The 45,605-nt window shown below is 49.1% G+C and carries 42 protein-coding genes; 7 read left to right on the top strand and 35 right to left on the bottom strand.

Going from position 1 to position 45,605, the window contains the following annotated elements:
- Positions 1-392: 392 nt before the first annotated feature.
- The 8 genes from HP401_RS34445 to HP401_RS34410 form a co-directional block, all read right to left on the bottom strand.
- On the bottom strand, positions 393-671 hold the full coding sequence (locus HP401_RS34445; RefSeq protein ID WP_015892771.1) for a hypothetical protein: 279 nt from the start codon (positions 669-671) through the stop codon (positions 393-395).
- A 417-nt stretch (positions 672-1,088) separates the two neighbouring features.
- The gene (locus HP401_RS34440) at positions 1,089-1,970 is read right to left on the bottom strand and encodes a LysR family transcriptional regulator (RefSeq protein WP_173607054.1); all 882 of its coding nucleotides are present in this window, start codon (positions 1,968-1,970) and stop codon (positions 1,089-1,091) included.
- 187 nt (positions 1,971-2,157) lie between these two features.
- Positions 2,158-3,279 (bottom strand): aminotransferase, encoded by a 1,122-nt coding sequence (locus HP401_RS34435; RefSeq protein WP_173607053.1) that lies wholly within the window; start codon positions 3,277-3,279, stop codon positions 2,158-2,160.
- A 31-nt stretch (positions 3,280-3,310) separates the two neighbouring features.
- Positions 3,311-4,360 (bottom strand): ornithine cyclodeaminase family protein, encoded by a 1,050-nt coding sequence (locus HP401_RS34430; RefSeq protein WP_173607052.1) that lies wholly within the window; start codon positions 4,358-4,360, stop codon positions 3,311-3,313.
- A 130-nt stretch (positions 4,361-4,490) separates the two neighbouring features.
- Positions 4,491-5,222, bottom strand: a complete 732-nt coding sequence (locus HP401_RS34425) for an IclR family transcriptional regulator (RefSeq protein WP_173607051.1) — start codon at positions 5,220-5,222, stop codon at positions 4,491-4,493.
- 27 nt (positions 5,223-5,249) lie between these two features.
- Positions 5,250-5,939: an amino acid ABC transporter permease gene (locus HP401_RS34420; protein ID WP_173607050.1), complete on the bottom strand. Its 690-nt coding sequence runs from the start codon at positions 5,937-5,939 to the stop codon at positions 5,250-5,252.
- A gap of 64 nt (positions 5,940-6,003) precedes the next feature.
- On the bottom strand, positions 6,004-6,816 hold the full coding sequence (locus HP401_RS34415; RefSeq protein WP_173607049.1) for an ABC transporter substrate-binding protein: 813 nt from the start codon (positions 6,814-6,816) through the stop codon (positions 6,004-6,006).
- Between the two features lie 40 nt (positions 6,817-6,856).
- Positions 6,857-7,579: an amino acid ABC transporter ATP-binding protein gene (locus HP401_RS34410; RefSeq protein ID WP_142498640.1), complete on the bottom strand. Its 723-nt coding sequence runs from the start codon at positions 7,577-7,579 to the stop codon at positions 6,857-6,859.
- 213 nt (positions 7,580-7,792) lie between these two features.
- Here HP401_RS34410 and HP401_RS34405 point away from each other — a divergent pair, with 213 nt between their 5' ends.
- A complete protein-coding gene (locus tag HP401_RS34405; protein WP_254457187.1) occupies positions 7,793-8,011 on the top strand; it encodes a hypothetical protein in 219 nt (72 codons plus the stop codon).
- 114 nt (positions 8,012-8,125) lie between these two features.
- Here HP401_RS34405 and HP401_RS34400 read toward each other — a convergent pair whose 3' ends face one another.
- The 6 genes from HP401_RS34400 to HP401_RS34375 form a co-directional block, all read right to left on the bottom strand.
- Positions 8,126-8,938, bottom strand: coding sequence for a metallophosphoesterase family protein (locus tag HP401_RS34400; protein ID WP_173607048.1), 813 nt, complete (start codon positions 8,936-8,938; stop codon positions 8,126-8,128).
- Complete coding sequence (locus HP401_RS34395; RefSeq protein WP_173607047.1) at positions 8,935-9,486, bottom strand: riboflavin biosynthesis intermediates N-glycosidase; 552 nt, start codon at positions 9,484-9,486, stop codon at positions 8,935-8,937. The genes HP401_RS34400 and HP401_RS34395 overlap by 4 nt, the downstream gene beginning before the upstream one ends.
- 21 nt (positions 9,487-9,507) lie before the next feature.
- On the bottom strand, positions 9,508-10,251 hold the full coding sequence (locus HP401_RS34390) for a YwqG family protein (RefSeq protein WP_173607046.1): 744 nt from the start codon (positions 10,249-10,251) through the stop codon (positions 9,508-9,510).
- Positions 10,252-10,336: 85 nt separating this feature from the next.
- Positions 10,337-10,693 (bottom strand): DUF6463 family protein, encoded by a 357-nt coding sequence (locus HP401_RS34385; protein WP_254457186.1) that lies wholly within the window; start codon positions 10,691-10,693, stop codon positions 10,337-10,339.
- Positions 10,694-10,754: 61 nt separating this feature from the next.
- Positions 10,755-11,939: an ArsA family ATPase gene (locus tag HP401_RS34380; RefSeq protein ID WP_173607045.1), complete on the bottom strand. Its 1,185-nt coding sequence runs from the start codon at positions 11,937-11,939 to the stop codon at positions 10,755-10,757.
- 76 nt (positions 11,940-12,015) lie between these two features.
- Complete coding sequence (locus tag HP401_RS34375) at positions 12,016-12,492, bottom strand: MarR family winged helix-turn-helix transcriptional regulator (protein WP_173607044.1); 477 nt, start codon at positions 12,490-12,492, stop codon at positions 12,016-12,018.
- Positions 12,493-12,637: 145 nt separating this feature from the next.
- On the opposite strand from HP401_RS34375, the gene HP401_RS34370 reads away from it, so the two are divergent.
- Positions 12,638-12,826, top strand: coding sequence for an H-type small acid-soluble spore protein (locus HP401_RS34370; RefSeq protein ID WP_016741380.1), 189 nt, complete (start codon positions 12,638-12,640; stop codon positions 12,824-12,826).
- 69 nt (positions 12,827-12,895) lie between these two features.
- Here the strand turns inward: HP401_RS34370 and HP401_RS34365 are convergent, their stop codons facing one another.
- The 17 genes from HP401_RS34365 to HP401_RS34285 form a co-directional block, all read right to left on the bottom strand.
- Positions 12,896-15,079: a polysaccharide pyruvyl transferase family protein gene (locus HP401_RS34365; RefSeq protein WP_173607043.1), complete on the bottom strand. Its 2,184-nt coding sequence runs from the start codon at positions 15,077-15,079 to the stop codon at positions 12,896-12,898.
- A gap of 4 nt (positions 15,080-15,083) precedes the next feature.
- On the bottom strand, positions 15,084-15,791 hold the full coding sequence (locus tag HP401_RS34360; protein ID WP_173607042.1) for a glycosyltransferase family 2 protein: 708 nt from the start codon (positions 15,789-15,791) through the stop codon (positions 15,084-15,086).
- A 30-nt stretch (positions 15,792-15,821) separates the two neighbouring features.
- Positions 15,822-17,315, bottom strand: coding sequence for a glycosyltransferase (locus HP401_RS34355; protein ID WP_309145163.1), 1,494 nt, complete (start codon positions 17,313-17,315; stop codon positions 15,822-15,824).
- A 29-nt stretch (positions 17,316-17,344) separates the two neighbouring features.
- Positions 17,345-17,542, bottom strand: coding sequence for a hypothetical protein (locus HP401_RS34350; RefSeq protein WP_015892790.1), 198 nt, complete (start codon positions 17,540-17,542; stop codon positions 17,345-17,347).
- 14 nt (positions 17,543-17,556) lie between these two features.
- On the bottom strand, positions 17,557-17,934 hold the full coding sequence (locus HP401_RS34345; RefSeq protein WP_173607041.1) for a DUF2642 domain-containing protein: 378 nt from the start codon (positions 17,932-17,934) through the stop codon (positions 17,557-17,559).
- A gap of 223 nt (positions 17,935-18,157) precedes the next feature.
- Positions 18,158-19,126 (bottom strand): aromatic acid exporter family protein, encoded by a 969-nt coding sequence (locus tag HP401_RS34340; RefSeq protein ID WP_309145164.1) that lies wholly within the window; start codon positions 19,124-19,126, stop codon positions 18,158-18,160.
- Positions 19,127-19,288: 162 nt separating this feature from the next.
- Positions 19,289-20,938 carry a YcdB/YcdC domain-containing protein gene (locus HP401_RS34335; RefSeq protein WP_309145162.1) on the bottom strand — a complete coding sequence of 550 codons (1,650 nt, stop codon included), beginning with the start codon at positions 20,936-20,938 and terminating at the stop codon, positions 19,289-19,291.
- Between the two features lie 121 nt (positions 20,939-21,059).
- Positions 21,060-21,812, bottom strand: coding sequence for a hydrogen peroxide-dependent heme synthase (gene hemQ / locus HP401_RS34330; RefSeq protein ID WP_015892794.1), 753 nt, complete (start codon positions 21,810-21,812; stop codon positions 21,060-21,062).
- Between the two features lie 120 nt (positions 21,813-21,932).
- Positions 21,933-22,697 carry a glucosamine-6-phosphate deaminase gene (nagB, locus tag HP401_RS34325; protein ID WP_173607040.1) on the bottom strand — a complete coding sequence of 255 codons (765 nt, stop codon included), beginning with the start codon at positions 22,695-22,697 and terminating at the stop codon, positions 21,933-21,935.
- A 203-nt stretch (positions 22,698-22,900) separates the two neighbouring features.
- Positions 22,901-23,794: a MurR/RpiR family transcriptional regulator gene (locus HP401_RS34320; RefSeq protein WP_173607039.1), complete on the bottom strand. Its 894-nt coding sequence runs from the start codon at positions 23,792-23,794 to the stop codon at positions 22,901-22,903.
- Positions 23,795-23,913: 119 nt separating this feature from the next.
- Positions 23,914-30,468, bottom strand: coding sequence for a carboxypeptidase regulatory-like domain-containing protein (locus HP401_RS34315; RefSeq protein WP_173607038.1), 6,555 nt, complete (start codon positions 30,466-30,468; stop codon positions 23,914-23,916).
- 160 nt (positions 30,469-30,628) lie between these two features.
- Entirely contained in the window at positions 30,629-30,994 is a 366-nt protein-coding gene (locus tag HP401_RS34310) for a YisL family protein (RefSeq protein WP_173607037.1), read from the bottom strand.
- 153 nt (positions 30,995-31,147) lie between these two features.
- Positions 31,148-32,152 carry a proline racemase family protein gene (locus HP401_RS34305; protein WP_173607036.1) on the bottom strand — a complete coding sequence of 335 codons (1,005 nt, stop codon included), beginning with the start codon at positions 32,150-32,152 and terminating at the stop codon, positions 31,148-31,150.
- A 43-nt stretch (positions 32,153-32,195) separates the two neighbouring features.
- Positions 32,196-33,635 carry an aldehyde dehydrogenase family protein gene (locus tag HP401_RS34300; RefSeq protein WP_173607035.1) on the bottom strand — a complete coding sequence of 480 codons (1,440 nt, stop codon included), beginning with the start codon at positions 33,633-33,635 and terminating at the stop codon, positions 32,196-32,198.
- A 14-nt stretch (positions 33,636-33,649) separates the two neighbouring features.
- Positions 33,650-34,534 (bottom strand): dihydrodipicolinate synthase family protein, encoded by an 885-nt coding sequence (locus tag HP401_RS34295; RefSeq protein ID WP_142498653.1) that lies wholly within the window; start codon positions 34,532-34,534, stop codon positions 33,650-33,652.
- Positions 34,535-34,567: 33 nt separating this feature from the next.
- Positions 34,568-35,593 (bottom strand): 4-hydroxyproline epimerase, encoded by a 1,026-nt coding sequence (locus HP401_RS34290; RefSeq protein WP_173607034.1) that lies wholly within the window; start codon positions 35,591-35,593, stop codon positions 34,568-34,570.
- Positions 35,590-36,783: an NAD(P)/FAD-dependent oxidoreductase gene (locus HP401_RS34285; RefSeq protein ID WP_173607033.1), complete on the bottom strand. Its 1,194-nt coding sequence runs from the start codon at positions 36,781-36,783 to the stop codon at positions 35,590-35,592. The genes HP401_RS34290 and HP401_RS34285 overlap by 4 nt, the downstream gene beginning before the upstream one ends.
- 195 nt (positions 36,784-36,978) lie before the next feature.
- On the opposite strand from HP401_RS34285, the gene HP401_RS34280 reads away from it, so the two are divergent.
- Both HP401_RS34280 and HP401_RS34275 read left to right on the top strand, forming a co-directional pair.
- Complete coding sequence (locus HP401_RS34280) at positions 36,979-38,679, top strand: sigma-54 interaction domain-containing protein (protein ID WP_173607032.1); 1,701 nt, start codon at positions 36,979-36,981, stop codon at positions 38,677-38,679.
- A 44-nt stretch (positions 38,680-38,723) separates the two neighbouring features.
- Positions 38,724-38,927: a hypothetical protein gene (locus tag HP401_RS34275; RefSeq protein ID WP_173607031.1), complete on the top strand. Its 204-nt coding sequence runs from the start codon at positions 38,724-38,726 to the stop codon at positions 38,925-38,927.
- Between the two features lie 351 nt (positions 38,928-39,278).
- Here the strand turns inward: HP401_RS34275 and HP401_RS34270 are convergent, their stop codons facing one another.
- From HP401_RS34270 to HP401_RS34260, 3 genes are all read right to left on the bottom strand, one after another.
- A complete protein-coding gene (locus HP401_RS34270) occupies positions 39,279-39,728 on the bottom strand; it encodes a type 1 periplasmic-binding domain-containing protein (protein WP_173607030.1) in 450 nt (149 codons plus the stop codon).
- 21 nt (positions 39,729-39,749) lie between these two features.
- Positions 39,750-41,405 carry a peptide ABC transporter substrate-binding protein gene (locus HP401_RS34265; protein ID WP_173607029.1) on the bottom strand — a complete coding sequence of 552 codons (1,656 nt, stop codon included), beginning with the start codon at positions 41,403-41,405 and terminating at the stop codon, positions 39,750-39,752.
- A 220-nt stretch (positions 41,406-41,625) separates the two neighbouring features.
- Positions 41,626-42,693, bottom strand: coding sequence for a M24 family metallopeptidase (locus HP401_RS34260; RefSeq protein ID WP_173607028.1), 1,068 nt, complete (start codon positions 42,691-42,693; stop codon positions 41,626-41,628).
- 149 nt (positions 42,694-42,842) lie between these two features.
- Between HP401_RS34260 and HP401_RS34255 the strand changes: the two genes are divergently transcribed.
- The 3 genes from HP401_RS34255 to HP401_RS34245 are packed head-to-tail and all read left to right on the top strand — an operon-like array spanning position 42,843 to position 44,649.
- Complete coding sequence (locus HP401_RS34255; RefSeq protein ID WP_041749592.1) at positions 42,843-43,115, top strand: (2Fe-2S)-binding protein; 273 nt, start codon at positions 42,843-42,845, stop codon at positions 43,113-43,115.
- Positions 43,112-43,447, top strand: coding sequence for a (2Fe-2S)-binding protein (locus HP401_RS34250; protein WP_015892810.1), 336 nt, complete (start codon positions 43,112-43,114; stop codon positions 43,445-43,447). The genes HP401_RS34255 and HP401_RS34250 overlap by 4 nt, the downstream gene beginning before the upstream one ends.
- A complete protein-coding gene (locus HP401_RS34245) occupies positions 43,444-44,649 on the top strand; it encodes an NAD(P)/FAD-dependent oxidoreductase (RefSeq protein WP_173607027.1) in 1,206 nt (401 codons plus the stop codon). The genes HP401_RS34250 and HP401_RS34245 overlap by 4 nt, the downstream gene beginning before the upstream one ends.
- 30 nt (positions 44,650-44,679) lie before the next feature.
- On the opposite strand, the gene HP401_RS34240 is transcribed toward HP401_RS34245, so the two are convergent.
- Positions 44,680-45,507, bottom strand: coding sequence for a DUF2161 domain-containing phosphodiesterase (locus tag HP401_RS34240; protein WP_173607026.1), 828 nt, complete (start codon positions 45,505-45,507; stop codon positions 44,680-44,682).
- Positions 45,508-45,605: the final 98 nt, after the last annotated feature.

Raw genomic sequence — 45,605 nt, 5'->3', positions numbered from 1 at the left:
ATCCATGCTTAAACGGGGTTTAAAAGTCTTAAAAGAACGAAGAACATATTCAGTTACGCCAGAGAAGAATATTTCCAGACGTAGCGACTTGTGAAGTCCTACCGAGCGGAGAAGGGATTGGCGGGCAAAGAAATGCAACCGTGCCCATGCGACGTAGCGGCTACCACTTTTGCATTTCCCCGCTAATTCCTTCGGAGCGGGCAGTCCCAACCCTCAGCGGGACGGAGCACTGAGCCTAGTCTGGAAATATTCTTCTCCCCACCGCAACCACCGTCTTTCAGACTTACCATGATTACCCTTTTGCGTTGTGAGAATAAAAAAGCACATCACCCTCTACAGGGGAATGTGCTTGGAACACTACTCTTCTTTTCCTGATAATCAGACGTCCTCTATTAGTCTATGTATCCAGCGACTCCTTTTTTAATCAAGTATTCCATCTCTACATCCAGGATCTTCTCGACGGTGATCTCATCCAGCTTCACATCTGACTTACCCATGACGTAATCTACGAGATCATCAAAATCAACGTCGACATCACCTTTTGCATCTGCCTTCGCACTGTTCATGTACGCTTGCTCATGCTTGAGTACGATCATGATTTTTTGCGGGTCTACTTTTGTTTTCGCAGCTACATGCGCCACGAGTTCGGTTTCGTTTACTTGCTTACTCATTTATAGTCATCTCCTATTTCTCTTACCTTCTGCCATTTTACACTATCATTGCCCTTCCACACAGAAATGAAAGAAATCAAAATTATATCAGTCAAACAATCCTCGCTCTAGAGCTGCAAGAAGAGAAAATATTGTTTCCAAGAGACAATTTGCCCCACATTCAATTTTTATAAACGTCAGACTCAGGTCAACTTCGATATCGAAGAGCTAATTTTTAAATAAAAAGCATCAGTTCCTATATTTCCCGACTTGCTATTGGAAATATCATGCTTATGCTATGTAAATAATTATCCTGACTTTATGCTACGCGTATAAAACAGTTATTTCATAAAGACGAAAAAGAAGCTGGGAAAAACGAAATCTTCTTTCCCAGCTTCTTTACTTTTAAGGGACTTCTTAGACAATCCCTTGTCATGACTACTCTTCTCTTACGGATAACCAGATGTCTTTGACTAGTTCCATGAAGGTCTGGATTGCGGGTTCTTCTCGTCGGCGACCCAGACAGACCAGCGATGTTTCTGCTTTCTTGGAAAAGCGGTACAGCTCGATTAGTTCTCCTGTTCGAAGCTCTTTTTCCACGAGAACCTTACTGAGCAGGGCTATGCCTGTTTGGTTCAGGACTGACCGTTTGATCGTTTCTTCGCTGCTACATTTTATCACAGAGGGTGGGCTGTAGTTTAACTCCAACAGGCATTGGGTAATAAATTCGTCGAGATTGCACCCCTCCTGATAGGACAAAAAAGGAAAGGTCACGAGTGCGTCTGCCAGTGTTTTGTCCTCCATCAAATCAGGAGAGGCAATCAAGGTAAATTGTTCCAAGTCCACGACGCTGGAATGAATACCTGGTTGCGAGGTGGTGCCCGCAATAATCCCAATATCCGCCTCGTGGGCCTGAATTTTTCTCAAAGTCTCCTGACTGGTGCATGAAATCACCTGCAGATTGACCTGTGGATGTGTCTCGACATAAGCTTTCAGAATTTGGGGCATGTATTGTATGCAATAAAACTCCGGGGCCGCCACGACTAGCGGTCCTACAGGCATGTCTAAGTGATTAAGTCCCTCCGCCATGTGCTGGAGAACGTAGAAAAGCTGATCCGTATGCTGCTTCACTATTTTTCCGGCCGGTGTCAAAAACGTGCGCTTGCCTACCCGATTGAGCAAAGGATGTCCCAGCTCCCGCTCCAATGCTTGAATCTGGAGTGTAATCGTAGGCTGGCTGTATCCGAGTTGCTCTGCGGCCTTCGTCAGGTTCAAATGCTCGGCAACGACCTGAAATGTCTTCAGATTGCGTAACTCCATGATTGATTATCCACTCCCTCACCGAACGACACCCATTCTTCGTGTAAGTGCATGTTCAAAAAGTCGGCTTTTTGAACAACCTCAGTTAGAAAAAGTGTAGCCGAGAGTGGCTCTATGTTCAACCGATACCCTATGCGTGCTTCCCTATAATCTCCGCCAGCTTGTGAGCCGTCTCCTACTCTATCCCTTATTTGCGTGACTCCAAAAACTCCGATACCTTTGATAGACCCACTTGAAGTACTTCCGTCGAGCAGGCGTACCCGATTCGTAACCACCCTTCCATGTCAAAGCAACTGCCTGGTGTCAAAAACGCCCCTGTCGTTTTAAACAGGTCAATGCAAAACGTTTCCGAAGGGATATCCAGCTCGTACTTGAGCATTGCAGTTGTCCCTGCCTGCGGCTTGACGTAAGAAACCAACGGCTCCTTTGCTACCCATTCGTCGAGTATTTGCAGGTTGTCACGCACGATCTTCAGGTTGCGCTCCATGATCTTGTCGCGGTTTTTCAGCGCATGGACAGCCAGCATGTCATCCAGCATCCCGCAGCTTATGGTTGTGTAGTCGCGGTGCGTCAAGCAGCTCTTGATCACGTCCTGAGGTGCTGCAATCCATCCCAGACGCAAACCCGCCAATGAAAACACTTTGGACATGCTACTTGTCGCAATCCCTTTTTCGTACAAGTCGACGATCGATGGCACCACAACCTCTGGGTCTTGGTGCAAATTACGATACACCTCGTCACACAGCACATAAGCGTCAACGGAGCGGGCAATCTCTACGATTTCTCGCAGCAACCCTTCACCCATCAAAGCTCCAGATGGATTGTTCGGATTGTTGATACAAATCAGCTTGGTCTTGTCTGTAACGAGCGAGCGCAGCTCATTCAGATCAGGCAGAAAATCATTTTCCGGCAAAAGTCTGAGCAGCTTGACCTGCGCTCCGAACGACTCCGGTACCGAATAAATTTGCTGATAGGTCGGATGAACGGTAATGACTTCGTCACCAGGCGCAACGAGCGAGAACAAGGTGAGAAAATTCGCTCCAATCGCCCCGTTCATCGCCAAAATGTTCTCCGGCTTCATCGTTTGGTACATACTTGCAACGAGGCTGCGAAATTCCGGCGAACCCTCGATATGACCGTACGTCAGCTTCTTCTGGGCCATCTCGCGGAAAAAATCTTCCGGCTCATCGGAAAGGCGAATCAACTCTTCTACCGTCAGCGAATCAACACATGTTTCGGCAATATTGTAAACAGCTTCCATCTCGTAAGCGTTCATCCATTCTTCTACTTTAAAAGGTGCAATTCTCATCGTCGTTCCTCCTTATCCTATCCTTTCACTTTTACAGATCCACTATCGTACCTACACCGCGCTTATCCGCCACTTTCAAAATGTGTGCAGCTGTCAGTAAATCTTGAAACGCGATCCCGGTGCTATCAAAAATCGTGATTTCTTCTGCGTGTTGTCGTCCTTGGACATGACCTGGGATGACATTGCCGATCTCTGCTGCGATATTGCCTTCTGTTATCAGGCCCTTTTTTACAGCTACCTTTGTCTCTCCCACGCGTACAGCCTGTCCTACATCATCAACGAAGACGCGCGCTTTTGCAAAAAGCCGTTCATCGATTTCCTGTTTTCCTTCCATGTCTGCCCCGATGCAGCTAATATGCGTCCCCGGCTTTACCCACTCCGCCTGGATCATCGGTTCACGTGAAGGGGTTGCGGTGATGATAATATCTGCTTTTCTAGTCGCTTCTTCGAGGTTGTCCACTGCAATAAACTGCACGTCACAACGGCTGGCATAACACTCGTACTCTTCTCCTGCATATTTGGAGACGAATCTGGTCAAAAGGTTTTCTTTGATATTGGCGGCAAAGCTTTGCGCCTTCTCTGGTGATCGCGGATTGCAGATGTACACCCGCTTGATCTCTGTCATCGTCATCAGTGTCGCCATGATTTGAAAAGGAGCCTGGTGTCCCGTCCCGACAATTAGCAGGTTCTCCGATTCGCGACGAGCCAAATACTTTGCCCCGATTCCACCGGCTGCTCCTGTACGCATACAAGTAATGTGCTCTCCACTCAAAATCCCCTGCGGTACACCCGTTTGGCTGTCCAATACCATCACCGTACCAACTAATTGTGGCAGACCTTTCTTGTCATTGTCACCGAACCACGAGACGAGCTTGAGTCCAAATATATCCGCTTGGGGCAAATGACCGGATTTGATATCCATGTCCGCTCTACCCTCGACGAACTCATGAAAAATGAGCGGAAACAACGTAGCCTGCTGACTCGATTTCATTTGATAGGCTTGCTCGACCACTTCAATCACGCTGGCCATATCCAGCACATCTTCGGTAGTTTCCTGATTTATGACGCGAAATGGAAACATGTCTATCTTCCCTCCCCACTGTTTCTTTCACACTAACACAGTTTTTTAGGGCGAAAAAATTGAAAGATCCAATGGTTCCTATTAAAAAAAGCAAACCCTCCACCAACAGATGCTGGAATGGAGGATTTGCTTATGCTCCACCGATTCTTGCCGAAATCGTTGTAGCTTGACGTTTCACTTTTTCGATGAGTAGGGGCAATCGATCTTCTGTCACCCGAAAGCATGGGGCATTGATCGAGAGCGCTCCGACGAGTTGATTTCCGTAGCCGATGATCGGAGCGGCAACTGCCATGGTGCCTTCCGTCTTCTCCTCGTAACTGATCGCATAGCCACTTTTCTTGGCTTCACTCAGCTGCTCCAAAAATGACGGCTGCTTGTCTCGTGCAAGCTGGGCGGAAACGACCCTTGTAATCGCATCCTGCTTCAAATACGCGAGAATGATTTTACTGGGGGCGCCAATTGTGAGAGGTATTCGCTCCCCCAGGTTTTCGTCTATGCGTATTTTCAGTGGACTTTCTACTTTTTCGATCGGCATCGAATCCGTTCCGGCCAATACGTTTAGGAAGATACTCTCCTCGACTTCATTCGCCAGCTCCTCCATGAAAGGTCTCGCTACAGCTCGCAGGTTTAGCTTTTCATGCAGGATAAAACCGATTTCCATCCACGTATATCCCGGCTTGTAATGCTTGGTGACTGGGTCCTGCTCAACCAATCCGAACTGGATCATGGATTCGAGAAAACGGTGGAGCGTACTGATTGGTAGACCTGTTGCGCTCGCTAGCTCCGAAATCGGCCAAGCATGTTTTTCGTCTGAAATCAGTACCCGAATAATTTTCATCGCCCGTTCGACTGATTGAACCATCCTTCTTTCGTCCTCCATGACAAAAAGTTACGCTGCAACACTCGTGTTATCTTTCGTTTGTTTAGTGGGGGCTTTCCCTTTGGCAAGCCTTGCTTCCAGCTTATTCACAAAATACGAGAAGATCATGATCAGTACGAGATAGTACAACCCGACGACCATATACGTCTCCAGCTGCTTGTAGTTGGATGCTGCCTCACCGAGACCCGTTCCCCATAAATCCTGCATCCCTACGTAGGCGACCAGCGAAGAATCCTTCAACCCGATAATAAACTGATTGCCAAGCGATGGGATCGCCCGACGGAACGCCTGCGGCAAAATGATTCTTCGCATCGCCAACGGGTACGACATTCCGAGTGATCTGGACGCTTCCATTTGCCCGCGGTCGATAGACTGGATGGAGCCTCGGAAGATTTCCGCAATATACGCACCGTTATGAACGGCCAGCGCGATGGCCCCAGCCCAAAACTGCGACAGCGTGACCATATTCGCCAAGCCGAAGTACAGAATACAAATTTGTACGATCAATGGCGTTCCGCGAATGACGGTAATGTAGGTGTGCGCGATGTAGTTCAATGCTTTGGAATCGGATATCCGGAAAAAGGCAATGACAAGACCTACCACACAACCGAGGAGCAGGGCAACCGCCGTCAACTGAACCGTGAGCCATGTCGCTTTTAGAAAAAGGGGATAACTGGATAGAAAAATATCAATAATCACGTTTAATCCTCCTCACATGAAGCGTTAAAAGGAGGGCGTCCACCACGGACACCCCGTTGCCCACTTACTGTTTTTGCAAGATGTTTCGGCCAAACCATTTTTGGCTGATCTTCTCATAGGTGCCGTCTTTGACGATCTCATCCAACGCCTTGTTGATCCGCTCCACTGCCTCTGAATCACCCAAGCGCACAGCGATTGCTTGCTCGTCAAAGCTGAGTGGTTCGCCTACATCAATCACTTTTCCGCCGCCTTCTTTAATGAATCGCAAGCCTACTACCTGGTCGGTAATCACTGCATCGAGACGCCCTGTCGGCAGGTCGAGCAAAGCCGTGATATCGCTATCATATTGAGTGATTTTGTCTTCATCCGTCAGCTTTTTCGCCCAATCCAAGTAGTTGGATGCTTTCACGACACCGATCTTTTTGCCTTTCAAATCCTCTTTGGTCTTGATTGTTGTATTGCCCTCTTGTACGAAAATTTGCGAACCGGATCGGTAGTATGGATTGGTGAACAAAACAGCTTTTTGGCGTTCAGGTGTGACGGTCAAGCTTCCGATGACAGCGTCGTATTTTTTCGCGTCCAGGCCAGGGATGATCGTTTCGAATGGATTGGTGATCGGCACTGCGTTCATGCCCATTTTTTCTGCCAGCGCTTGTCCAATCTCTACGTCAAAGCCAGTCAGTTGCCCGTTTTCCTTGAAGCTAAACGGCTTGTACACGCCACTCATGGCGTACGTAAAATCCTTCTTTCCACCGTCTCCAGCAGTTTGTCCACCTGCTGCCGGTGCACTTCCCTGTGATCCACAAGCCGAGAGCAACAACGAGCCTACTAGGACAGTGGACAACAAAATTCCGGACCATTTTGCACGCTTTTTCATTGGTGATTCCCCCTGTATTCATCTCTATATTTAATGGATTTTAACGGATACTTCCTAAAAACTGCTTGGTACGATCATGCTGCGGGTTTTCAAAGAATTCTCTCGGCGGTCCTTGCTCCAGGATTTGCCCATCGTGCATGAACACCGCCCGATCTGCTACTTCACGAGCGAACCCCATTTCGTGTGTCACGACGATCATCGTCATTCCTTCTTTGGCGAGCTGCTTCATGACCTGTAGCACTTCACCGACGAGCTCGGGATCGAGTGCAGAGGTTGGCTCATCAAACAGCATGATCTTCGGCTTCATCGCAAGAGCCCGGGCGATGGCAACCCGCTGCTTTTGTCCACCAGAGAGCATGTCCGGGTAGACATCGGCTTTGTCCTGCATATTTACTTTTTTCAGGAGCTCGTACGCTAATTGTTTGGCTTCTGCTGCACTCATCCCTTTGACGTGAACTGGTGCCTCGATCACGTTTTCCAAAACGGTCTTGTGCGGAAACAGATTGAAGTGCTGAAAAACCATGCCGACCTCGGCGCGGAACTGATTCAGATTCGTCTTGTGTGGATCAATTTGCTGGCCGCCGATTCGAATCTCTCCGCTGTCATAAAATTCCAGAAAATTCAAACATCGGAGTAAAGTACTTTTGCCTGATCCACTGGCTCCAAGCAAGACGACAACTTCCTTTTCTTCCACCGTGAGCGTAACGCCCTTCAACACGGTTAACGGGCCAAAAGATTTGACAAGCTGCTTAACCTCAATCATCCTGCTATCCCCCATTTATCTCCCGGATGAATTGCGTATTCCTTTTTCCGAATACCGGAAACGTTTTCTGATTTAAATTATAATTATATATTTTCTGATATTCAAGAAAAATATGTTTTATTGAATAAATATTCATGATAAGAATATGGAATAGTTTTCCTCCCCGCTTGGAATGAATAAATGAGAGTGTTTTATACATCAAGGAGGATCGGGATGAAAGTAGCAACGTGCTTCTATGTAGGACTCATCATCATTTTTCAGCTCTCCGCCTGTTCGCTGCCAGGTCCACAAGCAGCACCACTCCCACAGCAAGCGGCTCCATCTGACCCTGATCCGGAAGTCAAAAGACCGGCAACCGATGAGATCAAAGGTCGAATCATAAACAATCAGTTCACGGTGCCGATCCCGATCACCGAGACATCTACGTTATGACCCCGCGACTCCAGACGGAAAGCTTTATGGGCAAATGGTCATGTCCCTTGAACAGGTAAAAAATGCGTTTTCCGTTCAGTAATAGAAAAAAGTGGTTAGCAGCGCAGAGTCTGCTCAACCACTTTTTCGCGTAAAGACAAATAGTTTCCCATCCGCGTTCAACACTTGTGTCCCTTGGCCAAGCTCGATCCAAGATCGCGCCCAGTGTACATGCCCACAGCAGACGAGTACTGGAGAGTGTTGCTGCAAGCACTCACGAATTTCAGGTAAGCCTTGCAGATCAAATGAAGGCTCATCCGGACCTTGATGAAGTAACAATATGTCAGGCTGCTTCCGAAGCAGCTCCCGCATTCCTTTCAGGAACTCCTTCCTTTCCCTCCGATTCGGTTTATCCGCACGACCTACGATTCCGCCCAGGCCCGCAATACGGAGCTGGCTGACTTGCACTATTTCAGGATCATTGATTACGGTGATATCTGCCATGTGTTGAAGCTGTGCGAATGAACCCGAGTCAAACAAATCGTGATTGCCAACAACCCCGACCACCTCTCCAAACTCGCGTTGAAAAGCTTTCCACACGGAAGAGGGATCGCCGCTACTTCCCCGTTCCCATGGATCGGCATACAAGTCACCGCATAGCAAGACCAGAACGCGTTCCCTTGAAATGAATGGCTTTTCGATTTGGAGTAACAGTGAAACCATCTCTGGCAACGCTTCGCCAAGCAGTACCTGCTGCTCGTGCCGAGACTCTATCACCCCTTGCAGATCGGAAGTAATGATGATCGCATCATAAGCATCAGGAATATTCACCATTTCCCCAAAAAAGATGGGCAACCTGCTCGGAACAACACCTTTGCCATTCGCGCCTGCTGCTAGATAGGGAACCTGCTCGACGGGTTCTTCTCCGATCTTGGTAATCTGGATCACGAACGCAGCTGCTCCCTGACTGCCATCAATGCAAAACCGAGCAAATTTTCTCCCCGCCACTTCTCGGGCTGTTCCGCATGCGGATGATCTTGGGCCATCCCGATTCCCCATATCCGATCATAAGGACTCGCTTCGACAATAATGCGATCACCTGTGTCCAAGAGGTATGCTTTCAAATCGGCATGCTGGCTGAATTTTAACAGGTTTGCTTGGCGAACAATCGCCGTCTTGTTCGCATTCCACACAGCCTCGTCAAAGGAATGAACCTTTCGTCCCAAATCCTTCGCTTGTTTCGGATGATTTTTCCTCAGTATTTCATCACGGATGGCAAGATCGCCGAATAGTTCAGCCTTTTTCGCCATCATGTAATGCTCAGCGGTTAGGTACGTGATACCGTTCTCTACAAAAGCGGCCGGATACCATTGGCTGAAACAAGATTTATCGGTCGTGCCTGAATCCTTCTGTGTATGTCCCCAAAAGAACAAGTATTTCACTCTGGTCTTCTGCGATTCTTTGAGTAAGCTTTGGACGTCATGTATGTGCGCCATCGTTGTATCCCCATCTTTCTTTTATAGACAATCCCATGTATACGAAACCTTTGAAAAATCCAGACGAAGCAGGTCCTCCCTGCGAATGAAGAAGTTGCCCACTCCGCTATCTCCCCACGAGACATAGTAATCGTAATTGTCGCCTTCCATATCCAGTTGAAGGAGCATCTCCCATCCATCCTGATTCCCATACTCCTGGGTAAAGTAGGGATATCCTCCGATCCGTGACCCGCTTGCATCGGCGAGGTCCCAATATTTGGAGTAGGCCACTTGATTCTCATCGGTAGGTAGCTGATAATTCACCGCCTGTGGATCTCGATGAGGGACGTACTGCGACTCTAGTTTTCCTGTCACTTTATATGGCCCACCTAGTACCGGACTGTACACGTCAGGGTCCTCTGGTTGAAAGGGGTCAATTTCCTGTGTGTCCATGACCTCTTCAAAATGGAGCACGTGAAAGGATTGATCCATCAATCCGAAGGTATCATCCTCCTTGACAAAAAAACTGGTCAATCCACTAGCAGGGTAGCCATCGAGTCGCGGCATTTGCGTCCAGTTGATTTGTGCGAGAAACAAGCAGTCGTTTCCGTCTTCATCCTGTGGGTATGGCATTTGTGGCGGCAGCCAAGGCTTTCCGCCCACCTTGCTATCTGTTAAGGTAGCCGGTTCTTTCGTCAGCGTGAGCTTAATGGATGACTTCGCGGATTTTTGGATGTGTTCCAAAAACTCTGGGGTCCATTGGTTATTTGCATCTAAGAAGTTCAAGGAAGATCACCTCGGATATTGAAACATATGGAAAATGGTTACCTTATTTTATCTGAACCATCTACCTATCCGCAAATTTCTTACATCACTTGCGCAGCAGGATGCCAGCCTGTGGTATACCAAGCCAGAAGCCAGAGGTAGGCATGGCAATCACCCCGACCACACATATCCCGAGTATCGTCCACCCAAAGGCAGCCGGCGTCTCCATTCCCTTCTTTTTCATCAGCCAATCCGCCATATATCCGAGCAACATCAGCAAAAAGCCAAACATCAGAAACCAGAAAGCAGCAACTTCTTCTTTCCCTACCCCATTCCAAAAGCCATTAGCAACAATCTGCTGAAGCGGCTCCGCGTATAAAAACAGACCGACAACCGTATGCAGCAGTCCTGTCAGGATGAGAGTGAAGCCCATTTGGCGCTTGATCCCACTTACCATGTCCATTCGCTCCTCTCAAGTTGGCCTATTCCGAAAATCGTCAGCACCCGATTCAATCCAGTACGTCTCAATGCTGGGCAGCCCCTTCCCTTGCGCTAAAACGAATGATCAGCCGATCTTCCGCATATTTCGCTCCCGTCACCTGTCGCCCCATTAACACTCGTGGCAAGATGACTTTTCGCTTGTAGGCGCCAGCATTTACGGTCAATTCATCCCCTGTTTGCGTTAAATCCAGCGCTGCCTTATCCACAAAAGGAATCATCAGCTCCAAATGCAGCTCACCATCCACTTCTCGAATCAGTTCCGTTCTGCCCTGATAAAGCTTGGCGGATGGGTCTTCTGTTCCAAAAACGATATCAGCCAATTCTTCTAACACGGGAAGCCCAATCACTTCTTTTGGCATCATCGGTGCTTTCAAAATCGGCAGCGGCTGAAAGTTTTCCACGATTTCGTTCTCATACTTACGTTGCAGCTCTCGCCAGTGGGCAAAAAATCCTTCTCCCGCTTCATCCGGAAGCACCCGATTCACGATGATGGCATCCGTATTGAACCCGAACAGATTCAAGTACGTAAACGAGCGCTTTGCTTCCGCAAGTACCATTTTTTCTGGATTTACTACGATCCTAACTGATGTGATCTCCGGGTCCAAAACAATGCGTTGCATTTCCTCCAGCCCCCGGGCGAGCTGCTCGACGCTGTTTAGCACATCATCAGAAGGAAGCTCTACTTTGTTGACGATCTTGGCCACTGGGCGAACCAGTTTGATCAGCTTGCGTTCCGTCGGAAAAATTTTCTCTAACCACCAATTCAATACGTTGGGATAGCTGAGCAGACGCAGGGTTTCTCCGGTTGGGGCACAATCTACTATCAGGACGTCGAACTGCCCGCTTACGGCGTGTTCCTTGATCTGTAGCAAACTGAACATTTCCTCCATGCCAGGAAAAACAAGCATCTCTTCCGTCGTAATATCAGTCAGCTGTGCTTTGTCGAGCAGTGTTGTCAGCCATCCCTGAACGGCTCCCCAATTGCGCTCGGTTTCCCGCAGACTGTTTACTTCCTGGCCCCATAAATTTTCGCTAATGAGTACGGGGTCTGGTCCGATCACAGTCCCCAATGAATCTGCCAAACTGTGTGCCGCATCCGTACTGAGTACGAGCGTCCTCTTTCCCTGCTTTGCCAGCTTAACAGCCGTTGCTGCTGCAACACTTGTCTTGCCAACTCCACCTTTGCCAGTGTAGATGATGATTCTCATCTCGACTCTCTCCTTCACGGTCCATTTAGTACGATTTCGTAGTAATTAAACAAAAAAAGAAGCAGATTCGATCAAACTATTCCTCAATGTTGATCTTGATGGAACGAACCTTTGTTTCACGAGGCTTGACAGGTCCTCCGTCCTGAAATACCTTGGCGGCTTTGAGTAAAAGGGCAGTGAATTGCTCCATTTCCTCCGGTGTAAATGCCTCCTGAAGCCTCCCCAACATCGCTAGCATCATTTGCTCTGATTCTTTTGCGAGCTGTTTGCCTGGTTGTGTCAGTGTGACGAGCTTCACCCGTTGATCCTCTACAGAGGTAGCCCTCGCGATGTAGCCTTTGCGTTCCAGCCGTTTCGCGATGCTGGTCATCGAACTAAGCGGCGCCCCCATCTCTTGCGCCAACTCTGACATAGTCAAATCCCCGCGGAACAACAATAGGAGGAGGGTCGTCAAATCAGAGCGAGTCAGTTTTTCTTCAAGCTGCATCGTATCGGACATAAAGGCGAACGGACGCAAACCGGTTTTCAGAAAGAGGTCATATAGTTGCTGCATACCGGTGACTCCTTTTAGTACGATTTCGTAGTAATTTCCCCTCCAATTTATTACATATTTTAGGGAATGTCAACAGCGGTAAAAAGTATACTGCGCTCGGCTGACGTACATATTAAAGCTGTTACAACTGACAGGAGGAATCAAAATGAATAAACAGCGCGCGAAAGAAATCGCCGCTTCGCCTGTTATGGCGAATGTGACCTGCGATGGAATGCCCGTATACATCCAGCACATCGATGATGACAACGACATGGCGAGAATTTACCCGCTCAATCAGCCGGATCAGGAGATGAGCGTTCCTGTAGCCAGCTTGCGGGAGCACGGTGAGTACTGATTTTTGTCACGACAACGATGGAGGGGACCTGTAATCCGCAGGTCCCCTCATCTTTTTGTACAAATGGTCTTACAACAAGCCCTGAATGAACGGCAGCTCCAAATTCTCGATCATTTTTTTCTGACTCGCCGCCAATTTTGCTGTGATCTGATCCTTGCGTGCGATGGCCTCCCAGGTGCAGGAAAGAATTCGTTCACCTAATCGCGGCTCGTCTGTTGACACGATGAGCTCCGGGAGATCCAGTGAATAAGCGAAGTCAATGCCCTTAATGCGATACGCCAAACAAACGAACGGAACACCCGCAGCGGCACTCAGCACATTGGCATGCAACTTAAAGTTGATCGTCGCTTGAAAGCCTTTCATCAGCTGCAGCATTTGCGTATGATCGTGCAGCTCAAGGTCGAGAATCGTATGCGCTGGATCGTTGATTTTGTTATACAGTCTTTTAATGGCTTCCCGATCCGGTCCCCACATGGTGAGCAAGTGGATATCGTAGCCTGCCTGGATTAGCTTCTTGGCTGCATGCGCCAGCGCATCCTCTACTGCAGTCTCGTTTTTCCCATAAATCCGGTTATAGGAAGTGCCCCAATTGATGCCAATCGTGGGTCGCTTGCTTTTATCTCCTACTATTGGCAATGATGCAGGGAGAAGCAGCATTCCCGGGTCTCCGCTAATCGCTGCCCTTTCTCCCACTCCCGCTTGCTGGAGGTATTGGAGTGTAAGTGGTCCGCGTACACCAAAAAATGTGGCGTGCTCGGCGATTTTTTGCAGCATGTGGCTCATTTTATCTTGGCCATTTATCAGCTTGTTCGTCATTCTGCCGGAAGAATCCAGCTCGACTCGATCTTGTGAGTCAAATCCGCTTCCCCAGACCCAAAGATTTTTTTTCTGTTCAACAGCACGATAAGCTACATCCACATATCCAGGGATGAGAAGCGATCCTCCCCCCAAAACTACGGTGTCATACTCGCTTACATCCTTCAGATCAACCCCGGGCAAGGAAGGTATTACCTTGTATTGTGTAGGGTCGAGGTATTTGCACGACAAATTGTAAAAGGCATGCCACATCAGCTCGTCGCCCAAATTGTTGAATCCTAACCAACCGACGTACAATATTTTTTTCATGCTTGTCGCCCCCCCTCCATTCTTTATTTGTGCATAAATAGTAAGCAAGGAGGCACATTTTTGCGTGATAGGAAACTGTTTTTGAACCCACGCCCTTCCTTGACCTCCTATTTCCTTCAATTGACTCCGGTCACTACATGCTTGACGCAGAGCACTGTCGATCAACGGAGGAGACGGCTTCTGCACAGAGGAGTGGTCACCGAAGTAACAGTCCCAAGCCAACTCGTAAGACGAAGGTTCCACCAAACCGACGTAGCCGTGATTCCCGATCGCAAGCACAGGCTTTCCGCACGCCATCGCTTCGAGTGCGACCCTCCCTGTTCCAATCACCAAATCACTGATGGCGTAATACGGCCGGACATCCGTTTGCTCCCCCACAATGTGAATATAGGGCTGCGCTGCGGCTTTATTCAGAACTTTTGCCAGCTCATGAACATGAATGGCCTGGGCACCCGAACCCACCACCACGATATGCAGGTTGGGGATTTCATTCCGCAGTGTTTTGGTTGCCCGCAACACCATGTTGCACACCGTCGCTTTTTGCCAAGCCAACCGGCTCACGTACGTAACCACTGTGGCATCCGGCGGTAAAGACGGCACATCAGCCCTACTTGTTGAGCCTGACTGAAACTCTTCCATATCAATCCCGTTGGAAATGAGTGTGGTTTTTACCCCGCGCTTTTGCCAGAATAGTTGGACAGGTTTGCTCACACTGATAACGGCGGAGCAGAGCTGGGCTACTTTTATCGCCTCATCCTTTGGGTAGTACGTTCCATGCAAGGTGAACACGACAGGAATGCCGAGCTCATTGGCTGCCGTAGCGGCAAGAAAGCCTGATGGCGTTTGATGGACATGGACGATGGTAATACGATGCTTCTTCATACATGCACGGTAACATTCGATCAGATGCTGTCTGCGTGCCGAAAGCGGCTCACGAGCGGATTCTATCGGTTCAATCAAAAAGCCTGCATCAACAAATTCTTGGTAGAAGGGGCCATTACCACCTGCATAAAACAATTGGACTCCTTTTTTCCTCAATGCTTTCCCCATGCTAAGAACATGTGTCTCCGTTCCGCCTGTCCTCAAACTGTCCAGCACCATCAATATCCGATCATTACTGCTAGTCAACTTTTTACCCTCCCTTCTTCCGATAATAGTGGGCCGAACGCTGCTCAGCGTGGGTCCGGTAATAATATAATGCTTCTGCTATATTGTTCACGCCTGCTCTCGCATTCAAAGCTTTGGCGATAAATTCGTAGTCTTCTGCACCCTCAATCCGGCGTGTCGGGCCACCAATCTGGTCAAACAATCGCCCTCGAAACATGCAGGTTCCGTGACAGACGCAGTGTCCCCCGTTTCCGTATACTTTGCGAATGTCATCGCCGTACTTGATCCATCCAGCTAGCTGCTTTTTTTCCGGATTATCGGCCGAAAACGCATAGTAATTCGTACCAACCAAATCGATCTGGGGATGATTTTTCAAATATTCAACCTGCCGCGAAAGACGCAGGATATGGGAGAAATCATCCGAGTCCTGAATCGCGATAAATTCGCCTCTGCTCAGGTAATGCCCGACATTGATGGCACCCGAAAAGCCAATATTGCGAGGGAGCTCATGAATCAACACCTGATTTTCTCTTGGAAAAAACCTTTTACTCTCTTCCAGCCATTCTTTGGCCACTTTTACGGAATGATCTGTAGATGCATCATCGATCAGGATAATCTCCCAATTCTCATAGGTTTGCTGAAGGATGCTGTCCAAGCATTCACGTATATAAGCAGCCCTATTGAAATTGGTAATGACGACACTTACCAGACCTTCTATTCTCTCTTTTGCCAAATTCTTTTCCTCCTTCCAGTCTTCTTGTTTTCACATCTCATCTCGCTGCCGTCCTTTCGCCAGAAACTGTAAAGCTTCCACGTGGTCACCCGCAATCTGTTCGACGGCGGGGGGCATTCCAGAGCTGGCGAAGTGTTTTTCTGGCCGGAGTCGGTTGGAGGTGAAACTGTTCACCTGATGAACCAACTCCATCTTTACACCTGCCTGTGCGTATGCTGCTTGTGCTTTTGGCGGGCAAAGCAGTATGTGCCATCCGAGCAGAGCAACCGCTTCCCTGCGTAAGGCAAAGGGGACGGTCACCATAGACCCGATCCCCAAATCCTTACGATTCAAAGCCAAGTTGAGAGCTTGGCGACAAGCCACGAAGACATTGTCTGGGCAAGGTTGATTCAAAAATACAGAAACATCATTCAGGGCCACATCCACGCCGCACTCACACGCGAGAACAAATGGGTACAGATCATGGACGGTCATAATCATATCCGCATCGACAAACAACAGGATGTCGCCTTTCGACAAACTTGCACCAATTGCCCGTCCAGTATCGACGCCCAATGCAAATCGGAACTCTACGGTCGTCACGCCGCATTCACGGGCAAGCTGTGCTGTTTGATCAACGGAACCATTGACGACCACGATGATCTCAGCAGGGTCCAGTCGAAGAACTTCACGGATCACTTGCTGGATCGTCGCTGCCTCGTTACGGGCTGGAATGATCACGGATAGCGTTTTCCCACCGTAAAGAGTTGTTCGTCGCAAAGGCCATTTCCCTACCTGTGTAACAGGCATACCACTGTTTTTACTACTCACATTCTCTGCTATATCTCTTCGCCGGCCTCCATCGGACAGTCCGCCGCGAAAAGGAAGACGCGAGACGAGATCAAGCTGTTCGGCAATCACCAGCTTTTCATACAAGGAGAGCTCTTTGAGCAACGAACCGTGAAGCTGTGGCAAAAACATCCGTTCTTCCGTCCCCGTTCCAAAGGTTTGCGCGGTAATGGACAGCCCACTCATAACCGCCCGCTTGTGTGCTTGGACAGGCTGTGCCAACTGTTCCACTCCGATTTTCGAAAGTGCCTCTCTGGTCATCGCGTGAGGGGTGTCTAGTAAGGAAGCTTCACGCAGATCAGTGCGACCGAAAAGATTATTTAGTAGCACGGAAAAACTGTGGATAGGCCTTGGTTTTGTCAGCCTCCTGTGTCGCATATCCTGCTGGGGCAAAACAATCTGTGTCTTTCCATATAAAATCGGGAACAAGAAGCGCTGTAATCCAGACGGCGAATGGATTTGTTCTTCACCGAGAAAGAGCAGGACACTCCCTCTTGCATGCTTGGCAGCCTCTCTGCGCCATGAGAATAGATTCTCAGCAGCCTCTGCAAGAACGACGCGGACACCTGAGTCAAGTTCCAGGACCCTTGTCGAAATCACAATGATCTCCAGAGGTGCAAGCTGTTTGCATGCGGCGATCAGCTTTGGCAGATGAGCTGTCCCATGCATGGCAGAGATTAGAATGGATAGGGGCACTAGGCCCCTTATCCCTTGCCTCTCTTTCATTAGAGAACGCGCACGTACGTGATGCGATCGAGTTGAAATACTACTGTTTGGCCACCGCCATAGCCGGGATCACTTGCTGCAAGCACGGTTAATGTCGAATTGGTCACGCCAAGCAACTCACCGTTAATCACGTCTAATCCGATTACGACTTGTACACTATCGCCTATAAACGTTCTCAATTTCTGTACATAGTTCATCTGTCTTCTCCTCCTTACACCTCATGAACATAATTAATTTGTGTGAAACGAATCAGCACACGTGAACCGCCTGACTCTATGATTTCAGCATAGTCCCGACCAACCTCATTCAGGACGCCTGTGACACTTCCTGCATCTGTTCCCAGCTCGACGTTTTCATGCAAATAGCGCAGCAGCACTTTACGAAAAGAATCTTGTCGCAGCAAAGTACTGTGGTTTTCTTGCAGAAACGCGGCGAATTCTTCTGCATACAGCTCTTTGCGAAGCGAACAACGAATAGCTTCTTCCTTGTCATTTTCGACTTCTTCGTCCCTTTGGTCTTTTCCCCAAACGAGACGTCGCAGCCCTTGAAAATACTCTTTCAACTCTTTTTCATTCACAATTAATTTCATCTGGTCACTCTCATCTCCTTGATCCTACTCTTTTGATTTTTTTTCGCCGCTTGTACACGGTATACAAGTAAGTTCAAAAATGTACTAGGACAACTGTGTAATTTTTTGGTTTTAATGAAAAGTTCACAGGGTTTTTACCGAAAAACAAAAAAAGACTGCGAAAAGTATTCGCAGCCCTTCCTTCGGTGTTCTACAACTCTTTCATTGTTACGTACTGTTTTGGCTAACTCTTTGCCACCTGTGCCTTTTCGTCCCTGTTCTTGCCTAGCTCATGCTTGATGAACAAATAGCTCTCAATTTCCCCCAGAAGGTAGAAAAGCGAGGCACGCGTCTCAAATTCCTCTCGCGTTCGCGGCAAATCTGCTGCCTTGATCTCCTCTTGCATCACCCGTAGTTGGTCGATGAAGCGGTAGGCGGTATTGCCCGGATGTACCGAGTCACTGATTCGCTCAAGAAAATCTGCGATCCGATGGCTCTCTGCCACCTGATTGTCTAAGGAAGAGACAATTGGCATCATGCGTTCCAGTAACTCGAACTGCTTTTGCCTCATCACAAAATACTCGTAGTACGAATCGTTACGACGTCCCAATCGATTGCCAACATCTCGTGAGGCCAAACGAATTGCCGTTTCCAAGACACCAGTGGTTTCGATCAATTCTTTCCCGTCCCAATTACTTTCCCCGTGACGCAAGTAGTAGCAGAACTCTCGCAAAATTTTGCTGAACAGCTTCTCGACCTTTACTTGCATCCCTTTCAGCTCTTTATCGAGACTCGGCATGTACAGATTGACCAATAGGGCTACACCCACACCGATGACGAGCAAAGCGACCTCATTTAGCAATAGCATCCCATCGATTCTCTTTGAAGAATACAGATGCATAAGCACAACCATGCTGTTGACGAAGCCTTCCTGAATGCCAAAACGCACGGCGAGCGGCAAGAAAAGCAAAATGAAAAGGAGAATGGCAATCGGCGTATAGCCCATAAGGGAAAAAAGACAAACACCGATTCCCAGACCCAATAAACTGGCCAGAATCCGATTCCACGCTGTCTGAAACGATTGCTTGACTGTTACCTGAATACACAAGATCGTAATGATCCCCGCTGAAGAAGCAAACATCAAGCCTAGCTGCTGGGCGATCAGAATCGAGATAGCCGTTCCAATGGCTGTTTTTAACGTACGATAACCAATTTTAAACTTGAGAAAGCCCAGTCTTGTTCCCCTCCGCTGTCAAAAATGCTTTCCTGTTTACTTTAACAAAAAGTGTCCGGGAACCAAAGACAAGGTTTCATAAATTTTTGCAGGAATGTCGGCAAGGGTATTCATGCGGTCTGGCTTGAGCCACCCACTCGGCTACTGCTTTCGTTCCTTGGTAAAACGGTGCCACTTGCCATCTGCTGTGACGAGCCCTTTTTCTCCCACATAACGATAGACGAGGAGTGGTTGTTCGAGCATTTTCATTAGTCCATTACTCCCCCTTACTTTTGGATGAAAGTAAGTAAGCATGAGCTTCTTGTTCTCTTTCACGACTTTTTTCACCGTATTCAGGTCGATACCATCTTCATTTTTGGGAAGAGATGAATCACCCGAAGGTCCAAGGTTATACAGATGGTTATACAGATCCACTACTTCCCCTGTCTCAGCGTCAACATTGACTTGAAAGATGGTATCAACTACCGGTATGCCGTTTATCAGATAGCCAAATTCGATCTCATATGGTTCATCATTTTCCCAGATTTCTTTGATCTTTTCCTCACTTGGAGTGTAATCGACCGCATATATTATTCCTAACTGATCGGAGTAGAATGTTTGTACGAGCTTTCTTGCACTCTCTTGTGCTTGTACCCAGGTAATACCCTTTTCTATTTTCTTGCTCTCTTCGTTGAACCTGGTTTTTTGATTCACGTTGTATTGGACGAAATAGCCACTGGCGTCAATCCCTATTTTCACAGTATCTGACTTTTTGCCCTCCCCTGGTTGGGAGGTAAACTCGAAAAACCAGACCTTTCGATCAGATCCTGAGCCTGATTCAATAACCCTGCCATTCGAAACATATGTACCAGGGAGCTTTTTGAGTTGTTGCTCTGCTATTTTTTGCGCTTCGTCTTTCGTAATGAGCTTTCTTTCTGCAGTGGATGGAGGAACGGTTTTCCCTAACGGCTGTACCTTCCTTTCTTTGGCAACCTGTCCGTACGAATCGAGCATCTTTCCTGTGATGGCATTTACAAACTGGGGGTCGTTACTCTGGAATTCATACACGAGCTGGTATGGTTCAGATTCCTTCCGAGAGACGAACGCCATATCCTTTGTTGGAAACGCCCCTTCATCCCATTTCTTCTCCGCTTCCGCTATCTTGATGACTTTCGAAGCATCTGGAAGTTTCCCCTCGGACCAGCGCCGCTCAAAATAGATCACTTCCCCATCATTACCCACTATCAGTCGAAACCCATTCTCCAGAAAAGGAACCCCGTTTTCGATACGAGTAAAATTTACATCTATTCCCTGTTTATCACGCGTGTAGAAAATGTCCGAATCAGGATATTCATTGGGCTTGGATAAACGGCTCCGTTCTTCTTCTGTCGCTACTTGCTTAAGAAATTGAGTCGCCACTTGAAACGCCTGATCTTCCGTTAGTTTCTTTTGATTTGCATCCAAGTCCTGTTCTTCCCCAAGATACTCATATTTCCATATTTTTCCTGATGTTGCATCCTGTTGCACACCTAAACTTCCACCATTTTCTTTATCCCAACTGGTATACCATATGGATTTTCCCCACAACATTTCAATGCCATCTACGAATTCGGCATCTCTGTGCTTATACTCACCCAGAATCTTCAACTGCTTCTGGGCAAGTGCGATTGCCTCTTTCTCCGAAAGTGTCTTCTCGGCAGCATGTACGGCTGGCGTCAGTATTCCTCCCCCTGCTGATGCAAATACAGTTGTCATCAAAAGGGTAGATGACACTCCTAGTGAAAGTCCATACGCTTTAGTGCGTTTTAACACAAATCAACCTCTCCTCTCCAACTACAAACAACCTTATTTTACCATTTATGAATAACAAAGGCTCAAATAAAAAAATCCGCCAATGCGACGATCTCGCACAGCGGATTTTTGGGCATGTTGATTATACTTCCAGCTTTTTCACCAGTGTTTCTTCGTTCAATATGTTTCCTACGAGGAAGTTACCGAATTCACCGAAGCGCGCACTCACTTCGTCAAAGCGCATTTCGTAGACGATATGCTTGAATTCCAGCGGATCGTTGGCAAAGAGGGTAACGCCCCACTCCCAATCGTCGAAACCAACGGAGCCACCGATGATTTGCTTCACGCGGCCAGCGTAGGAGCGACCGATCAAGCCGTGGGAGCGCATCATTTCTTGGCGCTCCTGCATGGAGAGCATGTACCAGTTGTCTTGCAGATCGCGCTTTTTGTTCATTGGATAGAAGCAAATGTGCTCCCATTTTGGCAGGATTGGATAGAGGCGGTCGCGCACATGCGGATTCGCTTTTGGATCTTCACCTGGGCTATTTACATAATTGCTCAGCTCTACTACGGATACATACGAATAAGGAGCTTCTGTATAAGCAGCAAAGCGAGTTTTATTGAAAACTGTTTTGATCTCATCGAGTTCTTGCATAGTTGGACGCAGGAACATGAACACAAGGTCTGCTTTGTGTCCGAGGATGGAGTACACAGCCGTGCTTCCTTGGTTCTCTCCCTCATTCGCTTCCCATGTGCGGATCAAAGCATTCAGCTCGTCCAACGCTTCTTTGCGTTCTGCTGCGGACGCTGCTTTCCACTTTTCCCAATTGATGGTGCGGAAATTATGATACGTATACCAACCTTCTAATGTAAGCAACGCTTCGTTTGCGCTCATTAAAATCAGCTCCTTAGAAAAATCTGGTGACCTTCTTGCAACATTCCCAGTATAGCATAAGGAACAAGTGCGTATTCGGAACAGATTGGTGAACAAGCAAAAGAAAAACCAAGCGGTACATTAGCTGCCGCTTGGTTTGGTTCCTGCAAGTATGGAGGTGGTCAGCTTGCTAGCTGCTTCCTGATCGACAATTACGGTTACATCTCTATGCAATTGCAATAAGGAGGCTGGGACATCTGCCGTAGGCTCTTCCTCTAGCATCAATCGCACGGCTTCTGCTTTTGCCTCTCCGCTTGCGAGAAGTACAACTTTTTTAGCGCCAAGAATCGTCTTGATCCCCATGGAAACCGCCTGAGTCGGCACCTGTTCCACACTATCAAAATAGCGGGCATTTGCTTCAATCGTACTGTCAGTGAGCTGGACCACGCGCGTCAATGAGTCAGCAGGAGAGCCAGGCTCGTTGAAGCCAATATGGCCGTTATTGCCGATCCCCAGCACCTGGATATCAATCCCGCCTGCCAATCGGATCGCTTCCTCATAGCGTGCACACTCTGCCAAATGGTCTCTCGTATTCCCAACTGGCACATGTGTTTTCTCCGCAGGAATGTTGATGTGATTGAACAAGTTTTCTTCCATATACGAGCGATAGCTTTGCGAATGAGTCGAAGAAAGTCCGACGTATTCATCCAGATTAAAGCTGCTCGCTTGCGAATAATCGATGCCCTGTGCTTGCGACAGCTTGATCAACTCACGGTACATCCCTACTGGAGTGCCTCCGGTTGCAAGGCCAAGGACGGTCTTCGGATTTGCTTTTACTTCGCTTACGAGCATTTCAGCAGCTTTTCTGCTGAGCTCCGTGTAATCTTTCACGATCACGAGCTTCATTTCCAACCACTCCTATTTCATATAAAAATAAGTTCAAAAAGTCGTCTTTTCAGCATCGAGAAAGTGGCGAGAACCTGAAGAAGGAGGAGCGGAGTGTAGGTAAACTACATGAGCACCGGACTTCGAAGGTGAACGCCAATTTCGAAGTCGAATTCGCTCCCTGTACTACTCCATGATCAAAAGACGACTTTTTGAACTACCACTTAGTATTTTCTCTCTAGGACAGCCTTCGCTGTTCTCTCTTTATATAAAAGGGCCTTTTCCTTGTTGCGCATCGTGATTGTCGTACTGATAACATCCAGTACATGCAGCTGTGCAATTTTCGCTGCGAGAGAGCCCCCCTGCAACGGACCTTCCTGCGCTGCGGTTAAAAGCGTAATGTCCGCTACATTCGTAATCGGTGAGCGTCGATAGTGCGTCAGGCAAATGCAAGCTGCGCCTGTCTGTTTGGCGACTTTCAATGAATCGATCGTGTCTTTCGTACTGCCTGATACAGACAAACCGATCGCGACATCCCCCGGTCCCAGAGTCGCTGCAGCCATCGCTTGCAGATGCGATTCATTAAAAGCATCCACGCGAAGACCAATCCGCAAGAACGTGTACTTGGCATCCTGGGCTGTTACCGCAGACGTGCCTACCCCGTAAAAATGGATCGTGTTTGCTTTTTGCAAAAGGTCTACACAGCGCTCCAGCTGTTCGAGCTGAAACAGCGCCGAGGTATCCCCAATCGCCTGTTGGTTGGTTGCGGTTACTTTGTGCGTGATGATGTCCAGCGAATCGTCTTCTCCTACTTCGCCATGCAAGTTTTTGACCGGATTGACCAATTCCTGCGCCAATGCCAGCTTGAATTCCTGATAGCCATGGAAGCCTATTTTCCTGCAAAATCGCAAAACGGTCGTCTCACCCACTCCAGCCTTTTCGGCAAGGTCAATCACCGATGAATAAATCACGCTGTCTGTCTGCTGTAAGACAATATGGGCAACCTTTTGCTCCGATTTCGTAAAGGAGGGAAGGAGACTCTGAATATGCAAAAGCGTATTTGTCTTCGTGATGGTAGCTGTCAATGGATGGGACTGCTCCTCTTGCTGTTTCATCATATGGCCCGCTCCCCCTTGTTTTTACCCAAAACAAAATAGCTGTATTTCTACAGCTATTATACCAAAAAAGGAGTTATCCGCCATATTTATATTTTTAGGTGGAGCAATTCTCCAAACCATCAAAATGGGGTAAATAAAATGGCCGGACATGTTGCGACTCGAAAAGATCCACTCATGGCTGCTGGAACTAGAACTAGATCGAGCGTCACGATTTCCCCTGCGCCTAGTGTTACTGTCCCTCTCGCTTCTCCACTCCCCATCGCATTGGCTACAACCAAGTAGGTGCCAGGAGCAAGACCAGTCACCTTGTACCTGCCAAAGCTGTCTGTTTGGACGACCACAGTCGTTCTGTTCGATTGATTTACCGTTTGCACATATACGGTCGCTCCAGCAATTTTCAAGCCTGTTAAACCAGATCGAACCGTTCCTTGTATCGTACCCGTTTGAGAAAGGCGGATGATGATAAAGGTTGTTTGGTTCGGCAAAACGACTGCTTCTGCCTGACCGGTACCAATGCCCGGGATGGTCCCGATAACGGTATACGTCCCCGGAGCGACATTGACAAAATGGAATGTGCCATCCGGCTCAGCCAGGATATTTTGCAGGCGAATCTGTTTTGAATGGAATAGCGACAATTGAATATTGTTCCCACTGGCTTGCTTTCCGTCTGGCAAGAGGACAATCCCGGATATCGTTCCGACGAATGGCAATAGCTCGACTGTCGCCACAGTCGTCTGCCCGCTTGCTACCGTAACTGTACGGTAATGTGTACCGAAGCCATCTGCGCTTGCGATGACATTGTACTCTCCGGCCATCAAGCCTTTCACCTGGAATTGCCCATTCTGGTTCGTGACGGTGTTGGCAACAAACAAGCCGTTTGCAAACAGCTGAATCGCAACGGCCGCCCCTGTGATCGGGAGTCCCGTCAACTGATTGGTCACCTGTCCGAAGATGTTGCCTGGAAGAGGAGACATCGCGAGAATAACTCCGCTTATTGTCTGTCCAGCGGGCACTGTTATGCTTTGTGTTGCTGTTGCGTAGCTATCTTCACTTGCGCTAATCAAATATGTCCCAGGCGGTAGGTTACCAACTGAGAAATGGCCCACGTCATCTGTAATTGCGCTGCCGAACAAGGTTCCATGTGAATCCTTTACCTGTACCAATGCATTGGGAACGACAGCTCCACCAGCAGCCTGTACCTGACCTGTTACAGTAGCTGGAAAGGGAGGAAGCCCCACATCAATCGCAGTCGTCTGTCCGGAAAAGATCGTCGCACCAACAGGCTGGGTGGTGTAGTTTTGAGCGCTTATCGCGAGCGTATAAGTTAATGGCGCCAAGCCATCGATCTTAAACTGACCGAGACCGTCTGTAATCGTCCGAGATAACAAATTGTTTGTGCCAGGGAAATAGATCAATACTTCCGCCCCTACCAGTGGCGTGCCATCAAGCGCATCCCTGACGGTGCCCAGCAAATCACCAGGGTTCGGGTCCAGTGGGATATTGACTGTAGCTGTTCCTCCAGCGGCTACATCAAAGGAAACACTCTCCCTCTGATAGCTTTCGTTCCTTGCCAAAATGGTGTAATTTCCAGCCACAAATCCATCCATGAAGTATATCCCCTGGGCGTCTGTCTGCGTTGCAAAGAGAATCGTGTTATTGTTGCCCAGCAAACGGATGAGCGTATTTGGCAAGGGTGTGGCGAGAATGGCGTCACTAATTTTTCCTGTGACACTTGCAGGCAGACTCGGCAAAGAAAAATCAAGACCGGTAGTAGCTCCCATCCCGACCATAGCTGTTGACGCCTCAGCAGCGAATCCCGTCGCACTTGCGATTAGTGTATAGCTCCCAGGAGATAGTCCACTCACCATATACTGACCCTGCGCATTCGTCAGGACAATAGCCAGTATCGTTCCAGACGGACTTCCTTGTCGAACCGTAATGACCGCACTGGCAATCGGTGAAGCCGTACCTTCGTCTCGCACTGTACCAGCGATTCCACCGGGCAACTCGTTTAAGGCAAAGCTAAGTACGGACGCCGCCCCTGCTTGTATTAGTGCACCAGCTACATCGCTTGCATATCCAGTTGCATTGACATTGATGGTGTACCCTCCAGGAGCCAGCCTATCAAGCGAAAAGTTTCCCGTTGCATCTGTCAGAACGGAGCCCACAGCGGCACGAGTGCTGTCGAAGACGATTAGTGTTGCGCCAATGATCGGCAAACCCGTCTCCTGATCAGTCACAACGCCGGATAAACTTCCGGGATTGGGAACTAATGCCTGCTGAAAGGTGGTGGTAATGCCCCCTTGCAAAATAACCGCCTGCGAGACGGATACATAGTTCGGCGCAGAAACAGTTACATTTACAACACTCGGCGGAAGCTTCTCAGCCAAAAAATTGCCTTGATTATCTGTCAACAATTGAGCAAGCACAACGCCATGGCCATCTGTAATGAGCACGGTGCTTCCCGGAATGCCGAATCCTGTCATCTGATTGGTCACTACACCCGAAATAGCCGCTGGCAAGTCAGGTAACGTGACAGTCGTCGGAGTTGCGGTATTGGCTGCAACGATCACGCCAATAGTTCCTACGGCATATCCAGACGCTGATGCGATCACGGTGTAAACGCCAGGAGAAACACTCCCAATGAAAAATACGCCCGATTGATTCGCGAGCAGGCTCTGTTTGACGGCTTGATTGCTATCCAACAGCTTGACGCTGATTTCGCTTCCCGTAACTGGTACACCCAAGCTATTTATGACACTGCCCACGATGGACCCAGGCAAAGGCAAGAGCGCCACACTAGCCCCTGTCGTTTCTCCACTGACTACATTGGCCCCTACTGATTGATCCGCATAGCTAGGCGCACTGACCGTGACAGTATAAGCCCCCGGCAACAGATGTTGAATCAAATAGCTACCCGTCTGGTCGGTGCTTGCTGTAGCCACTACATTTCCGTTACTTATGGAACGAATGAGTACAACGGCGCCTGCAATGAATACTGTGGGATTCGTCGCGTCCGTCACCTGTCCACTAATCCCGCCTGCATTCACCTCAAGAGCAAAGTCTACTCCGCTCTTATTTTCACCGGGTCCAAGAGTAACACCAACCGAGCCCGTAACATATTCGGCGGCACTTGCCACCACGACAAATGATCCGGCAGGCAGGTTGCCAATTGTATAGGCCCCGTTTAAATCCGTATAACCAAAGCCTATTGTCGTCTCATTCAAATCCAGAATACGAACAACGGCATTGACAATCGGCTGCATACCTGTGTCTTGCACCGTTCCAGAAATACTGCCCGGATTCGGGATAAGCGTAAAGGAAACGATGGTCGTCTGCCCTGGCTGTACGATCGCTCCAACAGATTGAACAGCGTAGCTTGGAGCGGTAGCGATAAGGATATAAGCGCCTGGTGCGACCCCTGAAAATGAAAATGCCCCATTTCCATCTGAAACGAATGTATCTTTCAACAGGTTATTGTTATCGAACAATTGAATGGTCGTTCCCGGTATGACAGGAGCTACTGTACCGTTAATTGTGCCGAAATCTTGATTGAGCTGAACCTGGACAGGAGTAGTTGTATTCGCGAATACAATGGCTCCGACATGATTGGACTGAAAACCATCCGCCGAAGCACTGATGACGTATTGACCTTGCGCCAAGCCCGTGATCGCAAAGCTTCCTTGACTATCGCTGTATACCGAATGCACGACGGAGCCATTGAAATCGAGTGCATTTACTTGTGCACCGGCAATCGGCTGCAGTGTCCCTGCAGCAAGCACCTGCCCTTGGATCTCACCCGGACTCGCAAACAACGCCAAGCTGACAGGCGTATTTGTGCTGGCAAGCACAGTAGCGGAAGCACTGTTTGTTTCATAATTGGTTGCACGAGCCGTAATGGTATAAACTCCGGGTGCAAGCCCTGTGATCTGGTAATTGCCCGACAGATCGCTATTTGCATGGGCGACGATTGCCCCTGCTTGGTTCAACACGCTAACCGCTATCGAAGCACCAGTGATCGGCAGACCAGAGGTAGCATCAAAAACCGAACCTGAAATGCTTCCCGGCAAGTCTGCCAGTTGCACATTCACCATTGTTGTCGTTAATGTGGTGACGATTGCCCCAGTGATTACTGTCGTTTTATTCGCAGCAGATACGATGACAACGTACGCCTGCGGTAGCAAGTTAGGTACCACATACTGTCCGCTCCCATCAGTCAATACAGTAGCGACAACAGCACCTGCTGCCGTATTATCCCTTACGACCACAGCCGCACCCTGAATCGGCTGATTGCCGCTGTCGACCACCTGTCCTGCGATTGATCCCGGAGAAGCTTGTAAGACAAAAGCAAGGGACGATATTTCCTGTGGCTGTACAGTTGCCCCCAACACAATAGTGGAATAACCAAAAGCCGAAGCGGTTACGGTATACGTGCCTGGGGCCAAGTGCGGAAAGGAAAAGGTGCCAGCACTGTCGGTAATGGTCTGCGCCACAGGAACAATTCCCTTCATAACAATGACAGTAGCATTACCAAGCGGATTGCTCCCTGTGTCCGAGACAGTCCCATTCAATATCCCTGCCAGTTTTTCCAATTGGAGGTCAACCGCTGTTGTCGCTCCAGCATTGATCCCTATCCCAACTGTTTTGCCCGCATACCCTTCTGCAGCAGCCGTAAGGACATAGTTTTCCGGACCAAGCAAGGATAAAGCGTAATCTCCATTCGCGTCGGTTACTGTCTCTCCCACAGCAATCCCTGAGCGAGATACCACCTTGATGCTCGCATTTGGGATTTCTTCACCCGATTGCGCATCGGAAATGGTTCCACTTACCGTTCCAAATGCAGTCGTCAAAGAAAAATGAAGTACCTTGGCATCGCCGGCTTGCAGACTGATTCCAGCTAATTGTGTGGAGAAGCCCGCGGCACTGACCCGGATTTGATAAATACCTCCTGCGAGCTTGGTCAGCAGATACGTGCCAGCTCCATCTGTTGTCGTTTCCGTTAACGTAATCCCTGTCTGATTCAGCACTTCCACCAATGCCCCGGCGATCGGTATGCCACCAGGACCTGTTACCAGTCCGGAGAGCTTTGCAACCGATGTTTGGAGCGCTACATTTTGTGTAGTCGTCTGGGCTCGAATGACATTGATTGCAATAGTTGCTGGCTGGAATGTATCCGCACTGACTGCAAGGGTGTAGGCACCCGGCACGACATTGGTAAACTGGTAAGTCCCCCCGCCCCCAGTCACTGCCTGGTTTACAGTCACGCCTGTCGTATTAATGAGCTTTACCACTGCCCCTGAGATGGGGGCCAATCCGGTATCTGTTATCGTCCCGTTCACCTGACCCGGACTCGGAGGAAGCAAAATATCTGCTCTTGTGGTCTGCCCTGCCAAAACGCTCACGAATTGTATTTTGGAGTTATAAGTCGGCGCGGTCACCGACACAGAATACAGACCAGGAGCCAATCCAGTAAACGAATAGGCACCATCTGTGTTTGTCGTCGTCGTTCCGATTAATACGGGAATCGAATCATATAGCGCGACCTGCGCACCAGCTACAGGCAAGTTCGTGGACTGGTCAAGCACCACGCCAGCCACACTACCAGCCAAGTTAACCGTGATGACAATATTATCCTGAACAGGAGAAAGCGTCCTGCCAGAAAAGCTGTCTACGCCAGTGACTGTCGCTGTGTTTAATCGCCGTGTTCCGCCGGGAGAGACCGCGAAAACCCCACTGACCGCAAATGACAAGCTGGCAGTAGAACCAGCGGCCAAATTGCCAATCGTCCAGCTGAGCACCTTCGTGAGGGGATTGTAGATGACAGAGCCGATACTTGTTGCGTTCACCGTAAAAGCCGTTACCTGATCCAGCTCGATCAAATCGTTGACAACAACTGTCGTTGCCTGGCTCTTCCCGGTATTGGTGACAGTGATCGATCCCGTCCATTGCGATAGTTGTCCTGTTGTAACCACTGTTGGTCCTGCTGTTACTTGCTTATCGATGACAAGGCTAGCCCGAACGTCTCCTGTCGCCACCGTAGTCGTATTACTCAAGGAATTTTCAAAGCTAAAGCCTTCACTGATTCGCAGAGAGTCTTTGTTGTAATTATTGTCATTTGCAGAGGTAAAAGGGAGGAAGCGAATGGAAGTAAGGGAGGTAACACCGATCGTGGAAAAAAAAGTAGCAGCTGGCATGACGAGATCGATGAAGTAATCAGGAGTGCCGCTAAAATTAGAGCCGTCATTCGTCAGCCGCACACGAGCCGTGTCAAAATTGATAATCGGCGCTTGCCAGTTGGGTGCTCCACTGCCGTTTGTGCCCTCTGCCGGATCGTTCCAGGAGTTAAGTTCAACAATGGTGTTTTGAATCAAGGCAACACGATTGCGCAAGCCTTGCACGCCCAACATCCATTGGTATGTGCCAGCCACTCCGGTTGTATTGATCAAATATCCCCAAGCAAAGTTTTGAAACCCTGTTTTTTGCGAATTTCTTGGATCTTCATTGACTCGCAGCCGAAAGTAGAGATACGTTCCATCATAAGCCAAAAAGGCAACGGGAAACGTAGTGTTTCCTACTATGTCAGCAGAGCCGGGACTTTCATCGTTCGGGACGTCTCCGAATGGACTTCCCCCGAGCATAAACGGGATGAATTGACTGTCAGACGGATAGGCCATTTTTCTTTCCTCACCTCTCCCCCTAACATATGTGCATAGAGTGATATGGCCCCAGCTCTCTTTGCTAATTGGCTTGTCTGTGCCCGTCCAAATAAAAAAAGGGCTTTCGCCCGCAAATATTTCTTGCGAGGAAACCCTCTTCCTTTCCGTATTGCCTATCTTACATTAATACGCGATAGCCAAGCAGAATAACCAGCACCAAAACGACAATACAGCCGATGAAGAAGCCGATGCTGCCTTCATGTCTCCTTGCTTTGCCCAGGGACATTTCCATCAAACCAAAGGCGATAACCGCGATAATGCCCTTCACGTAGTAATAGAAATCTGTTGCGTGACCCACGAAAAGCATCCAAGCTCCCGATACAAGAATGATGACCATCATGAGTCTGAGCAGCATATGTACGATCTTGCCTGCTTTTGCTTTGCCCACGCGATACAGAATGTAGGCAACGATCAAGAGCACGAATGCAACTTCCCAGCTACCCACATGCGCTTCAATTAACGCTTTGTACGGCAAAAAATTCAACCCCTTTACTCCTAAATTCAATCTTGTCCATTATACCAGAAGAAGGGAAAAAATGCTGATGCCCCAATGCGTGGCAGTATTGTGACTAGGCTTTTTTGGGATGAACAAGAGGCTGCCTGTGATCGGCAACCTCTTGTTTTCTAGCAAACGATCCTATCGCAGTAAAAATCCATCTTTCAGCGGGTCCGTAGGGTCAACGACAAATTGATGCAGACCTGTGATGAACGCCTTGCCTTCTATGCTCGGAATGACAGCCGGATAGCTTCCCACCTGGGTTGTTGCTACCACCTTGCCGATAAACTGGCTCCCGACAATTCCTTCATGGACAAACGATTCTCCAAGAGCAAGCTTGCCTCGCGCATGCAAGGTGGCTACGCGAGCCGCAGTACCTGTACCGCATGGGGAGCGATCGACCTGCTTATCGGCGAAAATCGTCACGTTGCGCAGATCCGATCCTTCCACTCTCGGCTTATCCGAGATAATCACCCCGTAAATTCCTTTGAGCTCAGGCTCCAACGGATGAACGACCTCCATTTTCGCCTCGATTTGTTCCTTGATTCGTCTGCCCCATTCTTGCAGCTCGGCCAATTGCTCCATTTCCACCTGAACCCCGATATCTTCCGCCTGTACGACTGCATAAAATGCGCCGCCAAAAGAAATGTCCACAGAAAAAGTACGTCCTCCCCATTCAATGGGAACGTCATGTGCCAAAACAAAGGAAGGGACATTTTCAAACGAGACGGAATGGACCAGCGATTCTTTCACAGTGGCGTGTGCAATAATTGTTCCTGCCGGACTGTCAATCACAATTCGCTCTGTCGGACCTTCCAGCCGAAGGATTCCAGTCTCAATCGCAGCGGTCACAACTGCAATGATTCCATGCCCGCACATAGTACTGTAGCCCTCATTATGCATGAACAGCACTCCAAATGCCGCATCTGGGCTGACGGGCTCTGTCATGACACATCCGTACATCCCATGATGGCCGCGCGGTTCATACATGAGTACCCGCCGGATATGGTCCAGCTCCTCCCGAAAGTATCGTCTCTTCTCCAAAATCGTCTCGCCCGCAAGCGGCGGAATGCCGCCTGTTATGATACGCAGCGGTTCCCCACCGGTATGGGCCTCGATCGTCGTAAACAACTGATTGATGTGCATGACATCCTCACCTTTTTATGCGATTGGCGAAAAGCTTGCTAGATCACCACGCGTATTTGATCGCGCATGTTTTCGTCGTACTGTAGAAATCAAGCGCCGCCTGACCCTGCTCTCGTGTATGTGAGCTGGATAGCTTCATGCCGCCAAATGGAGCCTGGTATTCCACACCTGCCGTCTCCTGATTGACCCGAACCATGCCCGCCTGCGCCACGTCCAAGAAACGATGGGCACTCGCCAAATCTCGGGTGAATAGCGAAGCACTCAGACCGTATACAGACTGGTTGCACAGCTCCACCGCCTCTTCAAAACCGTCTGCTGTCAAAAGCACAGCCAATGGTCCGAACACTTCCTCCTGAACAAGGCGATGATTAGCAGCGACACCCTCAACAATTCGGGGACGGATGTAATAGCCTTGCTCCTCTTTTGCATAGGAGGGGCTCTGGGCAATGACTGTCGCTTCATCTTTCGCCAAGGCAATGTATTGCCCAACCGTCTCATACTGTGCAGCCGAGGCAACTGGCCCCAAATACGCTTCCAGATCGCTGGCATCTCCTACCCGGCATGTCTCCATAGCCGATTGCAATCGCTCAACAAGTGGCTGGTAGATCGCTTTTTCGACAATGATCCTGCTGGTAGCCGTACATTTTTGACCAGCCGATCGAAACGCGCCGCTGAGCAATATCGGAATCGTTTTATCCAAATCGGCATCAGCCAAAACGACTGCCGCATTTTTTCCGCCCATTTCAGTTTGATATTTGACGTTCCGACCCGCGCATGCGATGGCAATCTGTCTGCCTGTTTCCGATGAACCCGTAAAGCTGACGGCATCGACTTCGGCTTCATTCGTGAGTGTGTTGCCGATCTCCCGGCCCTTGCCAATCACCAGATTCAGCACACCCGCAGGCAGCTTTGTTTCTGCCAATATTTCAGCTAGTCGTGTCGCCGTGAGTGAACCATTTTCCGCTGGCTTCCAGATAACCGTGTTCCCGCAAATGAGTGCAGGGGCGATCTTCCAGATCGGGATCGCGACAGGGAAGTTCCATGGTGTGATGACCGCCACAACTCCGAGCGGGACACGACGGCTGTATTGCAGCACGTTCGTATCTGAAGAAGGAATCAGGTTGCCGTTGGAACGCATCCCTTCTCCGGCATAATAGCGCAACAGACTGACCCCACGCGCCACTTCTCCGCGCATCTCACCAAGCTGCTTGCCCATTTCCCGGCTTGCCAGCTGTGCCAAGCTGTCTGCATTTGCCTCTAATGCGGCTGCCATTTGAAAAAGGATTTCGCCACGAGCCGCACCCGTTTGTTTTGCCCAGCCGATCTGTGCCGCACGGGCTGCCAGTGCAGCGGCAAAAACATGTGACCGATCAGATAGATGCAGAACGCCGACTTCTTCTGTGATACGCGACGGGTTTTTGACGGTTAGTTCCTTCCCTGACGGCGTCATCCATTCGCCGCCAATCCAGTTTTTGCTTTGCATTTTGCCCATCCCCCTTATCGTCCACTTGCAGCGCCGACAGCGTAGTCAAATGCCTTTTTAATACCTGCGTAGTATTCTTCAGTCAGCGGTAGACGCGGCGGACGAGTCGGTCCTACAGGGAAATTCGCCAGCTCCATCATGTATTTAATCGACTGTACCAGCTGTGGACTTGCATCATAGTGGAACAGTGGCAACAAACGACGATAAAGCGCTTGTGCTTCACCGAGCTTGCCTGCCCGTGCCAGACGGAACAGCTCCACCCCTTCTTTAGGTAGCGCATTCGGCACACCCGAAATCCAGCCTGTCGCCCCGATCAAGCCACCCTCCATGACGAGATCATCTACACCGACCATGACTTCCAGGTCTGTCTGAGCGAGAATGTCCTGCATGCGGCGTACATCACCGGAGAATTCTTTCACAGCGACGATATTTTCGAACTTCGCCAATCTTGCCAAAATGTCCGGTGTCAGGTCGATTTTGTAGTCGTGAGGATTGTTATAGGCAATGATCGGCAGACCGACGGTGTTCAGTGCCTCGTAGTGGGCAAATACTTCATTTTCCAATGGCTTGTAGTTAATCGGAGGCAAAGCCATCACGCCTGCAGCTCCCGCATCCTTGGAGAATTGCACCCATTCCACTGCTTGACGGGTAGACGGAGCAGCAGAGCCTACGACCACCGGGACTCGACCTTTTGCGGCAGCAATCACGGTATGAATAACTTTAGCCCGCTCTTCTCCTGTCATCGTCGCGTATTCCCCCAGTGAACCGGACGGAACCAGTCCGTCTACGCCCTCCTGAATCAACCAGTCACACAATTCCGCCAAACGCTTGTAATCCACCTCATAATCGTTTGTAAACGGCGTGACAATCGCCACGTACACTCCTTCAAATCTTGCCATTTTTCATTCTCCTCTCCCATTTTGGGCTTTGTTTTAGTGATCAGTTGCCGCTGGGATGAGCAAAAAGCCATTCGCCAGCTCGTCTTCCGGATTATAAAAAATCGTATGCTTGCCCATCAGCCAGGCTGAGCCTGCAATTCGGGTGATGACAGCAGGAAGCCCGCCTTCCTCCGTCACCTGCAGTACTCTTCCTGTAAACAGAGAACCGACGATGCTCTCATGTACAAACGGTTCGTCTATCCCGATCTCTCCTTTGGCAAACAAGGTAGCCAGCTTGGCGGACGTGCCCGTTCCACATGGCGATCGGTCTATTCCACCCGGCGGTACGACGACGGTATTTTTCACATCCGCTGCTGGATTGTCAGGGGCCGTATAGAACTCCACATGGGTCAATCCGCGTATAAACGGCTTCTCTGGATGAACGATCTCCATGACCTGATTCATCGCTTTTCGAATCGCAACGGCCGTATCAACAATGGTGGATGCATGGGCTGGCGTCAGTTCGAGATGGAGCTTGCGTGCATCTGTGATGGCATAAAAGTTTCCACCGTACGCAATATCGCAGGTCACGACTCCAATCCCTTCTACTTCTACAGTCACATCTTTTTGATAGAGGAAGGCCGGAATGTTTACAAACGATACTTCCTTGGCTTTCCCTCCCTCTACCTGTATGTCTACCTCGACCAATCCTGCCGGCGTATCGAGCGTAAGCTTTGTCACCGGCTCGGTCACAGGGATCATACCTGTCTCCACCAGCGCGGTACATAGACCGATCGTATCGTGGCCACACATCGGCAAGTATCCGCCTGTCTCGATATAGATGACCCCTACATCTGCATCCGGATGGCACGGATCAACGATCAAGGCCCCGGACATCACATCATGCCCGCGCGGCTCATACATCAAAAACGTGCGAATCCAGTCGTACTCGGCCTTCATCTGGAGCATTTTTTCTCCCATCGTGGTTCCGGTAAGCTTTGGCAGACCACTGATTACCGTGCGGGTAGGGTTTCCCCCGGTATGCGTGTCAATGGTGGTAAACACCCTCGTTGCTTTCATGGATGCAACACTCCTTTTTTCGTAAAACGATCCAAGCGCAACGGCTCTGTCGGAATGATGGTGTCTGTCTGATCGACTAGCATCTCGGACACCAGCTTGCCTGTGACCGCAGCCAGACTGATTCCATCTCCTTCATGACCAGCCGCGATAAAGTAACCGGGTACTTCCTCTACGCGAGAAATAATTGGCAAGTGATCCTCAGTCCACGGGCGCAAACCGCAATAGGTGCGGATGATAGCGAAGTCGGCGATCTTCGGATAAAAGCGCAGTGCTCTTCTCGCCATACACCTGACGACATTCAGGTCAATCTGTGTATCAAAGCCTGCGAACTGACGACTGGAACCAATCAAGAAGTTTTGGCTTTCTGTCGGTTCAAATACGAGCGCGACTCCGTACTTCTCTGTCTCCTCGTCTACTTGTCGCACGCCGCCAAACTTCGAGATGAGATAGCCGAATTCCATCACCTTTCGCACACCGACAGGCATCTGTCTCGAGGCGACGATCAAATGCCCTTTGCGCGGAACGATCGGAATATCCACCCCGACCATTTTGCCAATAACTGGCGCCCACACCCCCGCGGCGTTGACGACCTGCTTGGCTGTCATGCTGCCTGTACCAAGCCCGATATGAAACGTTCCCGTCGCCTGATCACGTCTGAGCGACTTGACCTCAGTACGGCGCATGATCCTCGCCCCATGCTTTTTCGCTCCTTCAAACAGGGCAAAGGTCAGCATGTACGGATTGACGGTAGAATCGGTGGCACACTCCAAGCCTCCCAGCAAGTCGTCGGCAAAGTAAGGCGACTCCTGACGAATATCCGCCCTATCCAGCATCCGAAACGGCAATCCTGCTTCTTTTTGCCGTCGCACCCATTGATGAGCGGCTTCCATCTCAGCCTCTGATTCGCAGACGAGAATACTCCCCGGTGCCCGATATTCAAACGTATGGTCCAGCTCCCGGCTTAGCTGATCAACGAGCATCTGACTTTTCAGGGACATCTGACTGTCAAAGCCGGGGTCCTTGTCGATCGCTAAAATATTCCCGTCACAGCGTGAGGATGTCCCTGATGCTAGCTCGCCTTTTTCCAGGACAACGACATCCAATCCAGCCTTCGCAGCGTAATACGCAATCGCCGCGCCGATGATACCACCGCCGATTACTGCAATCTGCGCATGGGTTTGTACTGTCATGCTGATTCTCCTCAAATGCGTATTCTGCTACTTGCTTACTCTCTTTTTGCAAAAGCCATGCCAATTGTTCCAAGCAAGATCTCCAAAATATTTCGTCTAAATTCTTTGACAATTGAGTGGGCGACTGTATAATAATTGAGAAAATGTTCAAAATTTTATACACTTGAACTACCTCTTTAAAAAGGGATGATCGAGTTGAATCACAAACTTCCTGCCTTAACCGAATTGATCCAGACAAACATGCGGATTTTCAACGATCAAGAGCTTCTCCCGCCTCAATTGAACGAAACCGTTCCTGTATTTGCCCAGCGTCAAACCAGCTGGTATGTCGCCGATGCCTCTCATCTCACCGCCAATTTGACGATCGATTGTACACATGCCCCTTGGGAAGCAGCTGCTGTGACGACACAGGATTCAACATTGGCCGATGCCATCCGCCTGCTAGCTACTCACAACTATCTCCTAATCGAAAAACAGCCTGGAGTCCCTGTCGGCTACCTTCATCGAGGTGCCGTCATACAAGCCATTTTTTCCTCGTATGAGATTTTGGAAGCGTATTTCGAAACGATGATTAAGACCATGGATGCATCCATATCCGTCATCGATGAAAAAGCGCGTGTGATGGTTTGGACAGAAGGCGCAGAACGAATCTTTTCCTTGAAAGCAAAAGAAACGATTGGTCACCCGATCACCAAATTTTTCCCGCTCGAAATGCTTGAAACACTCAAATCTCTGCAAAGCGGACAGTCTCTCTACCGTCATCAGCATCAGCCGCGGGAGGATCTCGTCGTTCTCATCAATACGAATCCGATCTATTTGCATGACAAAATCATCGGAGCTGTTGCGGCGGAAACCGATATCACGAGCCAAGTCCGACTGAACCAGGAGCTGTTGAACGCCAATAAAAAAGTGAATCACTTGCAGCAGGAAATGGCAAAGCTCAGTCCGACGCCCGATCCATTTGCACAGATCAAGGGAACGAGTCTCCCCATTCGCCATATCAAGTCCATGATCCAAAAGCTCAGCGCTACGCAAGCAACCGTCTTGATCACAGGGGAAAGCGGCGTCGGCAAGGAGCTGTTCGCCAAAGCCGTGCATGATGTGCGGGAAGGCTCCAATGCTCCCTTTATCGCCATCAACTGCGGTGCGATTTCGCCTACTTTGTTCGAAAGCGAGCTGTTCGGGTACGAAAAAGGGGCCTTCTCTGGTGCAGATCAAAAAGGGAAAAAAGGAATGATTGAGCTGGCTCGCGGAGGAACGCTGTTTCTCGACGAAGTAGGAGAAATGCCGCTCGATATGCAAGTGAAGCTGCTTCGCGTGCTTCAGGAGAAAAAGTATTATTCGGTCGGAGGGACCAAGCAGATTGAGGCGGACTTCCGCGTGCTTGCTGCCACGAATAAAAATCTGGAGGAGTTAGTGAAGGAAGGGAAGTTTCGCCAAGACCTGTTCTATCGGCTCAATGTCGTGACGCTGAAAATTCCTCCGCTACGAGAACGCATTGAAGATACGATTGAGCTCGCCCACTTTTTTCTCTATGAATTGTCTTTACGTTACAACCGTCCCATTCATGCCATCTCGCAAAATGTGATGCAAAACCTGCTTCAATACGACTGGCCAGGCAACATTCGCGAACTTCGAAATGCCATTGAACGATTGGTGGTATTCGCGACGGACGGTATTATCAAAGAAGAGGATTTGCCTTATTCCATGCAAGGTCAGACGAAACAGGTACCGATTGAGCTTCCGCCTGATCTGTTTTCCTTGCAAGAGGAAATCGAAGCGCATGAGCGCCGTGTCATTTTGCGAGCCATCGAGCTTGAAAACGGCAACAAGCAAGCCGCTGCGAAAAGACTTGGCATATCGCGGGCCACGCTCTATAACAAATTGGGGAAGTAAAAAATGTTGTCCTTCAACGGTTGTGCATGGGGAAGCCCTGCCACATGTTTTCCAGTCGCCTGTATCCTCTCTTCGTTCGGGCGGTCTCCTTCCAAACATGTGACAGGGCTTTCGAGCTGTTAACGTTCATCGAGCTTTTCAAATCGTTTTTGGGGTTGGTCATGGTAGATTTCTTGTGCTTGCTGATCATCTTGAGTTATCGAATCATGATTGTGAAGCATTTTGGGTTCGTTTTGACGACTAAATGATCACGAGTTGTTCATCTTCCTTCTTGGATAGACTTGCAATCATGTTTTAGAAGCCACGTAAGAAGAAGCGGATTTCCAGTCAAGCGCCTCTGGAGCCCATCCCAGCGTAGGAATGAATGGCGGGGAATTTAAGCTTCACTTATGGAATACTTCTTCGAAACTTCTACGTTTGAAGCGCTCCCGCCATTCATTCCGGAGCGGGCAGTCAATCCCCCCTTGCGGGGCGTAGGCCGAAGCGTAGACTGGAAATCCGCTTCTTCCCTCCACTACAGCCGCTTTTTACACCCAAATAACACACGCCAACGCAAACAAAAATTAGGAAACCTTCGCCCCTCTTTTGGCGGCAACACCTCAGACAAAATACGGATCAATTCCATGGTTGATTTCTTCATACGCAATGACAGCACCGCTGGATTTTTCAACGGATGCTTTGGCAAAATCAGCCAAGTCTTTGGCGTAGGCAGAATTGTGATGGATGAGCACTACTTTTTTCGCTTGGCTCGCTGCCATGTAATCTGCTGCGGTTTGTGCTTGATCTGGGGTTAGGCCATTGATCAAAAAGAGGGTGTCATAGCCTTGAGCGGGTAATTTGGCTGAGTTGGATGCTGTCGTCGCTATTTTTGGATCGCAGCCATCATCAGCTACTTCAGTCTTCAATTTTTTTCCAATCACTCCACTGCTGTCATTTATTTTTTTGACAGCCTTTTCAATAGCGTTTTGCATGTCTTTTCCATCCGTTGCGTTATTACCAGTTACTAGGAAAATTGCACCACTGACTATCACACTTCCCCATTTTTTCATTGCCCATCCCCCATTCGAATATTATTCGATTGATGTCCATTTCCAGTCGATTGCCCCTAGACCATCCTGGAAGATTCCTTTTACCTTGTCATTCTTCACCCATGTATGTGTATAGAAGTAGATCGGCATAATCGGCATTTCATCCATCATGACTTGCTCGGCTTCACGTAGAATCGCCTTACGCTTTTCCGGATCACTCTCAGTGGCGGATTGATTCAACAGCTCTTTGAATCTCGGATTCTCCCAACGCGTGTCATTGTTTCCTCCGTCCTTTTCCTTGAACAGCTCCAGAAAGTTGATCGGGTCGTTGAAGTCACCCGACCAGCCGAGACGCCCGACCTGATAGTTGCCCTCGTGCATGGTCTCGAGGTACACCTTCCATTCCTGATTTTCCAGCTTCACATCTGCTCCAAGGTTTTGGCGCCATTGGTCCTGAATCGCTTCTGCGATCTTTTTATGCCCTTCGGACGTGTTGTAGCTGAGCTTAATCGGTGGCAGTTTAGAAATGCCCAGCTCTTTCATCCCTTCCTCTAACAGCTTTTTGGCTGTCTCTTGATCATTGTCTTTGAAATAACCGCCCGTATTGAGTCCCATTGTCGGAGGAACTGCTGCCATCGCTGGCTGCTGATTCGCTTGGAGTACGTTGTCGATCAAGATTTGACGGTTAATGGCGTAGGCAAAGGCTTTCCGAATCTTCACGTTATTGAACGGGGGTTTCTCTGTATTGAACTTGTACCAGTAGGTAGCACCGACAGGCTTCACTTGCAGCTTTCCGCTGTCTTTAAGCGCTGGCATCGCATCTGTTGGCAGCGAGCTTAACGGACTGCCTGCCCAATCAATCTCGCCATTTTCGAACATGGACAGCTCTGTGTTTTCATCCTCCACCATCGAGAACTCGATCTTGTCCAGCTTGACACGCTCTTTGTCCCAGTAGTTGTCGTTTTTCACAAGTACCATTTTGCTTTTGTGTTCCCATGACTCCATTTTGAAAGGACCATTTCCTACGTGTGTTTTAGCATCTCCGGCCCATTTTTCACCGGTCTCGATTACCTTTTTATTTACCGGGAAATAAGTTTGGAAGGCCGTTAGCTCCAGAAAAAACGGAGTTGGATTCGTCAACTCTACTTGGAGGGTCTTGTCGTCCAATGCTTTTACGCCGACATCATTCAAGCTGCCAGTCCCTTTGTTGGCCTTCTCCGCATTCTTGATGTAATAGAGCTGATAGGCGTAATTCGACGCTGTCTTCGGATCGAGAGCTCGCTTCCACGCGTATTCGAAATCGTGAGATGTTACTGGTTCTCCGTTGCTCCACTTGGAGTCTCTCAGCTTGAAGGTGTATGTTTTCATATCACTCGATACTTCAATCTTCTCGGCTACTGCTTCCTCTGGCTTGCCCGAAGGCCCGATGCGTGTCAGTCCATCAAAAACTGCTTTAACGATGGCAGCAGAAGTCGTGTCTTCCGCAAGTCCAGGATCAGCTGTAGGTGGTTCGGAGTGAAGATTCCAGCGGAGGACTTGTGCTTTTGCTGGTTCTTTAGCCGTGGTGGCAGGTGCTGGCTGCGTACTCGACTGTCCACTCTGTACTGCTTGCTCGGCTGGCTGTCCTCCTCCACATCCTGCCAACGCTAATCCCATGACTGCTACGCTACTCATTACCGCGAACACACTTTTTTTCATTGGATCAACCCCCATTATTCAGTCGTTATGTGTTGGTTTTCAGAATTATCAGAATGCAAAAGATGTGCCAAAAATGAAAGCGGCAGTAGCTTCGTTCTAGCGTTGATTGTTGTAAAGTTTTTTGTACACGGTATTACTTGTCGTGTTTCAAATCTTAGACACTGCTGTTAGACAAAAAAAGCCTTAGCCCACTTACTCGGCCAAGACTTTGTCTCTCGATTTATAAAATGATCAATTCGCGCGGTGAATGTGTAAGCACCTCATTGCCGCTCTCTGTGACAACCAGATCGTCTTCGATACGGACTCCACCAAGCTCTGGGATATAAATCCCCGGCTCTACGGTCAAAATCATGCCTTCTTGGAGAACAGCGGTGCAACATGTGGACATAAACGGCTCCTCATGAATATCGAGGCCCACTCCATGCCCCATTCCATGTCCAAAACGCTCGCCATAACCGTGCTCCGTGATGTAGTCCCGTGCGAAGGCGTCTGCCTCTTTCCCGGTAATACCAGGACGAATGCCTGCAACAGCCCGATTGCGTGCTTCCAAAACGATCTCGTAGATGGCTTTGAGCTGTTCATCAGGAGTGCCAACCACAACCGTACGGGTAATATCTGAGCGATATCCTTGGTACAATGCACCAAAGTCCATCGTGACCATATCGCCCGCTTCAATCGTTTTTTCACTCGCTACGCCATGAGGAAGTGCGGAACGATAGCCAGAAGCAATAATGATGTCAAAAGCAGAGCCCAACGCCCCTTCCTTTCGCATGAACATTTCCAATTCATTAGACACCGCGAGCTCTGTGATACCAGGACGCAGGAATGAAATTATATGGGAAAATGCCGCATCAGCGATTTGCGCAGCCGTTCGGATGATCGCCAGTTCTTCCTTTGTCTTTATCATCCGTAATCCCTCAATGACACCTGATGTCGGAATGAATGCTGTTTGGACGGCCTCGCTGTATTTACGATGTAAGGCAAACGAGACATTCTCCTCCTCAAAGCCGAGATGGTTGATGCCCATCGCTTCCGCTTGACGCGCTACTTCGCTGTAAACGGATTCTTTTGTCGGCAAATAAACGATCTCAAACCCCGTTGCTTGTGCTTGCGCTTGGGCTGTGTAACGGAAATCTGTGAAGAGCTTGGCCTGGTCCCTGGAAATGAGGACAACTCCGTATGTACCTGTAAAGTTTGTGAGGTATCGGCGGTTTTGTCCATTGGTGATCAACATCCCGTCAATCCCCATTGAATCGAATTGCTCACGCAGTCTTGTTACTTTTTCCATCTCTATCATCCCTCTTTTGTTTTGTCGTGAATGGGCTATCTCTTTGAGAATATTCAGCAAGTATTGTGCCAGCCAGGACGATCTCCGTCTCTTTCCCATGGCACGACACTTGCATTTTTCATCAAGCATGAATGAAAGGAGGCATCATCATGGAATCGCATCCATTGATTATCTGCCGTTGTGAAGAAGTAACTCTCGCTGAATTGGTAGAGACCGCCCAAACCTACCAATGTACCGCACGCGAGCTGAAGCTACGAACCAGAGCCGGCATGGGCTGCTGCGGTGGGAGAACCTGCCGTACATTGATCGATCAGGTCATTCAGCAAGTAACTGGCCAAGTGCCTTCTCATACTGTACCTCTTGGATACCAACCGCCTATCCGTCCTGTCTCATTTCAAACGCTTGGGGGGCAACGGGCATGAATCAACGAATTGATCACCATCCGGTCCTCGGTTCACTCGGGGACAGAAAGCAGCTTCCTTTTTATTATAACGGCTCTGTCTATACGGCTTACGAAGGCGAAACGATTGCGGGAGCCCTATTGGCCGCAGGGGTCCGTACGCTTCGGGTGCACGAGGAAAAAGGAACACCACGAGGAATTTACTGCAATATTGGTCACTGCTATGAATGTCGCGTCCATGTAGACGGTGTTCCAACCGTGCGTGCTTGTATGACGCTTGTGCAGGAAGGCATGCAAGTAAATGCGGGTTCTCTCCTTCCTACGCCCTTGAAAAAAGGAGGGCATGGTGCATGATCGACCTTCTCATCATCGGGGCTGGACCCGCGGGCTTATCCGCAGCAATTGCTAGTGCAAGGCAGGGATTGGCTGTTCGTGTAGTCGATGAGTTTTATCGCCCTGGGGGCCGCTTGCTTGGACAGCTTCACGAAGAACCGGACGGTGTGTGGTGGAATGGACTGGATGAGGCTGCTCGTCTCACGCAAGAAGCGATTGGGCTTGGCGTAGAGATGCGTTGCGGCGTTTCCGTGTTCCATTTGACCCAATCTCAAAATGGCTGGATTGTTTCTACCACAGTGGGGGAAATGATAGCCCCGTTGCTCCTGATCGCAACGGGGGCTTCTGAAGCAGCTGTACCCGTGCCAGGGTGGACGTTACCTGGCGTGATGTCCATCGGAGCGGCTCAAGTCATGACGAATGTGCAGCGCGTGCGAGTAGGACAGCGCGGAGTTGTCATTGGAATCAATATCTTATCGGTGGCCATATCCCGGGAGTTGCAGTTAGCTGGAATTACGGTGGATCGAATGATTCTCCCACCTAGTACGGCTGTCAGTGGCACTGCAGGGCAACCACAAGCAGTGATGCAATCCTTATTGCGCGTCGCCCATCTTGCCCCTTCTTTGATGATTCGGCTGGGGAGCAAACTGATGGGAAGTCCATGGATGCAAAAACTGGCAGTGTCCCTCTACCCCTCCAACGGGTTTTCTATGTGGGACATCCCGATTCAACTGCGAACAGCAGCAGTTGAAATCGTCGGAACCTTTCAAGTCGAGGGTGTCCGTATCGCCCGAGTTGCAGCCGATGGTTCACCCATAGCTGGAACCGAACAAGTCATTCCAGCTGATTTCGTCTGTATCGCAGGCGGATTAAGTCCACTTGCCGAATTAGCAGCGATTGCCGGGTGCCCCTTTGCCTACGTTCCCTCCTTGGGCGGGCATGTCCCCTTACACAATGAAAGCATGCGAACACCACTCCCCGGACTCTATGTTGCCGGCAATATCACGGGAATTGAAAGTGCCAAAGTGGCAATAGCTCAAGGCACGGCCGCTGGACTTTCTATCGCAAAAGCTCAGGGAAAGCTAACAAATGAACAACCATTATCGGATGCCATTCAGCAGGTGAAAATCGTCCGCCAAAACGCAACGATTCAGTTCCATCCAGACATTGTGGCTGGACGTGCACTGGTAGGGCAAATGACAGCAGAATGGATCGCACACTAATTGATTCTTTTCATAGGAAAAGGCAGCCTGTCATTCTTTCACGGCAGGCTGCCTTTGTTTTTTCTTTCTGGTTTGTGCTTTGGTAGTTGATGAAGATGGCAACTCTGAGCCTAGAGTAAGTGTACCGTGTATTTCCTCCGCTTGTTCTTGATAGTAAGCAATGAGCTCAGGGTACTCCGCGATTTCTCTCTCTCCTGTCGGCGTGATCGCATACAGCCCTCGTTGCACACGAGTAAACCACCCATAATGATTTTGGATAAGAATCGACGAAGTTTTCTCCCCTGCCCCTTTACTCTTAAGTAGTTTAGGCGATAACGGCCCATACTGCTGAAGCAACGTCGCGATTTGAATGCAGATCTGCTTGTAGGCCGTCATGAGCTTGGTTTGATAACTGCCGCCAACATTGTAATCGCCGTATCTTCCCCGCATCTCTTCAATGATGCGGTTTCGCTTTTTTTGATTGAATTGCTTGCTTTTTACCCGATCAAACGGTCCCGGTGCAATATTCACTTCCATGACTGCGGGCCCTCTTTTTGGAAAGGACACGAGAATAAGACCGAGCTCAAGACGTCTAACCAAGTAGCATATATCTTGCCATTTTTTCGAAAACAATTTGTATTTGGGCTTCGGAATTGCCATATAAACAAAATCGGTATAGCGTTGCCGCTTGGTTGCCTGTATGAGCAATTCCACACTTAGGTTGCGCTTAAATTCAACAATGATCAGTTCCTCGCCTTTCATGGCTGTTAAATCGCAATGCTTGACCTCGCCAAAAACGTCATATCCTTGCGCGACAAAATAATTTCGAATCGGTTCGTACATGTCAGCTTCATATTTTTTCTCTGCTTTCGGTTCCATGTGCTCCCCTTCTCTTATAGGAAAAAGAGCCAATCCAGTGGATTGACTCCTTTCTTCGTTATTCCTTCAAAACTGAATACGCATGATTGCTAAGAATG

Origin of the sequence: Brevibacillus sp. HB2.2, from assembly GCF_013284275.1 — a bacterium.
Taxonomy (GTDB): Bacteria; Bacillota; Bacilli; order Brevibacillales; family Brevibacillaceae; genus Brevibacillus; species Brevibacillus brevis_D.
Note: the sequence above shows the minus strand (reverse complement) of the source record. Positions and strands in the feature narration are given on the sequence as shown.

Bases quoted from the DNA above. Each gene is read 5' to 3' on its own strand.
- HP401_RS34445 (WP_015892771.1), bottom strand. From the start codon at position 671: ATGAGTAAGCAAGTAAACGAAACCGAACTCGTGGCGCATGTAGCTGCG.
- HP401_RS34440 (WP_173607054.1), bottom strand. From the start codon at position 1,970: ATGGAGTTACGCAATCTGAAGACATTTCAGGTCGTTGCCGAGCATTTG.
- HP401_RS34435 (WP_173607053.1), bottom strand. From the start codon at position 3,279: ATGAGAATTGCACCTTTTAAAGTAGAAGAATGGATGAACGCTTACGAG.
- HP401_RS34430 (WP_173607052.1), bottom strand. From the start codon at position 4,360: ATGTTTCCATTTCGCGTCATAAATCAGGAAACTACCGAAGATGTGCTG.
- HP401_RS34425 (WP_173607051.1), bottom strand. From the start codon at position 5,222: ATGGTTCAATCAGTCGAACGGGCGATGAAAATTATTCGGGTACTGATT.
- HP401_RS34415 (WP_173607049.1), bottom strand. From the start codon at position 6,816: ATGAAAAAGCGTGCAAAATGGTCCGGAATTTTGTTGTCCACTGTCCTA.
- HP401_RS34410 (WP_142498640.1), bottom strand. From the start codon at position 7,579: ATGATTGAGGTTAAGCAGCTTGTCAAATCTTTTGGCCCGTTAACCGTG.
- HP401_RS34405 (WP_254457187.1), top strand. From the start codon at position 7,793: ATGAAAGTAGCAACGTGCTTCTATGTAGGACTCATCATCATTTTTCAG.
- HP401_RS34395 (WP_173607047.1), bottom strand. From the start codon at position 9,486: ATGGCGCACATACATGACGTCCAAAGCTTACTCAAAGAATCGCAGAAG.
- HP401_RS34385 (WP_254457186.1), bottom strand. From the start codon at position 10,693: ATGGACATGGTAAGTGGGATCAAGCGCCAAATGGGCTTCACTCTCATC.
- HP401_RS34380 (WP_173607045.1), bottom strand. From the start codon at position 11,939: ATGAGAATCATCATCTACACTGGCAAAGGTGGAGTTGGCAAGACAAGT.
- HP401_RS34375 (WP_173607044.1), bottom strand. From the start codon at position 12,492: ATGCAGCAACTATATGACCTCTTTCTGAAAACCGGTTTGCGTCCGTTC.
- HP401_RS34370 (WP_016741380.1), top strand. From the start codon at position 12,638: ATGAATAAACAGCGCGCGAAAGAAATCGCCGCTTCGCCTGTTATGGCG.
- HP401_RS34350 (WP_015892790.1), bottom strand. From the start codon at position 17,542: ATGAACTATGTACAGAAATTGAGAACGTTTATAGGCGATAGTGTACAA.
- HP401_RS34345 (WP_173607041.1), bottom strand. From the start codon at position 17,934: ATGAAATTAATTGTGAATGAAAAAGAGTTGAAAGAGTATTTTCAAGGG.
- hemQ (WP_015892794.1), bottom strand. From the start codon at position 21,812: ATGAGCGCAAACGAAGCGTTGCTTACATTAGAAGGTTGGTATACGTAT.
- nagB (WP_173607040.1), bottom strand. From the start codon at position 22,697: ATGAAGCTCGTGATCGTGAAAGATTACACGGAGCTCAGCAGAAAAGCT.
- HP401_RS34320 (WP_173607039.1), bottom strand. From the start codon at position 23,794: ATGATGAAACAGCAAGAGGAGCAGTCCCATCCATTGACAGCTACCATC.
- HP401_RS34315 (WP_173607038.1), bottom strand. From the start codon at position 30,468: ATGGCCTATCCGTCTGACAGTCAATTCATCCCGTTTATGCTCGGGGGA.
- HP401_RS34305 (WP_173607036.1), bottom strand. From the start codon at position 32,152: ATGCACATCAATCAGTTGTTTACGACGATCGAGGCCCATACCGGTGGG.
- HP401_RS34300 (WP_173607035.1), bottom strand. From the start codon at position 33,635: ATGCAAAGCAAAAACTGGATTGGCGGCGAATGGATGACGCCGTCAGGG.
- HP401_RS34295 (WP_142498653.1), bottom strand. From the start codon at position 34,534: ATGGCAAGATTTGAAGGAGTGTACGTGGCGATTGTCACGCCGTTTACA.
- HP401_RS34290 (WP_173607034.1), bottom strand. From the start codon at position 35,593: ATGAAAGCAACGAGGGTGTTTACCACCATTGACACGCATACCGGGGGA.
- HP401_RS34285 (WP_173607033.1), bottom strand. From the start codon at position 36,783: ATGACAGTACAAACCCATGCGCAGATTGCAGTAATCGGCGGTGGTATC.
- HP401_RS34275 (WP_173607031.1), top strand. From the start codon at position 38,724: ATGTTTTCCAGTCGCCTGTATCCTCTCTTCGTTCGGGCGGTCTCCTTC.
- HP401_RS34270 (WP_173607030.1), bottom strand. From the start codon at position 39,728: ATGAAAAAATGGGGAAGTGTGATAGTCAGTGGTGCAATTTTCCTAGTA.
- HP401_RS34265 (WP_173607029.1), bottom strand. From the start codon at position 41,405: ATGAAAAAAAGTGTGTTCGCGGTAATGAGTAGCGTAGCAGTCATGGGA.
- HP401_RS34260 (WP_173607028.1), bottom strand. From the start codon at position 42,693: ATGGAAAAAGTAACAAGACTGCGTGAGCAATTCGATTCAATGGGGATT.
- HP401_RS34255 (WP_041749592.1), top strand. From the start codon at position 42,843: ATGGAATCGCATCCATTGATTATCTGCCGTTGTGAAGAAGTAACTCTC.
- HP401_RS34250 (WP_015892810.1), top strand. From the start codon at position 43,112: ATGAATCAACGAATTGATCACCATCCGGTCCTCGGTTCACTCGGGGAC.
- HP401_RS34245 (WP_173607027.1), top strand. From the start codon at position 43,444: ATGATCGACCTTCTCATCATCGGGGCTGGACCCGCGGGCTTATCCGCA.
- HP401_RS34240 (WP_173607026.1), bottom strand. From the start codon at position 45,507: ATGGAACCGAAAGCAGAGAAAAAATATGAAGCTGACATGTACGAACCG.